Source organism: Pseudomonas sp. NPDC087598, from assembly GCF_044743525.1.
Classification (GTDB): Bacteria; Pseudomonadota; Gammaproteobacteria; order Pseudomonadales; family Pseudomonadaceae; genus Aquipseudomonas.
This window is the reverse complement of record NZ_JBIUWQ010000043.1, coordinates 1-53842: the sequence shown is the minus strand read 5'-3', so window position 1 is coordinate 53842 and position 53842 is coordinate 1. Positions and strand designations below refer to the sequence as shown.

General features: G+C 60.3%; 47 protein-coding genes, 6 tRNA genes and 1 pseudogene. 39 read left to right on the top strand and 15 right to left on the bottom strand.

The features are described from left to right. Positions 1 to 262 precede the first annotated feature (262 nt). From ACIOWE_RS21385 to ACIOWE_RS21375, 3 genes are read right to left on the bottom strand one after another with little or no spacing between them, the layout of a single operon-like run. Positions 263 to 2167, bottom strand: a complete 1905-nt coding sequence (locus ACIOWE_RS21385) for a response regulator (RefSeq protein WP_401395491.1) — start codon at positions 2165 to 2167, stop codon at positions 263 to 265. Then, on the bottom strand, positions 2164 to 3096 hold the full coding sequence (locus tag ACIOWE_RS21380) for an ABC transporter substrate-binding protein (protein WP_401395488.1): 933 nt from the start codon (positions 3094 to 3096) through the stop codon (positions 2164 to 2166). Before ACIOWE_RS21380 ends, ACIOWE_RS21385 begins: the two co-directional genes overlap by 4 nt. A 1-nt stretch (position 3097) precedes the next feature. Then, a complete protein-coding gene (locus ACIOWE_RS21375) occupies positions 3098 to 5221 on the bottom strand; it encodes a TonB-dependent receptor plug domain-containing protein (protein WP_401395485.1) in 2124 nt (707 codons plus the stop codon). 196 nt (positions 5222 to 5417) lie between these two features. Between ACIOWE_RS21375 and ACIOWE_RS21370 the strand changes: the two genes are divergently transcribed. From ACIOWE_RS21370 to ACIOWE_RS21325, 10 genes are all read left to right on the top strand, one after another. Beyond that, a complete protein-coding gene (locus tag ACIOWE_RS21370) occupies positions 5418 to 6443 on the top strand; it encodes an NAD(P)H-dependent glycerol-3-phosphate dehydrogenase (protein WP_401395482.1) in 1026 nt (341 codons plus the stop codon). 18 nt (positions 6444 to 6461) lie between these two features. After that, positions 6462 to 6809 (top strand): DUF4389 domain-containing protein, encoded by a 348-nt coding sequence (locus ACIOWE_RS21365; protein WP_401395479.1) that lies wholly within the window; start codon positions 6462 to 6464, stop codon positions 6807 to 6809. Next, positions 6806 to 7258: a phosphohistidine phosphatase SixA gene (gene sixA / locus ACIOWE_RS21360; protein WP_401395476.1), complete on the top strand. Its 453-nt coding sequence runs from the start codon at positions 6806 to 6808 to the stop codon at positions 7256 to 7258. Before ACIOWE_RS21365 ends, sixA begins: the two co-directional genes overlap by 4 nt. Positions 7259 to 7461: 203 nt before the next feature. Next, the gene (locus ACIOWE_RS21355; protein WP_401395473.1) at positions 7462 to 9117 is read left to right on the top strand and encodes an AMP-binding protein; all 1656 of its coding nucleotides are present in this window, start codon (positions 7462 to 7464) and stop codon (positions 9115 to 9117) included. 31 nt (positions 9118 to 9148) lie between these two features. Further along, positions 9149 to 9592, top strand: a complete 444-nt coding sequence (locus ACIOWE_RS21350) for a hotdog fold thioesterase (protein WP_008087813.1) — start codon at positions 9149 to 9151, stop codon at positions 9590 to 9592. A gap of 119 nt (positions 9593 to 9711) precedes the next feature. Next, positions 9712 to 10518 (top strand): alpha/beta fold hydrolase, encoded by an 807-nt coding sequence (locus tag ACIOWE_RS21345; protein ID WP_201237204.1) that lies wholly within the window; start codon positions 9712 to 9714, stop codon positions 10516 to 10518. Continuing rightward, positions 10515 to 11369, top strand: a complete 855-nt coding sequence (locus ACIOWE_RS21340; RefSeq protein WP_401395470.1) for an alpha/beta hydrolase — start codon at positions 10515 to 10517, stop codon at positions 11367 to 11369. Before ACIOWE_RS21345 ends, ACIOWE_RS21340 begins: the two co-directional genes overlap by 4 nt. A 103-nt stretch (positions 11370 to 11472) precedes the next feature. Beyond that, on the top strand, positions 11473 to 12291 hold the full coding sequence (locus ACIOWE_RS21335) for a DUF4892 domain-containing protein (RefSeq protein ID WP_401395497.1): 819 nt from the start codon (positions 11473 to 11475) through the stop codon (positions 12289 to 12291). Between the two features lie 70 nt (positions 12292 to 12361). Further along, positions 12362 to 13402, top strand: coding sequence for an AI-2E family transporter (locus tag ACIOWE_RS21330; protein WP_401395467.1), 1041 nt, complete (start codon positions 12362 to 12364; stop codon positions 13400 to 13402). Positions 13403 to 13507: 105 nt separating this feature from the next. After that, positions 13508 to 14767 (top strand): IS256 family transposase, encoded by a 1260-nt coding sequence (locus ACIOWE_RS21325; RefSeq protein ID WP_401395464.1) that lies wholly within the window; start codon positions 13508 to 13510, stop codon positions 14765 to 14767. A gap of 990 nt (positions 14768 to 15757) precedes the next feature. Here the strand turns inward: ACIOWE_RS21325 and xopAW are convergent. From xopAW to ACIOWE_RS21310, 3 genes are all read right to left on the bottom strand, one after another. Beyond that, on the bottom strand, positions 15758 to 16606 hold the full coding sequence (gene xopAW, locus ACIOWE_RS21320) for a XopAW family type III secretion system calcium-binding effector (protein ID WP_401395461.1): 849 nt from the start codon (positions 16604 to 16606) through the stop codon (positions 15758 to 15760). 172 nt (positions 16607 to 16778) lie between these two features. Beyond that, positions 16779 to 17828, bottom strand: a complete 1050-nt coding sequence (locus ACIOWE_RS21315) for an ATP-binding protein (RefSeq protein WP_401395458.1) — start codon at positions 17826 to 17828, stop codon at positions 16779 to 16781. Continuing rightward, positions 17828 to 18589, bottom strand: a complete 762-nt coding sequence (locus ACIOWE_RS21310) for a response regulator (protein ID WP_103307384.1) — start codon at positions 18587 to 18589, stop codon at positions 17828 to 17830. The genes ACIOWE_RS21315 and ACIOWE_RS21310 overlap by 1 nt, the downstream gene beginning before the upstream one ends. Before the next feature lie 283 nt (positions 18590 to 18872). Here ACIOWE_RS21310 and pyrF point away from each other — a divergent pair, with 283 nt between their 5' ends. Then, a complete protein-coding gene (pyrF, locus tag ACIOWE_RS21305) occupies positions 18873 to 19571 on the top strand; it encodes an orotidine-5'-phosphate decarboxylase (protein WP_401395455.1) in 699 nt (232 codons plus the stop codon). A gap of 128 nt (positions 19572 to 19699) precedes the next feature. On the opposite strand, the gene ACIOWE_RS21300 is transcribed toward pyrF, so the two are convergent. Then, the gene (locus ACIOWE_RS21300) at positions 19700 to 20704 is read right to left on the bottom strand and encodes an NADP-dependent oxidoreductase (RefSeq protein WP_401395452.1); all 1005 of its coding nucleotides are present in this window, start codon (positions 20702 to 20704) and stop codon (positions 19700 to 19702) included. Positions 20705 to 20941: 237 nt separating this feature from the next. Here ACIOWE_RS21300 and ACIOWE_RS21295 point away from each other — a divergent pair, with 237 nt between their 5' ends. The 4 genes and pseudogenes from ACIOWE_RS21295 to ACIOWE_RS21280 all read left to right on the top strand — a co-directional run bounded on the left by ACIOWE_RS21295 (position 20942) and on the right by ACIOWE_RS21280 (position 25367). Beyond that, a complete protein-coding gene (locus tag ACIOWE_RS21295; RefSeq protein WP_007917441.1) occupies positions 20942 to 21703 on the top strand; it encodes an SDR family oxidoreductase in 762 nt (253 codons plus the stop codon). 187 nt (positions 21704 to 21890) lie between these two features. Beyond that, complete coding sequence (locus ACIOWE_RS21290) at positions 21891 to 23291, top strand: PLP-dependent aminotransferase family protein (protein ID WP_401395449.1); 1401 nt, start codon at positions 21891 to 21893, stop codon at positions 23289 to 23291. Positions 23292 to 23399: 108 nt separating this feature from the next. After that, a pseudogene (locus ACIOWE_RS21285) lies at positions 23400 to 24458 on the top strand (HAMP domain-containing protein); the annotation flags it as partial. 27 nt (positions 24459 to 24485) lie between these two features. Next, positions 24486 to 25367, top strand: coding sequence for a methyl-accepting chemotaxis protein (locus tag ACIOWE_RS21280; RefSeq protein ID WP_401395494.1), 882 nt, complete (start codon positions 24486 to 24488; stop codon positions 25365 to 25367). A gap of 562 nt (positions 25368 to 25929) precedes the next feature. Here ACIOWE_RS21280 and ACIOWE_RS21275 read toward each other — a convergent pair. Next, on the bottom strand, positions 25930 to 26688 hold the full coding sequence (locus ACIOWE_RS21275; protein WP_401395446.1) for a hypothetical protein: 759 nt from the start codon (positions 26686 to 26688) through the stop codon (positions 25930 to 25932). Positions 26689 to 27071: 383 nt separating this feature from the next. On the opposite strand from ACIOWE_RS21275, the gene ACIOWE_RS21270 reads away from it, so the two are divergent. From ACIOWE_RS21270 to ACIOWE_RS21240, 7 genes are all read left to right on the top strand, one after another. Continuing rightward, a tRNA-Glu gene (locus tag ACIOWE_RS21270) sits at positions 27072 to 27147 on the top strand. A gap of 2 nt (positions 27148 to 27149) precedes the next feature. Further along, a tRNA-Gly gene (locus ACIOWE_RS21265) sits at positions 27150 to 27225 on the top strand. Positions 27226 to 27329: 104 nt separating this feature from the next. Then, a tRNA-Glu gene (locus ACIOWE_RS21260) sits at positions 27330 to 27405 on the top strand. Between the two features lie 3 nt (positions 27406 to 27408). Beyond that, a tRNA-Gly gene (locus ACIOWE_RS21255) sits at positions 27409 to 27484 on the top strand. Between the two features lie 54 nt (positions 27485 to 27538). Next, positions 27539 to 27614: transfer RNA gene (locus ACIOWE_RS21250), tRNA-Glu, on the top strand. A gap of 2 nt (positions 27615 to 27616) precedes the next feature. Next, positions 27617 to 27692, top strand: a tRNA-Gly gene (locus tag ACIOWE_RS21245). 204 nt (positions 27693 to 27896) lie between these two features. Next, positions 27897 to 29258 (top strand): MATE family efflux transporter, encoded by a 1362-nt coding sequence (locus ACIOWE_RS21240; protein WP_401395443.1) that lies wholly within the window; start codon positions 27897 to 27899, stop codon positions 29256 to 29258. Positions 29259 to 29312: 54 nt separating this feature from the next. Here the strand turns inward: ACIOWE_RS21240 and ACIOWE_RS21235 are convergent, their stop codons facing one another. The 3 genes from ACIOWE_RS21235 to ACIOWE_RS21225 all read right to left on the bottom strand — a co-directional run bounded on the left by ACIOWE_RS21235 (position 29313) and on the right by ACIOWE_RS21225 (position 31440). Next, positions 29313 to 29951, bottom strand: coding sequence for a LysE family translocator (locus ACIOWE_RS21235; RefSeq protein WP_401395440.1), 639 nt, complete (start codon positions 29949 to 29951; stop codon positions 29313 to 29315). Between the two features lies 1 nt (position 29952). Further along, complete coding sequence (locus ACIOWE_RS21230; protein WP_401395437.1) at positions 29953 to 30723, bottom strand: 2OG-Fe(II) oxygenase; 771 nt, start codon at positions 30721 to 30723, stop codon at positions 29953 to 29955. Between the two features lie 90 nt (positions 30724 to 30813). After that, positions 30814 to 31440 (bottom strand): alanyl-tRNA editing protein, encoded by a 627-nt coding sequence (locus ACIOWE_RS21225; protein WP_201237218.1) that lies wholly within the window; start codon positions 31438 to 31440, stop codon positions 30814 to 30816. Positions 31441 to 31530: 90 nt separating this feature from the next. Between ACIOWE_RS21225 and ACIOWE_RS21220 the strand changes: the two genes are divergently transcribed. Next, positions 31531 to 32529 (top strand): LysR family transcriptional regulator, encoded by a 999-nt coding sequence (locus tag ACIOWE_RS21220; RefSeq protein ID WP_201237219.1) that lies wholly within the window; start codon positions 31531 to 31533, stop codon positions 32527 to 32529. 96 nt (positions 32530 to 32625) lie between these two features. Here the strand turns inward: ACIOWE_RS21220 and ACIOWE_RS21215 are convergent, their stop codons facing one another. Together ACIOWE_RS21215 and ACIOWE_RS21210 are read right to left on the bottom strand one after the other, a co-directional pair. After that, a complete protein-coding gene (locus ACIOWE_RS21215; RefSeq protein WP_008087850.1) occupies positions 32626 to 33033 on the bottom strand; it encodes a PA2817 family protein in 408 nt (135 codons plus the stop codon). 88 nt (positions 33034 to 33121) lie between these two features. Further along, positions 33122 to 35569: an acyl-CoA dehydrogenase gene (locus tag ACIOWE_RS21210; protein ID WP_401395432.1), complete on the bottom strand. Its 2448-nt coding sequence runs from the start codon at positions 35567 to 35569 to the stop codon at positions 33122 to 33124. 249 nt (positions 35570 to 35818) lie between these two features. Here ACIOWE_RS21210 and ACIOWE_RS21205 point away from each other — a divergent pair, with 249 nt between their 5' ends. The 4 genes from ACIOWE_RS21205 (at position 35819) to ACIOWE_RS21190 (ending at position 38988) form a co-directional block, all read left to right on the top strand. Further along, a complete protein-coding gene (locus ACIOWE_RS21205) occupies positions 35819 to 36478 on the top strand; it encodes a transglutaminase family protein (protein ID WP_401395429.1) in 660 nt (219 codons plus the stop codon). Between the two features lie 44 nt (positions 36479 to 36522). Beyond that, positions 36523 to 37146 carry a glutathione S-transferase family protein gene (locus tag ACIOWE_RS21200; protein WP_401395426.1) on the top strand — a complete coding sequence of 208 codons (624 nt, stop codon included), beginning with the start codon at positions 36523 to 36525 and terminating at the stop codon, positions 37144 to 37146. 133 nt (positions 37147 to 37279) lie between these two features. After that, positions 37280 to 38212, top strand: coding sequence for an ABC transporter ATP-binding protein (locus ACIOWE_RS21195; protein WP_201231034.1), 933 nt, complete (start codon positions 37280 to 37282; stop codon positions 38210 to 38212). Next, positions 38209 to 38988, top strand: coding sequence for an ABC transporter permease (locus ACIOWE_RS21190; RefSeq protein WP_201237224.1), 780 nt, complete (start codon positions 38209 to 38211; stop codon positions 38986 to 38988). Before ACIOWE_RS21195 ends, ACIOWE_RS21190 begins: the two co-directional genes overlap by 4 nt. Before the next feature lie 142 nt (positions 38989 to 39130). Here ACIOWE_RS21190 and ACIOWE_RS21185 read toward each other — a convergent pair whose 3' ends face one another. Next, the gene (locus tag ACIOWE_RS21185) at positions 39131 to 39649 is read right to left on the bottom strand and encodes a DUF2062 domain-containing protein (RefSeq protein WP_401395422.1); all 519 of its coding nucleotides are present in this window, start codon (positions 39647 to 39649) and stop codon (positions 39131 to 39133) included. Between the two features lie 136 nt (positions 39650 to 39785). On the opposite strand from ACIOWE_RS21185, the gene ACIOWE_RS21180 reads away from it, so the two are divergent. From ACIOWE_RS21180 to ACIOWE_RS21125, 12 genes are all read left to right on the top strand, one after another. Beyond that, positions 39786 to 42020 carry a DNA internalization-related competence protein ComEC/Rec2 gene (locus ACIOWE_RS21180; protein ID WP_401395419.1) on the top strand — a complete coding sequence of 745 codons (2235 nt, stop codon included), beginning with the start codon at positions 39786 to 39788 and terminating at the stop codon, positions 42018 to 42020. A gap of 101 nt (positions 42021 to 42121) precedes the next feature. Beyond that, positions 42122 to 42757 (top strand): MotA/TolQ/ExbB proton channel family protein, encoded by a 636-nt coding sequence (locus ACIOWE_RS21175; RefSeq protein ID WP_016771007.1) that lies wholly within the window; start codon positions 42122 to 42124, stop codon positions 42755 to 42757. Further along, positions 42754 to 43182 (top strand): biopolymer transporter ExbD, encoded by a 429-nt coding sequence (locus ACIOWE_RS21170; protein WP_201237227.1) that lies wholly within the window; start codon positions 42754 to 42756, stop codon positions 43180 to 43182. The genes ACIOWE_RS21175 and ACIOWE_RS21170 overlap by 4 nt, the downstream gene beginning before the upstream one ends. Next, positions 43182 to 44192: a tetraacyldisaccharide 4'-kinase gene (gene lpxK / locus ACIOWE_RS21165; RefSeq protein WP_401395415.1), complete on the top strand. Its 1011-nt coding sequence runs from the start codon at positions 43182 to 43184 to the stop codon at positions 44190 to 44192. Before ACIOWE_RS21170 ends, lpxK begins: the two co-directional genes overlap by 1 nt. A 22-nt stretch (positions 44193 to 44214) precedes the next feature. Then, a complete protein-coding gene (locus ACIOWE_RS21160) occupies positions 44215 to 44400 on the top strand; it encodes a Trm112 family protein (RefSeq protein WP_003174668.1) in 186 nt (61 codons plus the stop codon). Further along, positions 44397 to 45161: a 3-deoxy-manno-octulosonate cytidylyltransferase gene (kdsB, locus tag ACIOWE_RS21155; RefSeq protein WP_401395412.1), complete on the top strand. Its 765-nt coding sequence runs from the start codon at positions 44397 to 44399 to the stop codon at positions 45159 to 45161. Before ACIOWE_RS21160 ends, kdsB begins: the two co-directional genes overlap by 4 nt. Continuing rightward, the gene (locus ACIOWE_RS21150; RefSeq protein ID WP_103307261.1) at positions 45161 to 45625 is read left to right on the top strand and encodes a low molecular weight protein-tyrosine-phosphatase; all 465 of its coding nucleotides are present in this window, start codon (positions 45161 to 45163) and stop codon (positions 45623 to 45625) included. Before kdsB ends, ACIOWE_RS21150 begins: the two co-directional genes overlap by 1 nt. Next, positions 45622 to 46641: a UDP-N-acetylmuramate dehydrogenase gene (gene murB, locus ACIOWE_RS21145; RefSeq protein ID WP_401395409.1), complete on the top strand. Its 1020-nt coding sequence runs from the start codon at positions 45622 to 45624 to the stop codon at positions 46639 to 46641. The genes ACIOWE_RS21150 and murB overlap by 4 nt, the downstream gene beginning before the upstream one ends. 247 nt (positions 46642 to 46888) lie before the next feature. Next, complete coding sequence (locus ACIOWE_RS21140; RefSeq protein WP_401395406.1) at positions 46889 to 47359, top strand: (2Fe-2S)-binding protein; 471 nt, start codon at positions 46889 to 46891, stop codon at positions 47357 to 47359. Then, positions 47356 to 49677 carry a molybdopterin cofactor-binding domain-containing protein gene (locus ACIOWE_RS21135; protein ID WP_401395403.1) on the top strand — a complete coding sequence of 774 codons (2322 nt, stop codon included), beginning with the start codon at positions 47356 to 47358 and terminating at the stop codon, positions 49675 to 49677. Before ACIOWE_RS21140 ends, ACIOWE_RS21135 begins: the two co-directional genes overlap by 4 nt. Further along, complete coding sequence (locus ACIOWE_RS21130) at positions 49677 to 50657, top strand: XdhC family protein (protein ID WP_401395400.1); 981 nt, start codon at positions 49677 to 49679, stop codon at positions 50655 to 50657. The genes ACIOWE_RS21135 and ACIOWE_RS21130 overlap by 1 nt, the downstream gene beginning before the upstream one ends. Continuing rightward, on the top strand, positions 50654 to 51250 hold the full coding sequence (locus ACIOWE_RS21125) for a nucleotidyltransferase family protein (protein ID WP_401395397.1): 597 nt from the start codon (positions 50654 to 50656) through the stop codon (positions 51248 to 51250). Before ACIOWE_RS21130 ends, ACIOWE_RS21125 begins: the two co-directional genes overlap by 4 nt. 191 nt (positions 51251 to 51441) lie before the next feature. Here the strand turns inward: ACIOWE_RS21125 and ACIOWE_RS21120 are convergent. Beyond that, on the bottom strand, positions 51442 to 53842 hold a 2401-nt coding region (locus ACIOWE_RS21120; protein ID WP_401395394.1), incomplete at its 5' end, for a ribonuclease E/G.

Genomic DNA, 53842 nt, shown 5'->3' with positions numbered 1-53842 from the left:
GTTGTGGGTGGTCATGCGAGCGCCGCCATAAGCCCCTGCGGCAGGTGGGGCAAATCTTCCCGACCGTTCGAAGCGTTCATGCCTCGAACCGGCAGCCTACTCATAGACTATTGCGTTGTGGTGAAAGTCACAGCACCAAGGACATGAATGTACACTTGTGCACTGAAATTTTTATTCAAGCCCCTTTTGAGGCTCGTTCGGGTGCCTAAGACTGCCGCACTTTCGCTTTTCACGCCAGTCACAGATGGTCAAAAGACCGTCACTAGGACACCCAACGCTGCAGAATCTGCTGTAGATCATTACGTTTGAACGGCTTCGCCAGATAATCGTTCATCCCCGCCGACAGGCAGGTTTCGCGGTCGCCCTGCAAGGCATTGGCAGTCAGCGCGATGATCGGCACGTCGCGGCGCCCGGGCAGTTGGCGAATCTGCCGGGTGGCCTCATAGCCATCGATGATCGGCAAACGGCAATCCATCAGAATCACTTCGAAATCATTGGCCTCGGCGCTGCGCACCGCCTGCGCGCCATCGGTGGCGACACTGACAGTAAAGCCCAGGCTGCGCAGCATTGCTTCGATCACGGTCTGGTTAACCGGATTGTCTTCCACCAGCAACACATTGCGCCCCTCGCCGTGGCCATTGCCATTCAAGGCGCGGGGGGCGGCCAGTTGTGGCAACGCCTGCTTATAAAGAGCCAGCGGAATTTCCAGGGTGAACACCGAGCCGCGACCTTCCTCGCTCTGTGCGCGCAAGGTGCCGCCCATGCGTTCGGCGAGGGTGCGCGCGATCGGCAGGCCGAGCCCGGTGCCGCCGTAGCGTCGCGAAATCGAGCTGTCGGCCTGCTGGAATGCGTTGAACATCGACTCCAGGCTCTCGGACGAAATGCCGATGCCACTGTCGCGGACCGAGCAGGTGAACCACAGCAGTTCGTGATCGAGCGACTGCCACTGCGACTCGATGCTGACCCGACCCTGTTCGGTGAATTTCAGGGCATTGCCGACCAGGTTGACCAGAATCTGCCGGATCCGCGTCGGATCGCCCTGCACCTGCAAGCCGCGCATGTCCTCGGGAATCCGCAGATTGAGGGCCAGGCCACGCTGCACCGCGCTGTGCTGGAACGATTGCGCGCAGGCCCCGATCAGTTCGGCAAGGTTGAACGGAATGTGCTCAAGCTCCAGCTCCGAACGTTCGATGCGCGAGAAGTCGAGAATATCGTTGATCACCTTGAGCAAATGCTCGGTGGATTCGGAGGCGAGGGCGGCGTACTCGATCTGTTCCTCGGTCATCTCCGTGGTTTCGAGCAATTGCAGCATGCCCAGCACACCGTTCATGGGCGTGCGCAGTTCATGGCTCATCATCGCCAGAAAGTCGGATTTGGCGTTGTTGGCCTTTTCCGCTTCTTCGCGGGTCTGGATCAATTGTGCCATGGCCTGCTGCTGTTCACGGCTGGCCTGTTCCAGCGCCTGGGCAAGGTTGTTGATGTGCTGCGACAGCGCACCGAGTTCGGTGTCATCAACGATCGGCAGCGGGGTTTTATAGTCGCCGTCCTGAATCGCCTTGACCGCGTTGCCGATATCGCGAATCGGCTGCGACAGACTGCCGGCCAGACGTCGCGCCAGCACAAAGGTGAAGAGCAGGGCGAACAACGCCAGAATCCCCGCCTTGAAGAGGATTTCCTGCTGACGCTGGCTGAAAGCATCGTTGGACAGACCGACGATCACGCGCCCCAGATAATCTTCGCTGGCCCCGCCATTGCTGACTTTGACGTCCTGGAAGAAATCATTCTGCAGAGCGATCCGTTGCAAACGCACCGGTGCCTGAAACACCTCGACCTGATGCGGGCGGCTGTGGGCGTTCGCCGGTTGTTCGACATACACCAGAATCCGGTTGGCGCTGTCCTGCACTTCCAGAAAACGCACGTTGGGCGTCGCCAGCGTGGCCTTGAGCAGACTTTCCAGCACTTCGTTGTTACCGGAAATCACCCCGTACTCGGTGGCGGGCGCCAGTTGGTTGGCGATCAGTTGGCCGGTGTGGTTCAGCTCCTGGCGCAAATCCTGAATGCGCACGAAGGTGAAGAAACTGATCAACAGCAAGGTCAGCAACAGCGCCGGGCCCAGGCTGATCAGCTGGGTGCGGGTGTTGATGTCCCAACGACGACGGAAACTCATGGGCGGCTTTCTCCTTCAGCCAACGCGCGGGCAACAGACGCTTCGTTCAGCGGTTCAATACCTAGTGAACGAGCTACCTGGGCATTACTTGAGACTTTAAAACGTGCGGGGTAGAGCGCTCGTGGCCAGTTGGCGGGAGACTGGTCGAGCAAATGGTCGAGCACATTCAGCCAATCGTTCTGGTCGCTGTAACTGCTGGCCAGGCTGCCGGCACGGACAAACGCGGCGTTCGGACCGATCAGCGCCAATTGTCGCGAGTAGCTGCTGAGCAGCAGGTTTTTCGCGGTTTTCGGGTTGTACAGATCGGGGTCGTCGAGGCCCAGCAGCACGTCGCTGTTTTTCAGCACGGTTTGCAAGGGGCGACTGTCGTGGGTGTTGTCCCAGCGCTGGCTGACGATTTCCAGATTCAACGGCTGCGCTGCCAGATGCAGCTCTTTTAGGAGGAACTCGCTGTGCTGATCGAACAACACGCCAACCCGGCGTGCCTGCGGCAGGATCCGCCGAATCAATTGCAGTTGTCGGCCCAGCGGCGGATCGCTCCACAGCAGGCTCAGGCGGGACGGCTGTGCCGAGCCGAGACGTTGGCGGGCTTGCAGGCGACTGATGCGTAACACCAGCGTCGCCGGGCCCTGGGACTCTTGCAGGCGCCAGTCGAGGCTCGGCAGATCGAGCAGGATCAGCCGCAGGCTGGCCGGCAATTTACCCGGCGCCGGCAGGCTGGCCAGTGGCTGGAAACGCACGGTGTCGGTCGGGCGCAACTCACTCAGGGCCTGCACGAAAGCTTGCACGCCAGGGCTTTCTTCGGCACCGGTCAACAGAATGTCGGCGGCCTGCACCGCCACACCGTGCAGCCACGCGGTCAGAAACAGCAGCAACCCGGCCAGCCAGTGAGCCAGGGTTGGCGTCTTGCGCGTCAGGCCGTAGCGCACCTTAGAATTCCAGCTCGGCGCTGAGGTACAGCACGCGGCGCTCGTCGTAATTGTTGTCGGCGAAAGTGGTCGGCTCATGGTCAAGGCGTTGCTGCAGCACGCCGGCCAATTGCATTTGAGCCTTGCCCAGGGCGATGCGCTTGACGATTCGCGTGTCGACCCGCTCGAAGCGGTAGCCGTTGAGCGCGTTGTCGCCGTAATAGAAGAGGGCACTGTTCCAGCCGTGGCCCCAGTCGCGCAGCCAGCCAGCGGAACCGCTGTTGCTGGCGGTGAATTGCTGATCCAGCGGATTGCTCGCCTCGGCATCGACGTAGGCGTACGTCAGACGCAGGCGGTCGACGGTGCTCAGGCGCCAGTCGAGCTGGGTTTCGGTGCCGCGAAACCGTGAGCTGTTGGCGTTGCTGGCGATGTATTGGTTGTTGCGCAGCGGTTCGCTGATCATCCCGGTAATCTCGTCGTAGAACAGCTTCACGTCGAGCGCCAGACCCAGTTCGGCGAAATAGCCGTTGTAGCCCAGCTCGCGCGAGCGCATGTGTTCCTGATCGAGATCGCCGGGGCCACGGGTCTTTACGAAGTAACGCGCCGAAGACTGGCCGTAGGCCGAGGGCTGCAGCTTGCTGACCTGATAGCTCCAGTTGACGTTGTTCTCGAACATGTCCGGCGAGCGAATCGCCTCCGAGTACACCGCGCGCAGGCTGTGGCGCGGATTGATCAGGTAATTGACCGCGAAGCGTGGCGTCAGCGAACTGCCGATCAGTTGCGTGTCTTCGAACATCGCACCGCCCTGCAACAGCCAGTGTTCACTGGCGCGCCATTCCAGTTGGCCGAACGCGCGCCAAGTGGTGTCGTCCAGCGTGCCGTTGAAGTAAGTCTCGGAATCGGCCCGGTCGTAACGATAGTTCATGCCGCTGACCAGGCGCACGCTGTCGGACAGGCTGAGGGTGTCTTGCAGTTCGAGGTCGTAGCGCGATTCGCGGGCGCTCTGGTCGATTTCGCCGCACAACGTCTGGCTGGCGCCGTTGCGCCATTGATCAAGTACGCGATTGGCCAAAGCCATTTCCTGCGGTGTGCCGGGTGCCGCGCCGGGACCGGTGAAACGGGTGATGTTGCGTGCCAGACGTTCGGTGTAATTCGGGTTGAGCTGCCACAGTTGCGTCAGCTCGGGGCTGAACGACACCTCGGCGTCGCAGGCGCGCCAGGTTTGCTGACGATCCCAGTGCTGCGCCGAGCCTTGGATATAAAGGCTGTGCTCTGGGTTGATGTCGAGATTCCAGCGCACCGAGCCGGCGTAGTCCTTGGCCACCACGTCGGAATTGTTCCCCGCGGCGGTAATCCCGGAGAACACCGGACGGTAGGTGTAGGGCCGCTGATTGGTGCCATCCTTCGCGTTGACCTGCCAGTCGAGGCTCTGGTTGTCGCTGAGGGTGTGACTGACCGCGAGGCTGAAGCGGTTCAAGCGGCGACTGTCGCGGTAATCGGCGCCGCTGCGGTCGCTGTCGAAGCCATCGTCTTCCTGACCGGACAGCGACAGGCGCAGATCGCCGCCATTCCAGCCGGTGCCCTGGCTGGCATAGAAGTCATTGATACCGCGCTGACCACGGGTGATTTTCAGCCGCGTGCCGTGGCTGTCTGCTGGGTTGCGCGTGATGATGTTGACCACTGCCATCAGCGCGTTGGCGCCGTAGCTGACGGTGTTCGGGCCGCGAAAGACTTCGATGCGCTCGATGTCCTCAATGGCCACCGGAATGTCGCTCCAGTCCACCGTCGCCAGGCCTGCGCGATAGACCGAGCGGCCATCGATCAGCACCTGCATGCGCCGCGCTTCGGTGGCGTTGGTGCCGTGGTAATTGACCGCTGCCTGATTGCCGCTGATGTTGCCGACCATCATCCCTGGCACCAGCCGCAGCAGTTCACTGATGTCGCGGGCGCCGCTGGCGTTGATCAATTCACTGTCGAGTACGGTCATGCTCCCCGGCACTTCCGCAGGTGTCTGCTTCAGGCGCGTGGCCGTCAGCACCTGAGGCAGCGTTTCGCTGTCCATGAACATGTCGTCCGCCTGCGACAGCGGGCTGAACAACAGCGCCAGCAGCAGGGAGGAACGCGGTGGGGGAGCGGCAAAAAACACGACACAGCCTATAGAGCGAAGAATTGGCGCGCATGTTAACCGAGGGCAGCGACTTTTCCAGTCACGTTAGAGGCATTTTCCTAGGTTTTATTGGTCTTCTTCCTACAAGTGTCGGTAATTGACGCGGGGGCTGGCCGCGACGGGGTCGCCCCGTATAATGCCGACATCGCCACTGGTATGGATTAACGGATTGCATATGACTGAACAGCGCCCGATTGCGGTCCTGGGAGGCGGAAGTTTTGGAACCGCCGTGGCCAATCTTTTGGCCGAGAACGGCCATCAAGTCCGGCAGTGGATGCGTGACCCCGAGCAGGCCGAGGCCATCCGGGTCAATCGCGAAAACCCGCGTTACCTCAAAGGCATCAAGATTCTGCCGGGCGTGACCGCCGTCACTGACCTGCAGGAAACCCTCGACGCCTGCGACTTGTGCTTTGTCGCGCTGCCGTCCAGTGCCCTGCGCACGGTGCTTGCGGCTCACGCCGAGCGTCTGAGCGGCAAAATGCTGGTCAGCCTGACCAAAGGCATCGAAGCCCACACCTTCAAACTGATGAGCCAGATCCTCGAAGAGATCGCCCCGCAAGCGCGCATCGGCGTGTTGTCCGGGCCGAATCTGGCACGGGAAATCGCCGAGCACGCGTTGACTGCCACGGTGGTCGCCAGTGAAGACGAAGAACTGTGCAAACAAGTGCAGGCTGCCTTGCACGGGCGCACTTTCCGTGTGTACGCCAGTGCCGACCGTTTCGGTGTCGAGTTGGGCGGGGCGTTGAAAAACGTTTACGCGATCATCGCCGGCATGGCAGTTGCGCTGGAGATGGGCGAAAACACCAAGAGCATGCTGATCACTCGCGCCCTGGCCGAGATGACCCGGTTTGCGGTGAATCAGGGCGCTAACCCGATGACCTTCCTCGGTCTGGCCGGTGTCGGTGACTTGATCGTGACGTGCTCGTCGCCGAAGAGCCGCAACTATCAAGTCGGCTTCGCCCTGGGCCAAGGCCTGAGTCTTGAGGACGCGGTGTCGCGCCTCGGTGAAGTCGCCGAAGGGGTCAATACCCTGAAAGTGCTCAAGGCCAAATCCCAGGAAGTGGGCGTGTACATGCCGCTGGTCGCCGGGCTGCACGCGATCCTGTTCGAGGGGCGCACGCTGGAACAGGTCATTGGTCTGTTGATGCGGGCCGAGCCGAAAACCGACGTCGACTTTATTTCCACCAGTGGTTTCAACTGATTCAGCAGGGAGTGAGCCATGAACGATCCGAAAACCGAAGCCAAGTACGAGTCCATCCTGCTGCGGGTGTTGTGGATGATCGTCTACATAGTGGTCTGGCAGGTAGCGCAGTTCGTCCTCGGTGTGGTGGTGCTGGTGCAGCTTGTGTATAGACTGATCTATGGCGCGCCGAGCGCCGGCCTGATGAGTTTCGGCGACAGCCTGAGCCAGTTTCTGGCGCAGATCGGTCGTTTCGGCAGTTTTCACAGCGACCAGAAACCTTGGCCGTTTGCTGATTGGCCAACGCCGCGTACGCCGGAAGGTGAAGCGCCGCACGCCGTGCCGCCAGCACCGCACCCGGCCCGAGATGAGGAGCCCAAGCTATGAAACTCTGGGTGTTGCGTCACGGTGAGGCCGTGCCTTACGGCTCGTGTCCTGATTCCGAGCGGGAACTGACTGATCACGGTCGCAAGGAAGCCTTGAGCAGCGCGGCGCGCTTGATCGGGCAGCCGCTGACCGCGATCTACGCCAGCCCGTATCTGCGCGCGCAACAGACCGCGCAGATTGTTCGCGAGGCGTTGGGTTTCGAGCCGGAGATCCGCACGGTCGAGTGGCTGACGCCGGAAGTTGATCCGGACAAGGTGACCGATCAACTGGTGTCGGTGAGCAATGTGCTGCTGGTCAGCCACAACCCTTTGGTGGGCAATCTGCTCAGCTATCTGCAGCATGGCGCCGGACATCCACCGGAAAGGGTCAGCACCGCTGGCCTGGCTGAATTGGAACACAGTGAATTGCTGATCGGCTCGATGAAGCTCAACAGCCTCAAGCATCCCTAACACCGCTCCTTTTGTGGGAGCGAGCCTGCTCGCGAAAGCGGAGTGTCATTCACCATTTATGTGTCTGACACCCTGCATTCGCGAGCAGGCTCGCTCCCACATTGGTTCTTTGTGCACCTGAAATTAATTGTTTGAATTTTCCAACCAAGCACTTGCTTGGTTGACTACGCTTGCTCCAGACCTAAAAAACAGGAGCGAGTCGCATGTCTGCCGCATTCCGTTTGCCGCTGGACGTGTTTTACGAACGCGAGGCCCGGCATCCGCGCCAGCGCTTTCTCGTACAGCCCATCGGTGGCGGGCAGGTCGAGACCCTGACCTGGGCTGACGTCGGTCATCAGGCCCGTTGCGCTGCACACTGGCTGCGCGCGCGGGAGTTGCCGCCCGGCAGCCACATCGCCCTGATCTCGAAAAACTGCGCACACTGGATCATCGCCGACCTCGCCATCTGGATGGCCGGGCATGTTTCGGTGCCGCTGTATCCCAACCTCACTGCTGACTCCGTGGCCCAAGTGCTCAATCACTCAGAGAGCGCGTTGGCGTTTATCGGCAAACTCGATGACTGGCCCGGCATGTCGAAAGGCGTGCCCGTCGATCTGCCGACCATCAGCCTGCCGCTGCATCCACCCGGCGAGTTCGATTTCAACTGGGCGGACTTGCAGCGCTGCTCGCCGATTCAGGACGATCCGCGTCCCGCCGCCGAGCAACTGGCGACGATTATCTATACCTCCGGCACTACCGGCCTGCCCAAAGGCGTGATGCACAGCTTTGCCAATCTTGGATTCGCCACGACCCGTGGCACGCAACTGTTCGGGCTCAACGAGAACGACCGTTTGCTGTCGTACTTGCCGCTTTGTCACGTTGCCGAGCGTATGTTCGTTGAGCTGGCATCGATCTATACCGGGCAAACGGTGTTTTTTGCCGAAAGCCTCGACACCTTCATCACCGATCTCAAGCGTGCGCGGCCGACCGCGATGTTCGGTGTGCCTCGGATCTGGACCAAATTTCAGATGGGTGTCTACAGCAAGATCCCGGCAAAACGTCTGGATTTTCTCCTCGGCCTGCCGTTCATTGGCAAGCGGGTAGGGCACAAAGTGCTGGCGGGTCTGGGGCTGGATGCCTTGCGCGTCGCTCTGTCCGGTGCGGCGCCGGTGCCGCAGACCTTGCTCACCTGGTATCAAAAACTGGGCCTCGATGTGCTGGAGGTCTACGGCATGACCGAGAGTTGCGGTTATTCGCACATCTGCCTGCCGGGCCAATACAAACAGGGCTGGATCGGCAAACCGTGCCCGGATGTCGAGGTGCGTATCGACGAGTCGGGTGAGGTGCAGGTGCGCAGTCAGGCGAACATGCTTGGCTACTTCAAGGAACCACAGAAGACCGCCGAGACGCTGACCGAGGACGGCTTTCTACGCACTGGCGACAAGGGCGAACAGGATGCCGAGGGTCGTTTGCGCCTGACCGGTCGGCTCAAGGAAATCTTCAAGACCAGCAAGGGTAAATACGTCGCCCCGGCGCCAATCGAAAACCGTCTGGCGGTGCATTCGCGGATTGAACAGGTGTGTGTGGTCGGTGATGGCCTGAGTGCACCGTTGGGTTTGTGTGTGCTGTCGACAGTCAATCAGGAGGAGGGCCGGGCGAGTCTGCATTCGAGCCTGGAAAAACTGCTGGAAGAGGTCAACGCCGTGCTCGACAAGCACGAGCGCCTGCGTCGACTGGTGGTGGTCAAGGACAGTTGGGCGGTGGAAAACGGCTTTCTCACGCCGACCCTGAAAATCAAACGCAACGTCATCGAAGACACTTACGGCGCCCGTTTCGAAGAATGGAGCGAGCGCAGCGAAGCGGTGCTGTGGCAGGATTGAGCGTCGACCAAAACAACCAAGGAAGTCTGCGATGAGCCTGTGGCGTACCACTCCCGACATCGAGCAGTTGAACGCAATCCAGAAAAACACCATCGGCGAAGTGCTGGATATTCGCTTCGAAGCATTCGACGAAGAGTCGCTGACGGCGAGCATGGTCATCGACCATCGCACTCACCAGCCTTACGGCTTGCTGCATGGCGGCGCGTCGGTGGTGCTGGCGGAAACCGTCGGTTCAATGGCCAGTTATCTGTGCATCGACGCCAGCAAGTTTTACTGCGTAGGGCTTGAGATCAATGCCAACCATCTGCGCGGCCTGCGCAGTGGCCGGGTGACAGCGGTGGCCAAGCCGATTCATATCGGCCGTACGACCCACGTCTGGGATATCCGTCTGACCAGCGATGAAGGCAAGGCCAGTTGTGTGTCGCGCTTGACCATGGCGGTGGTGCCGCTGGGTGAACAGCCGCCGGCGCGGTAATTGTCGATTTGCCCATAGCTTTGACCTGACTGTCATCATTCCTGGCAGTTACGGTCATTGCCGCAGAGCGTGGTCTTGCGGACAATCAACGCCACGTTCTTGCTCATGGATTTGCCTGTATGTCGCAACCGATCTTTTTCGCCCACGCCAACGGCTTCCCTTCGGGCACCTATGGCAAGTTGTTCGCGGCGCTGGCGCCCGAGTATCGGGTTGCGCACCTGCAACAGCATGCCCATGACCCGCGTTTCCCGGCGGATGACAACTGGTACAACCTGGTCGACGAGCTGATCCACCATTTGCAGCAGCAGGATCAACCAGTGTGGGGTGTCGGTCATTCATTTGGTGGTGTTCTGCATTTGCACGCGGCGTTGCGTTGCCCTGAGCTGTATCGCGGCGTGGTGATGCTCGATTCGCCAGTACTGACTCGCAGTGATCAATGGGTTATCCGCGCCGCCAAACGCTTCGGTTTCATTGATAGGCTGACCCCGGCCGGGCGCACACTGGGGCGGCGCGAGGAGTTTGCCGATCTCGACAGTGCGCGCAGCTATTTCGCCGGCAAGTCGCTTTTTCGCGGTTTCGATCCGGAATGCTTCGACGCTTACCTGCAACACGGTTTGCACCCGGTCGGTGACAAGCTGCGCCTGCGTTTCGACCCGGCCACCGAGATCAGCATCTATCGCGGCGTGCCGCACACCAGCCCCGGTCGTACCCGACAATTGAAAGTGCCGCTGGCGGTGGTGCGCGGGCACAAGAGCAACGTGGTCATGCGCCATCACACCCGCTTTGTTTCACGCATGCCGCAAGGTGAAGCGCTGAGCATGCCCGGCGGGCACATGTTTCCTCTGGAGCGTCCGCAGGACACTGCACGACTGCTGAAGAACCTGTTCACTCGCTGGGAAACCCGTCAGGACAAGGATTGCGCATGAGCCCGACTTTCGAAGAAGTGCGCCTGAGCCTGCCGCATATCGAACTGGCGGCGCATTTGTTCGGACCCGAAGACGGGTTGCCGGTGATCGCCCTGCATGGCTGGCTCGACAACGCCAACAGCTTTGCGCGGCTGGCACCGAAGCTCAAAGGCTTGCGCATTATTGCGCTGGACATGGCCGGGCACGGGCATTCCGGGCACCGGCCCAATGGCGCCGGCTATGCGTTGTGGGACTACGCCCATGATGTGCTGCAAGTCGCCGAGCAACTGGGCTGGACGCGTTTCGGCCTGCTCGGGCATTCGATGGGCGCGATTGTCTCGATGGTACTGGCGGGGTCGTTACCCGAGCGGATCACGCATCTGGCGTTGATCGATGGGGTAATTCCTCCTACAGACAAAGGCGAAAATGCTGCCGAGCGCATGGGCATGGCCCTGCAGGCACAGCTGGATCTGCGCGAGAAACGCAAACCGGTTTACAACACTCTCGACCGTGCTATCGAAGCGCGGATGAAAGGCCTGGTGGCGGTCAGTCGTGAAGCCGCCGAGTTGTTGGCCCAACGCGGCTTGATGCCGGTACCCGGTGGTTACACCTGGCGCACCGACAACCGTCTTACCCTGCCATCGCCGCTGCGCCTGACCCAGGAACAGGCGATGGCCTTCATTCAACGCATCGCTTGCCCGGCGCAATTGATCGTCGCCGCCGACGGCATGCTGGCCAAACACCCGGAACTGCTGGAACGTCTACCCTTTAGCCGGGAACAGCTGGCGGGTGGGCATCATTTGCACCTGAACGATGAGGCCGGTGCGGATCTTGTCGCAGACTGTTTCAATCGCTTCTTCGCCATTCCTTGACTTGCTGCGGGCAACTGTCGAGGCTGGGCGGGTTGAAATGGGAGACAACCACGATGGATTTCTATACCGCTACGACCCCGAACCGCCAAGCCATGCCCATCCGATGAGCCTGGCCAAGCGATCACTCAGTCTGTTGGCGCTGTGCTGTTTCAGTTCCGTTTCGTTCGCCGCCGATGTGCCGGGCAGTCAGGATCTGCAGATCGTGCCGCGCCTGGCTGACGCGCAAATCGTCGACTATCGGCCGCCGGTGGAACTGGAGCGGATCTACCCGCTGGGTTCAATCCGCAAAATCAGTGGCCAGTTGCGTTTCGACGGTCAGGTGACTGCCCGTGGCCAGACCACTTCGGTGACCTACGAGTTGCCCCCCGAACATTCCGCCACCGAAGCCTTCACCGCCGCCCGCGAGGCCCTGCAAAAGCAGGACGCCGAGTTGCTGTTCTGGTGCCAGGCGCGGGACTGCGGCGAAAGCAGCCTGTGGGCCAACGAGGTGTTTGGCAATTCCAAACTGTACGGCGCCGACGAGCAGCAAGCCTATCTGTTGCTGAGGCTGGCGGCACCGAAGGACAACACGCTGGTGGCGCTCTACAGCATCACGCGGGGCAATCGCAAAGCCTATCTGCATGTCGAACAGTTCGAGGCCGTTGCGCCGCTTGGCGAGTTGCTGCCGACCTCCGCAACCTTGTTGCGTCAGCTCAAAAGTACCGGCGAGCTGGACTTTCCCAAGCTTGTGAATGATCCGGATGACACCTGGCTGCGTCTGATTTCCCGTGGCCTGAACCTCGACACCACGCAGCGAGTGACGGTATCCGGGCCGAAAGCCGAGGCCTGGCGTCAGGCACTGATCAATCAGGGCGTTCGCGCGGCGCGGATGGAAACCGGCAGTGTCGACGGCGCAGGCTTGCGCATCGATCTGCTGCGATAAGCTCTATCGGGCGAACACGCGCGCTGTGTTCGCCTATTCTTGGCCTGACTGATTTTTTTCGAGACTCTACATGCTCAATAACGATCGACTGCTGGTGCAGATCCTGCTGCTGGTGTTGTTTGGTGCCAGTCTCTGGGTGATGGCGCCGTTCTGGTCGGCGCTGTTCTGGGGGGCGGTGCTGGCGTTTGCCAGTTGGCCGCTGATGCGCCTTCTGACCCGGCTACTCAATGGACGAGAGTCGCTGGCTGCGGCGATATTGACCTTGGGCTGGATGTTGCTGGTGGCGGCGCCATTGGTCTGGCTGGGGTTCAACCTCGCCGATCATGTGCGCGATGCCACCGCATTCATCAAGGACGTGCAGGTCGATGGATTGCCGGAAGCGCCGGTCTGGCTCGGAGCCGTGCCGTTGGTAGGCGAGCGACTGGTCGGGATCTGGAACAGCATCGATCAGCAGGGCGCGGCACTGATGGTGTCGATCAAGCCTTATCTGGGGCAGGTCGGTAACTGGTTGCTGGCGCGCAGTGCGCAGATCGGCGGCGGGATTCTCGAGCTGACGCTGAGCATTGTCTTTGTGTTCTTTTTCTATCGCGACGGGCCGCGTCTGGCGGCGTTTGCTCACAGGTTGCTGGAGCGTTTGATCGGTGACCGTGCCGGGTATTACATCGAGTTGGTGGCCGGTACGGTGCAACGGGTGGTGAACGGGGTGATCGGTACGGCGGCGGCGCAGGCGGTTCTGGCGTTGATCGGGTTTTTGATTGCCGGGGTGCCGGGGGCGCTGGTGCTGGGGATCGTGACGTTTCTGCTGAGTCTGATTCCGATGGGGCCGCCGTTGGTGTGGGTACCGGCTACGGCTTGGCTGGCCTGGAAGGGTGAGTATGGGATGGCGGTGTTTTTGGGGATCTGGGGGACGTTTATCATCAGTGGTGTGGATAACGTTTTGAAGCCCTATCTGATCAGCCGGGGCGGTAATCTGCCGCTGGTGATTGTGTTGCTTGGGGTGTTTGGCGGGTTGATTGCGTTTGGGTTTATCGGGTTGTTTATCGGGCCTACGCTTTTGGCTGTTGCTTATAGTTTGTTGACGGATTGGAGTAAGAGTCAGGCTCGGGTTTAGGCTGGTTTTTTGGGGGGGTGTATATCCGTTTTTTTGGTGATGGCTACTTAGGTGGGAGTGTCATAAATTTTGTGTTCGGGCATAACATGCTGCAGAGGTGCATGTATGCCAACCAAAAAGAAACCGGCCCGTGAGGCCAAGCGTGACCTTCCGTCCATTCCAAAAGAGCTGATCGACCAGTTCCTCAGCGAGTCGATGAGTGCCGAAGCGATTCAGGATGCCGCGATGGCGTTCAAAAAGGCGCTTATCGAAAGAGCCCTTGGTGCCGAGTTGGGACTTCATCTTGGCTATCCTCAGGGCGCGGAGCGCCCTGAGGATTCGAGTAACCAGCGTAACGGCAAGAGCGGCAAAACCGTGCTGACCGATGACGGCCCGTTGCGTCTAGATATTCCCAGAGACCGTGACGGCAGCTTTTCTCCGATTTTGATCCCCAAACACGAGCGGCGTTTTACAGGCTTTGATGACAAGATCATTGCCATGTATGCCCGCGGTATGAGCGTTCGTGAGATTCGTGCATTTCTCTCGGAACAGTACGCAACAGATGTCTCCCATGACTTCATCAGCACCGTTACCGACGCTGTTCTGGAAGAAGTCAGTACGTGGCAACAACGGCCACTCGAGCCCATGTACCCGGTCATTTTCTTCGATGCGCTGCGGGTTAAAATCCGTGATGAAGGCGTGGTTCGTAACAAAGCGATTTACCTGGCTCTGGGCGTACTCCCGGACGGCACCCGCGACATTCTGGGCATCTGGATTGAGAACACAGAGGGCGCCAAGTTCTGGATGAAAGTCTTCAATGACCTCAAAACCCGGGGTGTCGAAGATGTCCTGATCGCGGTAACGGACGGTCTCAAAGGCATGCCTGAAGCTTTGGCTGCAGTGTTTCCTCAGACAGCGTTGCAGACATGCATTGTTCACCTGATCCGCAACAGCCTTGATTACGCGGCATGGGACAAGCGTCGCGAACTGGCCAAGGCCTTGAAACCGATTTATCAAGCTCTCAACGCCGAAGTCGCCGAGCAAGCTCTGGATGCCTTCGAATCGGGGCCTTGGGGCAAGCAATATCCAACGGTGGTTGCAGCTTGGCGACGCGCTTGGGATCGAGTTATCCCGTTCTTTGTGTTCCCGCCAGCCATACGAAAGGTGATCTACACCACCAATGCCATCGAGAGTATCAACTCGCAGCTGCGCAAGATCATCAAGACAAGGGGTCACTTTCCAACCGACGAAGCCGCGACGAAACTGATCTGGCTGGCACTGCAAAACATCACCGCCAACTGGGGCAGCGCCGCCCATGACTGGAAAAATGCTATGAATCAATTTGCGGTTTTGTACGGAGACCGATTCATCAGGTCTAACTGGTGAAATAAAGGCCTGCCTGGCGGCAGGCCATTAACGGCCCGCACACAAAAAATCTGACACTCTCACTTAGGGTTCCGCCCTTACGGCGGGTCACCTTTTCCAAACGCCGAAAAGGTAACCCAAAAGGCTTTACCCTGACGTACGGCCCTCGCTTAGGCTCGGGTTCCTTCGCTGCGGGATTGATCCGGGCGCATCGCCTACGGTTTGCTGCGCTGCACCTCCTCTCGATGCATTTGGCTGCGCCAAACGGTCGCTGCGCTCCCACCCCCGGATCAATCCCTCCACTCAGCCTTCCGACGGGCTCCGAGATCAAGATCAAGAGCGGTACTCGAGCTAACGCTCATTGCGTTGAGTGGGGCGGCATGCGCCGCGTGCGGGGGTGTACTTGTTTTTTTGTGGTAGCGATGGCGGCCTGACAGCCGACCAGTCTCTGGCGGGTGAGACTGGTTCAAACTGTGGGAGGGGGCTTGCTCCCGAAGGCGGCCTGACAGCAGACATGTTTCTGTCGGCTGTACTCGACCCCTGTGGGAGCTGGCTTGCCAGCGATGGCGGCCTGACAGCCGACCAAGCTCTGGCAGGTAAACCCATTCCCTGTAGGAGTTGCCGAAGGCTGCGATCTTTTGATCTGCTTTGGCTCTTGCTTTGCTGTTGCCCTTCAGCCCCTTCGGCAGGCCGAGCGGAGGTGTTCATCCGGGGGTTAGGCGCGCAGCGCCGTTTGGCGAAGCCAAACACATCGAGAGGAGGTGCAGCGCAGCCAACCGTAGGCGATGCCCCCGGATGGACACCGTAGCGAGGGAACAATGAGCCTAAGCGAAGTGCCGTACGCCGGGGCCAAGCGTTTTGGGTTACCTTTTCGGCGTCTGGAAAAGGTGACTCGCTGTAAGAGCGAAACCCTAAGCAGCCATAACCGCAGCAACGGATATGCCCCCAACCCAAGATGCATACCCATTCCGATGCAGGAGCAGCCTTCGGCAGCTCCTGCACGAGGTTCGTTTATGTCGCGACGTTGAGATATTTGCCCACCGGCGCGGCGCTGGTGAGCGAATATTGTTTGCTCAGGTTGGCAATCATGCGGTTCAGCGCTTCACCAGTTGACTGCGCGCTGGCCGTCTCCTCATCCGACGGACGCTCACGTCCCGCCTGCAAAGCGGCCTTCAATTCATCACTGCTCACGTCACCGCTGCTGTCGCTGTCCAGAACCTTGAGCAGCGCCGCACCGGTGTCGGTGCTGGTCGCCGAGGTGCTGTTGCTGGCCTGCAACGCGCTGCTCAATTCGGTGGCAGTGACGCTGCCGTCGCCGTCGGCATCGAGCTGGCTGAACAACTCGTCACTGTTGACTTGTGGTGGAGGCGGTGGCGGCGTCAGGCTGGCGGTGAGTTCGTCCTGGCTGACGGTGCCGTCCTTGTTCTTGTCCAGGGCCGAGAAGATTTCGTTGCTGTCGGCGGTGCTGCCGGCGCTGGTGAGGCCGCTGCTCAGTTCATCGCTGCTGATGGCGCCGTCGCCATCGGAGTCGAGGGCGCTGATCAGAGCGTCGGCGAGGTCGGTGTTCGGGGCTTGGTCTTGGGGTGGCGGTGGCGGCGCCATGGCGGTCATTTCTTCGGCGCTGAGGCTGCCGCTGTCGTCGCTGTCCAGATCGCCGAATTGTTTGCTGAGGTTGACCAGCAATCCGTCGTTGGACTTCTGTGACAGGGCGCTTTTCAGTTCGTCCTGATCGACCGCGCCGTCGCCGTTGCTGTCGAGCTTGGCGAACAGTTCTTTTTGCAGTTGCTGGCTGCGTGCGTTCTGCGTGGTGGTGCTGCTGGTGCTGGTATAGCTCGTGTAGTTGCTGACGCTACCGATCATCGGGCTCACTCCTTGGACTGTAAAACCGGTGGGCATACCGGCTTATGCAGCCTCAAGGGGAAACTTGTCGTGGGTATGTGGGATTTGTACCGGTTGGTACACACGTTGGAATGACAATGCTGAACCCCAGTGGGAGCGAGCAGGCTAGCTCCCACAGGATTTTGTGTGTTTCTCAGGTGCGAGGCAGGCGGATGATTGCGGTCAGGCCACCGCCCGGGGTTTCTTCCAGATTCAATTGTCCGCCCAGTCGCTGCGCCGCTTCCCGGGCGATGGTCATGCCCAGTCCCACGCCGCCGGAATTGCGGTTGCGCGAACCCTCCAGGCGATAGAACGGCTCAAACACCGCTTCACGCTTGTCTTCGGCAATTCCGGGTCCATGGTCGATCACGCGGATCTGCAGTTGCTCGCGTTGATCCAGCAATTCGATGCGCGCCTGGCCGGCATAGCGCAGGGCGTTATCCATCAGGTTGTTGATGCACGAGCGCAGGGCCATCGGTTGCACGGGCAAAGGCGCGCAATGGCCGCTGACTTGCACGTCTGCGCCTTGATCCTGAGCGTTTTCGCACAGCGATTCGACCAGTGCCTGCACGTCCATCAGTTGCAGCGCTTCGCTGGTGCGTTGTTCATGCAGGTAGGTGAGGGTGGCGTCGAGCATGCCGATCATGTCGTTGAGGTCCTGACGCATCTGACTTTGCAACTTGTCGTCGCTGATGTTTTCCAGACGCAGTTTCAGCCGCGACAGCGGTGTACGCAGATCGTGGGACACCGCGCCGAGCATGCGCGCGCGTTGCTGCACCTGTTCTTGAATGCGTTGTTGCATCAGGTTGAAGGTATGTGCGGCTTGCCTTGCTTCCCTTGGGCCGGACTCATCGAGCGGGGGGCTGTCGAGGTTTTCGCTGAGGCGCTCGGCGGCGTCGCTCAGACGCTGGATCGGTCGGCTGAGCAGTTTGGCGCCGTACCAGGCAGCGATCATCAACGAGACAAATTGAAAGGTCAGCGGCACGATCGGCCCGCCAAACCAGGGACGCGGCGGGCGTGGCGGATAACGCGGGTCCGGGGGCGGTCGCTGCCCTTCGGCGTCTTGGGAAAACTCCGGCGGAGGTGGCGGCGGCGGAGGGCCGTAGTGGTGGAACCAGGCGAAGGCCAGCAGGTGCGCCAGGACGATCGCCACGAACAGCACGCCAAACAGGCGGCCGAACAGCGTGTCGAAGCGCGCTCGCATCAGCCGATGTCCCTTGCGTCGAACAGATAACCCTCACCGCGTACGGTTTTGATCAGTTGCGGAGCTTTCGGATCGTCGCCAAGTTTTTGCCGCAGGCGCGAGACCAGCAAGTCGATGCTGCGGTCGAAGGCTTCGATCGAGCGGCCACGGGCGGCGTCGAGCAACTGTTCGCGGCTGAGTACCCGGCGTGGCCGCTCGATAAACACCCAAAGCAGGCGGAATTCGGCGTTGGATAGCGGCACGACGAGGCCATCGTCGGCGATCAGTTGGCGCAGGACACTGTTCAGGCGCCAGTTATCGAAGCGAATGTTGGCCCGTTGCTCGGTGCGATCGTCGCGCACCCGGCGCAGGATGGTCTGGATACGAGCGACCAGTTCACGCGGTTCGAACGGCTTGGCCATGTAGTCATCGGCGCCCAGTTCCAGACCGATGATGCGGTCGGTCGGTTCGCAGCGGGCGGTGAGCATCAGGATCGGGATGTCCGATTCGGCGCGCAGCCAGCGACACAGCGACAAGCCGTCTTCGCCGGGCAGCATCAGATCGAGCACGACCACGTCGAAATGCTCGGCCTGCATCGCCTGACGCATCGCCGCGCCGTCGGTGACGCCACTGGCGTGAATGTTGAAACGCGCGAGGTAGTCGATCATCAGTTCACGGATCGGCACGTCATCGTCGACGATCAGGGCACGGATGCTCCAGCGCTTGTCGTCTTTGGGCTCATCAGTTGCGGTCGTTTGGGTGTTGTGCATGGGGCTGTTCATCTGCCAGTTGGCCGCCAACCACAAAGATGGGCTGCGAGGTGGTGGTTTCAGCATAGGCGTCCGGCCGTAAGGCGGGAAGTGCTGATGTAAGGACGTGTTGCGGCTGGCGAGGCTAGCGTGGGCGCTTGTAGGCGGCGTGTCGGTTGTGTATCCGGTTCGACACAATAGCAGCGAGCGCTATGCTGATCACGGTCGGGGCGACGATTTACCGATCATCGGGTGCCGCGCCGCCGCCGGTTCCGCTACAATGCGCGCCGATTTCGACTTGCCTGAGAGCCCATCCATGTCCGCCTGCCAGACTCCTATCATCGTCGCCCTGGATTTCCCCACCCGTGACGCCGCACTGAAGCTGGCCGACCAGTTGGACCCGAAACTGTGCCGGGTCAAAGTGGGCAAGGAATTGTTCACCAGTTGCGCTGCCGAGATCGTCGGCACCCTGCGTGACAAGGGTTTTGAAGTATTCCTCGACCTGAAATTCCACGACATTCCCAACACCACCGCGATGGCTGTGAAAGCCGCCGCTGAAATGGGCGTGTGGATGGTCAACGTGCACTGCTCCGGCGGTATGCGCATGATGGCGGCCTGCCGTGAAGTGCTGGACAAGCGTAGCGGCCCGCAACCGCTGCTGATCGGCGTGACCGTGCTGACCAGCATGGAGCGTGAAGACCTCGCCGGTATCGGCCTGGACATCGAGCCACAGGAGCAAGTCTTGCGTCTGGCGGCACTGGCCGAGAAAGCCGGGATGGACGGTCTGGTGTGCTCCGCGCTGGAAGCTCAGGCCCTGAAAACCGCACATCCGTCGCTGCAACTGGTGACCCCGGGGATTCGTCCGGCGGGCAGCGCGCAGGACGATCAGCGCCGGATTCTGACCCCGCGTCAGGCGCTGGATGCCGGTTCCGATTATCTGGTGATCGGCCGTCCGATCAGCCAGGCCGCTGACCCGGCCAAGGCATTGGCCTCCGTCGTCGCCGAAATCGCTTAACCAGCCAGCGAAGATCCAAAATGTGGGAGCGAGCCTGCTCGCGAATGGGGTGTATCAGTCAACATTGATATCGACTGACACGCCCACTTCGCGAGCAGGCTCGCTCCCACATTTGTTTTGCAGTGCCTTCAGACTTTGAGCACCAACTTGCCGAAGTTCTCGCCGCTGAACAATTTCATCAGCGTCTCCGGGAAGGTTTCCAGGCCTTCCACGATGTCTTCCTTGCTCTTGAGTTGCCCCTTGGCCATCCACCCGGCCATTTCCTGCGCGGCACTTGCGTACTGCGCCGCATAGTCCATCACCACAAAACCTTCCATGCGCGCACGATTGACCAGCAGCGATAGATAGTTGGCCGGGCCTTTGACCGCTTCCTTGTTGTTGTACTGACTGATTGCACCGCAGATCACCACTCGCGCTTTCGGCGCCAGGCGACTCAGTACGGCGTCGAGAATCTCCCCGCCAACGTTATCGAAATACACGTCCACGCCTTTCGGGCATTCACGCTTGAGCCCGGCCAGCAGGTCTTCGTTTTTGTAATCGATGGTGCCGTCGAAGCCCAGTTCATCAATCAGGTATTTGCATTTTTCCGCACCGCCGGCAATGCCGACCACGCGGCAGCCTTTGATCTTGGCGATCTGCCCGGCGATGCTGCCCACCGCACCCGCTGCACCGGACAGCACCACGGTGTCACCGGCCTTCGGCGCTCCGACATCGAGCAAGGCGAAGTAGGCGGTCATGCCGGTCATGCCCAGCGCGGACAAGTAAACCGGCAGCGGCGCCAGTTTCGGATCGACTTTGTAGAAACCTCTGGGCTCGCCGAGGAAGTAATCCTGCACGCCAATGGCGCCGTTGACGTAGTCCCCGACCGCAAACCCCGGGTTGTTCGACGCGATGACTTTGCCTACGCCCAAGGCGCGCATGACCTCGCCGATACCGACTGGCGGAATGTAGGACTTGCCCTCATTCATCCAGCCGCGCATGGCCGGGTCGAGGGACAGATACTCGTTCTTGACCAGAATCTGGCCCGCCGCCGGCTCGCCCACCGGTACTTCCTGATAAGTGAAGGTCTCGCGGGTTGCAGCGCCCACCGGGCGCTTGGCGAGCAGGAACTGGCGATTGGTCTGGTTGGTCATGGCAGGCACTCGAATTGAATGAAGCCTTGTTGATAGACCTTCAGTGGCGATGTCGCAAGGTTGGCTGATGCGGCGAATGCACGCCGATCCAGTGCAGTGATAGTGACCGGCATTGGTTTATCACTGCAACGCATGGGGACCTAGACAGCCGTCTGATAGTGCTGACGCCCGCAGAGCCCCTGTGGCTATGCTGTTGCAGACAAGCTCCCCCGCATCTATCCGTTCGAGGACAAAACAATGAGCATGACGTTTTCCGGTCAGGTTGCCGTAGTCACCGGTGCCGCCAACGGCATTGGCCGGGCGACCGCCCAGGCATTTGCCGCCGAAGGCTTGAAAGTCGTGGTGGCCGATCTGGACGCTGCCGGGGGCGAAGGCACGGTGGCGCTGATTCGTACAGCCGGTGGCGAAGCGACCTTCGTGCGCTGCAACGTCACCGTCGAAAGCGAAGTGAAAAATCTGATGGACGAGGTGATCAATACCTACGGCCGTCTCGACTATGCCTTCAACAACGCCGGGATCGAAATCGAAAAGGGCAAACTGGCCGAAGGTTCGATGGACGAGTTCGACGCGATCATGGGCGTCAATGTCAAAGGCGTCTGGCTGTGCATGAAATATCAGCTGCCGCTGTTGCTGGCGCAGGGCGGTGGGGCGATCGTCAACACTGCCTCGGTGGCCGGGCTCGGTGCGGCGCCGAAGATGAGTATCTACGCGGCGTCGAAGCACGCGGTGATCGGTCTGACCAAATCGGCGGCCATCGAATACGCGAAGAAGAAAATCCGCGTCAACGCAGTGTGTCCGGCGGTGATCGACACGGACATGTTCCGTCGGGCCTACGAGGCCGATCCGAAGAAGGGCGAGTTCGCCAATGCCATGCACCCGGTCGGTCGTATCGGCAAGGTCGAGGAGATTGCCAGCGCCGTGCTGTACCTGTGCAGCGACGGTGCGGCATTCACCACCGGTCATTCGCTGGCGGTGGACGGTGGCGTTACCGCGTTCTGAACACTGTTGCAGGAAGAGGCCCGCATTCGTGCGGGCTTTTTTATGGGCCGCGTTCAGTTCCCTTAAACGCCTAAACAATGTGTATCAAATGATTAGATCGGTCGCTTTTGGCGGCGTTGTCGCACAGCCTGTACGGCGCGGCTGTGATTAACTGCCGCCAGCAAAACGGACAGGAGTTTGCTTGCTCATGGAATTGAGAATTGATCGACAGGCAATGGTGCCGGTCGTGCAGCAGATTGTTGACGGATTGACTGAATGGATCCTGCAAAGCGGGGTGCCGCCGGCCACTCGGTTGCCCTCCGTTCGGCAAATTGCCAGGGGCAATCTGCTCAGTCAGTCTTGTGTCTTCGAGGCCTGCGAGCGGTTGGTATCGCAGGGCGTTCTGACCACGCGGCAGGGCGCAGGCTTTATCGTCGCAGCAGCGCCATCGAAGCTGAGCGAAGAGGAAGAATCGTTGCCGTTCGAGGGGCGCCATGCCTGGTGCGATTTGGTGTGCGGCGCCGCCAGCGGCTTGAAACTAGGCGCGGGTGGTCTGCCGGAGAGCTGGCGCGAGCCTGACGATCTCAGTTACGCCTTGCGTGAAGTGGCGCGCACTGACATGGCCAGTCTGTTCAACTACAGCACGCCCTTGGGGCTTCCTGCCTTGCGCGAGCAGATTGTCAAACGCCTCAAGCTATTCGGCATCGAAGCGCGAAGCACGCAATTGCTCAGCACTGACGGCGCCAGCCACGCGCTCGATCTGATTGTTCGTACCTTGTTCAAGGCCGGCGACTGCGTGGTCGTCGAAGCCCCCGGTTATGCACCGCTGTTCGACCTGTTGCGCCTGCATGGGATACGCATGCTTGAAGTGCGTCGCACGCCGAGCGGGCCGGATATAGAGGCGCTTGAAGCGTTGCTGCGTCAATTTCGGCCCGTCGCGTTGTTCATCAACAGTCACCATCACAATCCCACTGGCAGTTGCCTGACACCGGCGGTGGCCCAGCGCATCGTGCAATTGAGCAAGACCTACGATGTGCGCTTGATTGAAGACGATGTCTACGCGGACCTGCACACGGGCAACGGCACGCGTCTGGCCGCGCTGGACGACGAGGGGCGGGTGATTTATGTCGGCAGCTTTTCCAAGACGCTGAGCAGCTCGTTGCGAGTCGGGTTCGTTTTCGCCGACAGCGAGCTGGTAGCGCGCCTGGCTCAGGTCAAGATGATCAGTGGTCTGGGTGGCTCAAGGTTTTCCGAGGCCGTACTGGCCAGCCTGATGGCGACTGGCGCTTATCGCAAACTGGTACAGCGCCAGCGGCAGCGCTTGAATGCCGATCGCGCCGCGGCGTTGCAGGCATTGGAGGACGCCGATTGGGAGATTTTCGGCAAACCCTGCGGTGGATTGTTTATCTGGGCCCGTTCGCGGATGGCTGATCAGGCCGGGGTTCGCAGACAGGCTCAACGCTGCGGTGTACTGCTGTCGGCCCCGGATGCGTTCAGTCCCAGTGATGAGGCCGGCGAGTGGTGCCGCATCAACGTGGCTTACGCCTGTGATCCGCGTGCTCGACTGTTTTTTCGCAATACCGGTGCGGATCGACCTCAAGTGTTCTGAAAACGACGCGAGCGTAGCTTTTTGCCATTATTCCGACGCCAGAGACTTGTGCTGGTTCATGGCCATTGCGACTCTTCATCTACTGACTATGGCAGGGGACTACGCGCAATGATTTCGGCCGTGCAAGGACGTTTTGCCAACCTCGGTATGGCGAAAAAACTGGGTATCGGGTTTGTGCTGGTGCTGCTGTTGACGGCGCTGGTTGCGGCCATTGGCGTCTGGTCCCTGCAGACCATCAGTCAACGCTTCGACGGGCTCAAGCAGATGTCATCGCTCAACAGTGGTTTGCTTAAGGTGCGCCTGCTCGAACAGGAATATGCCTTGCGCGGTAACCCGAAAACCGCGGATGCCTTGCGTGAAGGGGTCGACGGGCTCATTGCCCAGGCCAACGAACTCAAGGCGCAGTCGTCGGCCAATGTGCCGGTCATGACCGATGTTGAGCAGTCTTTGGGCGCCTATCGCAAGGCGTTCGATGAATTCGTCTCGTTGACCCAGGCCAAGGATCTGGCGCTGGAAATGGCCAGTTGGTCAGTGTCCAGCGTCGCCAACAACCTTGACGTGTTGCAGGCCGGGCTGGCCGATGACGGTGCGTATACCTTGAAGGACACCGAGGGCAAGGACGGCGCGCAGTTCATTGAACAGGCCGGTCAGGTCAGTCAGGTGTCGAGGCTGATGCTGCAAGCGATGAATGAAGCGCGGATTCGTCTGGATCAAAGCCGCAAGGGTGATGCCGACAGTGCCGACAAGGGCAATATCGAACAGGCAGCACAGGCTCAGGCTCAGGCCGAGGCGCTGAAATCCACGGTCAAGGACGAGGGTTACCTGACGGTGCTCAATGAAGTCTCCGGGCACATCGCCGGTTTCAACGACAAACTGGCTGAGTACACCGGACTGCTGGCTCAGGAAAAGACTGTTTACGAACAGTTGCATCAGCGTGCAGCACAAGTGATGGACCGGGTGGATCAGGCTTACGTCGCCGAAGACGGGGCCATGCAGGCCGAGCTGAAAAAGAACTCGGTGTTGATTCTCGGTTCTTCGGCGCTGGCATTGCTGGTCGGGTTGTTGGCCGCGTGGGTGATTACGCGACTGATCGTCGCGCCGTTGCGCAGCGTGATCGAGGTCGCGCAACGGATTGCCGCCGGTGATTTGAGTGCCACCGTAGACGTCAGTCGACGTGACGAGATTGGCCAGCTGATGTTGGCGATGCAGCAGATGGGTGCAGGGTTGAGCACGATTGTGAGCGGGTTGCAGGCCGGCATTGAACAACTGGCCAGTTCCGCGCAATCGTTATCGGCGGTGACCGAGCAGACCAATCTTGAGGTCAGCAGTCAGAAGGAAGAAACCGAGCAGGTGGCCACGGCCATGAACCAGATGACCGCTACTGTCCATGATGTTGCGCGCAATGCTGAAGAGGCGGCGCTGGCCGCGCAGACGGCGGACGGCAAGGTCGAAAGTGGTCAGCGGGTGGTGCGCCAGAGCATGGCGCGGATCGAGCAATTGGCGGATTCGGCGACGTCGGCCAGTTCCAGCATCGAAAGCCTCAGTGCCGAAATCCAGAATATCGGTACGGTGCTGGAGGTGATCAAGAGCGTCGCCGAGCAGACCAACCTGCTGGCGTTGAATGCGGCGATCGAGGCCGCGCGGGCCGGGGAGCAGGGCCGGGGCTTTGCAGTGGTGGCCGATGAGGTGCGCGCATTGGCTCGGCGTACGCAGCAATCGACCGAGGAGATCGAGCGGTTGGTCAGTGCCTTGCGGTCGGCGGCGCACTCGTCGGTGCAGCAGATTCAGAGCAGTGGCGAGTTGGTGAAGCTGGCGGTGAGTGATGCGCTACAGACGGAAAGCGCACTGGGGAGTATTGCGGCGGCGGTGTCGTTGATTCAGCAGATGAATCAGCAGATTGCGGCGGCAGCCGAGGAGCAGAGTTCGGTGGCGGAGGAGATCAATCGCAGTGTGACGAGTATTCGTGCGAGTGCGGATCAGTCTTCGATTGCGATGCGCGGGAATGCGGCTTCGAGTATTGAGCTGGCGCAGTTGGGGAGTGAGTTGCGGGGGATGGTTGGGCATTTTCGGCTTTGACGCTTTTGACTTGGCGGCCTTTGGGCCGACCATGTTCTTGGGGTTTGGGGTATATCCGCTTTTTGGGTGATGGCGGCTTAGGGTTCCGCCCTTACGGCGGGTCACCTTTTCCAAACGCCGAAAAGGTAACCGAAAAGGCTTTACCCTGACGTTCGGCCCCTCGCTGGGGCTCGGGTTCCTTCGCTGCGGGATCGATCCGGGCGCATCGCCTACGGTTTGCTTCGCTGCACCTCCTCTCGATGCATTTGGCTGCGCCAAACGGTCGCTGCGCTCCCACCCCCGGATCAATCCCTTCACTCAGCCTGCCGACGGGCCTTTGAGATCAAGAGCGGTACTCGAGCTAACGCTCATTGTGTTGAGTGGGGCGGCATGCGCCGCGTTTGGGGGGTACTGGTTTTTTGTGGGAGCTGGCTTGCCAGCGATGGCGGCCTGATAGCCGACCAATCTCTGGCGGGTATTCTCATTCCCTGTAGGAGCTGCCGAAGGCTGCGATCTTTTGATCTTCTCAGGCACCTGCCCACAAAAAAGCCACCTCTCGGTGGCTTCTCTTCAGCATCTGTAGTCAGTCGTAGATGACTTTTTTCTTCCAGTCCGCATCTGCCTCAACATCCTTGAGGCCGGCGGTCAGTTGGTTCTCTTCACCTTCAACGGGTGCGATTTTGTCCATGACCTGGGCGTTGGCTCGGGCGAGGAGTTTTTCCAGGTATTGGAGTTGTTCGGAGTAGATCTGCGGGTCTTGCTGTTTGCGCAGGTATTGCACGCCGCGTTCGAAGGCGAGGCGGGCCTGGCCGGGTTGGTTTTGTTGCAGGGACTGTTGGCCGAGGTTGTTGAAGAACTCGATGTGCAGCAGTACCAGAATGTGGCGGACTTCTCGAACCCAGTGTTTGGCTTCGTTCGGTGGCAGGAAGCCGTCATGGGCGGCGCGGGTGATCTGGCCGTGCAGGGCTTCGAGCAGGAAGCGCACGTCTTTGGCTTTGGCTTCGGTCAGGATCGGCGCGGGCGGATTGTTCACCGGGATCGATTCGCCCTGGGCGACCAGTGCGTTCAGTTCGCCGATGCGTGCCTTGGTGGTTGCGCTGGTTTTCTCAAGGTTCAGCAGGCGCTGGCAGACGTTGAGTTCCAGGCGGGTCAGCAGCAACTTGAGTGGCGGGGTCATGAACTGGCCGGGAAAGGTTTCGGTCAGTTCGCCACAGCGGCGCAGGCGGTCGTTGAGTTCGACTTTGGTGCGGGCCTTTTCCAGTTTGTTGTTTTCCACCACATGGTTCATGTAGCCAATGGCGATCAGAATTGCGATCCCGGCTATGACTAGCAGGGTGATCATGAGTGGTGTCACCGGTAAGACCTCTTTATAGGGTTCGCATGCGAGTGTAGTGGCTGGGCATTTAGGCGCCTAGCGCCGCTCGACGAGTTGGATCGGCTGGTCAATCTGTATCGGCCGCATGCTGTTTATATGAATGCTGGCGCTTGATGTGCAGATTGCCATCACTGTGCGGTGGACTATAACGTCTTGGCGACTGCCGGAATATAGGCGCCAGACTTCGGGCGACGGAAAAGCCCGGTCAGGCCCGTAAAGCAGATCGAAGTCATTGATTTAAATAAATTTATATCAGGGGGTTGACGACCTCTCAATCCATCCATAGAATGCGCGCCACTTGCAGCGTAAAGCACACAGCGAAGCGCGGCAGGGAGTGAATGTTGTAGTGTGTCCCCTTCGTCTAGTGGCCTAGGACACCGCCCTTTCACGGCGGTAACAGGGGTTCGAGTCCCCTAGGGGACGCCAATGCGGGAATAGCTCAGTTGGTAGAGCACGACCTTGCCAAGGTCGGGGTCGCGAGTTCGAGTCTCGTTTCCCGCTCCAATTTTAAACAGCACTGCTCTCGGGCGGGGCTGAGTGAAACCAGAACCAAGTCTTCGGATGCGGATCTGGACACCGAAACACACACCATGTGTTCCGGGTAGCGTGTCCCCTTCGTCTAGTGGCCTAGGACACCGCCCTTTCACGGCGGTAACAGGGGTTCGAGTCCCCTAGGGGACGCCATTTGCGGGAATAGCTCAGTTGGTAGAGCACGACCTTGCCAAGGTCGGGGTCGCGAGTTCGAGTCTCGTTTCCCGCTCCAAATTCAAAAGCGCCGCTCAGTGAGCGGCGTTTTTATTAGTGAAAGTTGTAGCCTGTCCCCTTCGTCTAGTGGCCTAGGACACCGCCCTTTCACGGCGGTAACAGGGGTTCGAGTCCCCTAGGGGACGCCATTGCGGGAATAGCTCAGTTGGTAGAGCACGACCTTGCCAAGGTCGGGGTCGCGAGTTCGAGTCTCGTTTCCCGCTCCATATTCACAAAAACGCCGCTCAGTGATGAGCGGCGTTTTTGTTTGTGCGTTTTTTGTGTTTCTGCCCGCTGTTACAAATCTCCTACAGCGAAACCGAAAAATCCGGAAGCGTCTGACAGCCAGCGCAAGGTTGATTCTGGGATAACGATCCCGTCGTCGGCTCCCGTGGCCGATCCCGTCTATCGCCTGTCAGGATCTTCCCTTAATGTCATTGATATCTACATCTCGTGGCGCGCTGCCCGAGGTTCGTGCAACGGCGCTTCTGGCGCTGCCGTTGGTCGTGGGGCACGTCTGTGCCGGATTGATTGCCTTCGTCGACAATCTCATCGCCGGCAATCACGGCACAGACACTTTGGCCGCGGTGACGCTGGGCACCGCGCTGCTGTGGCTGCCGATGCTGGTGCCGATCGGCACGTTGATCGCGTTGACTGCATCGGTGGCGCGCTTGTCTGGCGCTGATCGTCTGTCCGAGGTTGGGCCGATTTTTCGCCAGGCTTTGTGGCTGGCGTTGTTGATGGGCCTGCTGATGTTTGTCTTCCTGAGTATTGCGCCCGTGCTGTTGGCGCCTGCCGGGATCGCCGAGGAGATGATTCCCGGGGCGCAGGCCTTTTTGCACGCGGTGCGCTGGGGGAGTCCGGCGCTGACGTTGTTTTTCTGCATGCGCTATTTATGCGAAGGGATGCACTGGATGCGCCCGACGATGATTTTCAGCTTCGGCGGGCTGTTGATTCTGGCGCCTCTGGGGTATGTGCTGACCAACGGCAAGCTCGGTTTCCCCGAGTTGGGCGCGCAAGGCTTGGGCATCGCATCGGCGGTGATGATGTGGCTTCAGGCACTGCTGTTTGCCGGGTATCTCTGGTACGGCAAGCGTCTCGCGCATTTGCAGTTGTTTGCCCGCTTCGATCCGCCATGCCGTGCGGCAATCGCTGATTTGTTGAGGACTGGCATGCCGATTGGCATTGCCATTCTGATGCAGGGCAGTCTGTTTATTGTCACTTCGTTGTTGATTGGGCGGCTGGGATCGACTTTTCTTGCGGCGCATCAGATTGCGGTGAACCTGGCTCAGTTGTGTTTCATGATCCCGGTGGCCGTGGCGGAGGCGACTACCGTACGCGTCGGACATGCGCTGGGGCGCGGTGATTTCAAGGGTGTCCGGCAGGCCGCATGGGCGGGGTGTGTCATCGTCCTCGCGGCCCAGAGTGCGTCGGTGCTGATTCTGTTGTTGGGCAATGAAGCGATTGCCAATTTGTACAGTTCGGACATTGCCGTGACCGCATTGGCCTCGACGCTGTTGTTGTATGCCGCAGCGTTGCAGTTTCCCGACGGCTTGCAGATGTTGTCCGCCGGCGCGTTGCGCGGTTTGCAGGATACTCGCATCCCCATGTGGATCGCGGTCTTTTGCTATTGGGGAGTGGGCGTACCGCTCGGTGTCGGATTGGCGTTTGGCCTGGAATGGGGACCGCAAGGCATCTGGTCAGGGCTGATCACCGCGCTGACGTTGGCAACCGTATTGATGGGTGCGCGGTTTATCCATAGCAGTCGAGTCAGGCTGGCGACCGGCAGTTGAAACGAAAAAGGCCCGCCGATGAAAGTCGGCGGGCCTTCTGCGTTGCGGGGCAAATTACCAGGACAGCATCAGTCGACCGGCAAACAGAATCAGCACCACACCCATCGTGCGTTCGAACCAGTGGCCCATGCGCATGAACAGCAAGCGCACTTTGTTGCTGGAGAAAAACAGTGCGACGATCACGAACCACAATGCGTTCACAAAGCACATCCACAAGCCATAGAGCGCCTGGATCTGCAGCGGCGTAGTGGCGCTGATGATCGTGGTGAAGATCGCCAGGAAAAACAGCGTGGCTTTGGGGTTGGTGGCATTGGTCAGAAAACCGGTGCTGAAGGCTTTGAACAGAGTTTGTTCGGCCAATGGCGCGTCGCTACTTTTGTCACCTTCGAGTGTCGATTTCGGTTTGCTGCGCAACAGGCTGACGCCCAGATACAGGATGTAGGCGCCGCCAATGACCTTGGCGACCGTCAGCAACCATGGGGTGGTGTGCATCAATGCGCCGACGCCGAGCAGCGTATAGAGAACGTGCACGGAAATCCCAGCGCCGATGCCCAGCGCCGTGCAGATTCCCACCAGTCGGCCGAAGCGTACGCTTTGGCGAATGGTCACGGCGAAGTCCGGGCCGGGAGCGACCACAGCGAGGAAATGAATGGTGGCCAGCGCCAGAAACTCGCCCAGGTAATTCGATAACATCTCAGCTCCAGAAAGTCAGGGGTGAAGCATTGCCGCGATAGCCGACAAAGAAGGACAGGCTCAGGCGCGGATCCGCCACACCCGGCGTCACCGAGTGCATGCAGCGCGAATTGAACATGATGAAGTCGCCGGGTTCGGGCCGCACTTCCAGGGTGGGCGGGCCGAGCAGCGCCGGGTCGATGCCGTAACTGTCGCCGCGCATTTCGTCGAACTGATCCGGGGTAATGTCGTCGTCCCACATTTGCAACGCGCCGCCCTCGGAGGGCATGTTCAGGTAGACGTTGCAGGCGAACTGCGCTTCGAGGCTGCGCGCCTGAAAGCTCTCCGGCGCGTCCTTGGCGAAAATGTCGTGATGGGCGAGGAAGCACACGCCGGGTTTCACCACGCGTGACAGGCCGACATACATTTTGCGTCCGTAGAGGTTTTCCAGATGCGCACCGGCCGGCCAGGATTCGTCGAGCATGCAGCGCAGCGTGTCGACCGGCGAAGAGTAGGGCGCACAGCGATTTCGCAACTCGGCGATGTTGCTGGTGGCGCGCTCGAAGTAATCCTCGATCAACAGCGGCTGGTTTTCCGCCTCATAAAACGCCATGCCGATGCGGCCGATACTCGGTGCGTTGATGTAGCCCTCAAAGCCTGGAGCGAGAATCTTGTCGCCAATCTGGATCGCCAGCGGTTCGGGCAAAAAGCCTTTGACGCGGATGGCGAGGACTTCTTCGTTGGCCAGTTTTTTTATGCACGTCTCATCGAGACGCTCGACGTCTAGCATCATGTTATTTAGGTCCATCTATCGATAGTCAACGGAACCGGCGAGCGCGGTTCCCCCGGCGCCGGACGCTGCGCAAGACAGCGTCCGAAATGCTCAATCCACGCTGTAGTGGACGGATAACGTGCCTTTCTTCTGCGAAAGGGACGCGATCGTGACTGTGCCAAGATCCTTCAGGCTACGTACATGGGTGCCGCCGCAGCCGTAGGCCGGGAGTTCACCGAAGCCGATTTCCCGCGCGCCTTCGCGCAGCGAGGTCAGGCGCGGCAGATCGTGTTCGATCCACTCACTGATGCCGTGTTGAACGGTGTGAGCGTCAACTTCCTGAGCGGCGTCACCCGGCTTGAATTGCACCCGGCCTTCGTCCGGCCAGTGATGCGCTTTGATCGGCGTCCAGCCCAGCGCTTGTACGAAATGGCCGATCAGGTGCCCGGCCGAGTGCATGCGCGTGTTGAAGCAGCGGCGCTGTTCATCAATGCGGATCATGGTCATACCGAGTTTCACCGGACGGTCGACGAAATGGACTATCCGATCCGGTTCCTGGACGACGCGCAGTACCTGGCTTTCGCCGATCCAGCCGGTATCACAGGGTTGGCCGCCACCTTGCGGATGAAACAGTGTGGCGCGCAGCACTACGGCAAATTCGTTCTCGTGGGGCGTGCAGTCGAGGACTTCCACATTGGCCTTGAGGTCATCACTATGGAAAAAGAGGCGAAGCGTCATATTCCATGCCCTTATTAAAGTTTCTATTTTTATTATATGAATCGTGTAATAACGTGATAATCCGTTCAAACATCAAAGGACTTGTGCGCTGTGAGCATAAATCTCCCGCTACCCCTGCTCGGCGAGATGGCGATTTTCGTCAAGGTCGTGGAGACCGGCAGCTTTTCTGAGGCGGCACGGCAGCTCGGATCTTCGCCATCGGCGGTGAGTCGCAGCATTTCGCGATTGGAAAAAGCCCTGGCCACGCGCTTACTCCAGCGCACCACGCGCAAGCTGCGCCTGAGTGATGGTGGCGAAGAAGTATTCAAGCGCTGTCAGGAGATGGTCAGTGCGGCCAAGTCAGTGATGGAGATCAGTGGCCAATTCACCCATGAAGCCGAAGGACTGGTGCGGGTCAGTGTGCCGAAAGCAGTGGGGCGTTTTGTCATTCATCCGCATATGCCTGAATTTTTGCGCCGTTATCCCAAGGTCGATGTCGAGTTGCTCCTCGAGGATCGGCAGGTCGATCTGATCGACGATCATGTCGATCTGGCGATCCGCATTACTGATCGGCCTCCGGCCGGGCTGGTCGGTCGCCAGTTGCTGACCATCGATCATTTGCTCTGTGCTACCCCGCAATACCTGGCCGAACATGGCACGCCGACTCACCCACATGATTTGCTCAATCACAGCTGCATCTATCTGGGCGAAACCCCGAGCGATGCGCGCTGGAAATTCAAAAAGGGCAGCAAAGCGGTGACGGTTGGCGTGCGCGGTCGGTATGCCGCCAACCACACCGGCGTGCGTCTGGGCGCGGTGTTACAGCACATCGGTATTGGCAGCCTGCCGTATTTCACGGCGCGCTATGCGCTGGAGCAGAAGTTGGTGGTGCAGGTGCTACCCGACTGGACGTTTCTGGCTTCCTACCACGGCGGGCTCTGGTTGCTGCATTCGCCGACGCGTTATCTGCCACCGAAGTTGCGGGTGTTTATCGATTATCTGGTGGAGTGTCTGGAGAAAGAACCGACCCTGAGCAAACCGGGAAAGTCGGGTGGCGTGATCAACGCCGCGATGGCGTATGAATTGCCGGAAAGTGAGGGGCTGCTTTAAAGCAAAAGATCGCAGCCTTCGGCAGCTCCTACATGGAATACAAAACGTGTAGGAGTTGCCGAAGGCTGCGATCTTTTGATCTTCAGACCTGAAAAATCAGTGCTTGCTGTCCTGGGCGGACATCGCCAGCAGTTGTTTTTCCTGATTCCAGTCGAACGGCTCATCGTTCTGTTCGGCTTCGTAGCGGCGTTCTTCCAGTGCCTGATACATGTCGATCTCTTCATCGGACAGGTAATGCAGGCAGTCGCCAGCGAAGAACCACAGCAGATCCCGTGGGATCAGGTGAGCAATTTGCGGGTAACGGGTAATCACTTGAGTCAGGATGTCCTGGCCCAGGTATTGGCTTTCGATCGGATCGATCGGCAGGGACGCCAGCAGTTCGTCGAAGCGCTCCAGGAACAAGGCATGGCTTTCTTCGGGAACCTGTTCGGCCTCACCTACGGCGACCAGGATACTGCGCAAATGGTCGAGCAAAACCAGATGATCGGCAACGACGTTGGACACGAGATAAGTCCTCAAGAGCAAAACGGGCGCAGGAGTATAAAGCTCCCGCGCCCATTTTTCACAAATAACAGCTACGTGGCTGTCGGGATCAGCGGACTTTACCCTCCGCCTGTTTCAGCTCCTCTTTGTCGAAGTCATCGACATCAATCACCTTGCGCCGCGCCGCTTCGGCATCGCGCAGGCTCTGCGCTTCGCCGGGTTGCAACACCCCGGCCTCCAGCGCCGCGTCGATGGCGTGCTCACCGGCGACCGGTTTGACCTGACCGCTTTTCAGCGAGGTGTGCAGTTTTTTATGCAGCGGTTGCGCAGCGTTCAGCAGATCGCTGGCATGTTGCAGCGCACCCACCGCATCGTCTGGCGATTGCGGGCGATAGCAGCCGGCGAGCAACTCTTCCAGTGCCGGATCGCCTTTGGCCCGTCCGATCACGCCAGCCACTTCGGCACCGAGTTTGTCCGATGGTCCTTTGTGCCGACGACCGAACGGAAACACGATCACCCGCAACAGACAGCCGAACACCTTGTTCGGGAAGTTGCTCAGCAATTCATCCAGTGCGCGCTCCGATTGGCCGAGGCTTTCTTCCATCGCCCAGCGAAACAACGGTTCCATGTAAGCCGGCGAATCGAGATCGTGATAACGCTTGAGCGCAGCGGACGCCAGATACAGGTTGCTCAGCACATCACCCAGACGCGCCGAAAGACGTTCACGGCGTTTCAGCTCGCCACCCAGCAGCATCATGCTGAAGTCGGCCAGCATGGCGAAGGCCGCAGCCTGACGATTGAGTGCGCGGAAGTAGCCCTGACTGATCTTGTCCCCCGGCGCATGTTCGAAGTGACCGAAACCGAGGTTCAGCACCAGCGTGCTGGCAGCGTTGCTGACGGCAAAACCGATGTGCTTGAGTAGCAGGCCGTCGAACTCTTTGAGCGCCTGATCCTTGTCTTCACGCCCGGCCAGCGCCATTTCCTTGAGCACGAATGGATGGCAACGAATCGCGCCCTGACCGAAGATCATCAGGTTACGCGAGAGAATGTTCGCGCCTTCCACGGTGATAAAGATCGGCGCACCGTTCCAGCTGCGCCCCAGATAGTTGTTCGGGCCCATGATGATCGCCTTGCCGCCATGAACGTCCATGGCGTGGCTGATGCACTCGCGACCGCGTTCGGTGAGGTGGTACTTGAGGATCGCCGACAACACCGACGGTTTTTCGCCCAGGTCCACCGCGTTGGCGGTCAGCATGCGGGCGGCGTCCATCATCCAGGCGTTGCCGCCGATGCGCGCCATCGCTTCCTGAATCCCTTCGAAGGCTGACAACGGTACGTTGAACTGCTCACGAATCTGCGCGTACTGCCCGGTGACCAGACTGGTGAATTTGGCCGCACCGGTGCCAACGGCCGGGAGTGAGATCGAACGCCCGACCGACAGGCAGTTCATCAGCATCATCCAGCCTTTGCCGAGCATTTCCTGGCCGCCGATGAGGAAGTCCAGCGGGATGAACACGTCCTTGCCGGAGTTCGGGCCGTTCATGAAGGCAGCGCCCAATGGCAGGTGACGACGGCCGATTTCCACGCCGTCGGTGTCGGTCGGGATCAGCGCGAGGCTGATGCCGAGGTCTTCCTTGTCACCCAGCAAGTGATCGGGGTCATAGGCCTTGAACGCGAGGCCGAGCAGCGTCGCTACCGGGCCAAGGGTGATGTAGCGTTTTTCCCAGTTCAGGCGCAGGCCAATGACTTCCTGACCTTCCCACTGACCTTTGCAGATAATCCCGGTGTCGGGCATCGCACCGGCATCGGAACCGGCGAGCGGGCCGGTGAGGGCGAAACACGGAATATCATCGCCGCGAGCCAGACGCGGCAGGTAGTGATTGCGTTGTTCGTCGGTGCCGTAGTGCAGGAGCAGTTCGGCCGGGCCCAGGGAGTTGGGGACCATGACAGTGGAGGCAAGGTCGCCGCTGCGGGTCGCGAGTTTCATTGCCACTTGCGAGTGGGCGTAGGCCGAGAAACCTTTGCCGCCGAATTCCTTTGGAATGATCAGGGCGAAAAAGCCGTGTTCCTTGATATGGGTCCATGCTTCGGGCGGCAAATCCATTGACTGGCCGATCTGCCAGTCAGTGACCATCGCGCAGAGTTCTTCGGTCGGGCCATCAATAAAGGCCTGTTCCTCTTCACTCAATTGCGCCTTGGGATAGGACAGCAGCTTGTCCCAGTCCGGCCGGCCACTGAACAGTTCACCGTCCCACCACACCGTGCCGGCATCGATTGCATCGCGTTCGGTCTGCGACATCGGCGGCAGGGTTTTCTGGAACCAGTTGAACAGAGGCGCGGTGAAATGTTTGCGGCGCAGGTCAGGCAGCAGCAACGGTGCGGCGACCACCGCCAGCACGACCCAGAAAATCAGCAGCAGCCAGCCCGGCGCGTGACTGAAAATCCCCATCGCCAGCAGATAAACGGCAACGATGCCCAGCGCGGGCAGCGGGGCGATACGCCGGTGGGCGAGGTACGCCACACCAATGAACAAAACCAGTATCCACAACAACAGCATATTCAGTCCTCCGTGAACCAAGGCAAATCGACCCTCCAGAGCTTAGACGGCATCTGCAAAACCGGGTGGTCAGAGCATGGTGATTGAAATCGTGGGAAACCCCGGATGGTTTTCGTAGGTTCGGTGGGCAACACGTGTGGGAAATCGTTCGCTGATCCCGCGTCTTTGCGTCCAAGTTTGGCCGAAACGTCGTTATCTCTGTGCTTGAGCTGTCGCTAGACTCGGGACTCACCCAGGAGATCTGTCGTCATGCGCGAGTATCTGAGTCCCGGCCGCTTCATCGATAGTGACCACCCGGCGGTGGTGGAGTTCGCCGAACAACATCGTGGTGCCAGTCGCGATCCGCTCGAGCAGGCGATCAATCTGTATTACGCCGTGCGCGAGGCGGTGCGTTACAACATGTACACCTTCAGCCGCGACCCGCAAACCCTGCGCGGCAGCTACGCGCTGGCGGCGGGTGAGAGTTATTGCGTGCCTAAAGCCACACTGCTGGCCGCTTGTGCGCGGCATTGCGGGATCCCGGCGCGCATCGGTCTGGCGGACGTGAAAAATCACCTGTCGACACCGCGTCTGCTGGAGTTGCTGAGGAGCGAAGTGTTCGCCATGCACGGTTACACCGAGCTGTTTCTGAAGGGGCGCTGGGTAAAAGCCACACCCGCGTTCAACCAGAAGCTCTGCGCAATGTTCAACGTTGCGCCGCTGGAATTCGACGGTATTCACGACAGCGTTTTCCACCCGTACAACAGCGATGGTGCGCTGCTGATGGAGTACCTGGTCGATCACGGCCAGTTCGCCGATGTACCGGAAACCTTGTTCTTCGGGCATCTGCAAAAATGCTATCCGCACCTGTTCAACGATCAACAGACGCCGCTGTCGGGTGACATGCGCAGTGATGTCGGCGGCCGTTGATCCGGCGTATGCTGCTTGGCCACTTGATTTGAAAAGAGGCGGTCATGCTGAAGATCTGGGGACGTAAAAACTCATCGAATGTCAGGAAACCCCTGTGGGCCGCCGAGGAACTTGGCGTGGCCTACGAGGCGATCGATGCCGGTGGTGCGTTCGGTGTGGTCGACACGCCCGAGTACCGGGCGATGAACCCGAACGGGCGGGTTCCGGTCATCGAAGACGACGGTTTTGTGCTCTGGGAATCCAACGCCATCGTCCGCTATCTGCTGGCCAGACATGCGTCGAACACCGCGTGGTATCCAGCGGACCCGCAAGCCCGGGCCATCGCTGACAAGTGGATGGACTGGACCACCTCAAGTTTTGCCGGTCCTTTTCGCACCGTGTTCTGGGGCGTTCTGCGCACCCCGGCCGACAAGCAGGACTGGCCGGCGATCAACGCCGCAATCAAAGAGTGCAACGAGTTGCTGAGCATGGCCGATCAGGCCCTGGCCAGTCAGCCATACTTGTCCGGCGACGAAATCGGCATGGGCGACATTCCCCTCGGCAGTTTCATTTATGCCTGGTTCGAGATGCCCATCGAGCGCGCCCCGCAACCGCACTTGCAAGCCTGGTACGAGCGGCTGAAGCGGCGTGCGGCGTATCAAAAAGCGGTCATGACCGCGTTGACTTGATAATAACTATCGACACACTTGACTGTACTTGTGCGGCGAGGCCAAGCACCATTGCGCTCATGCGCCGCGGTTGTCTCCCTCGCCGCCCGCCCTTGTTTATCCCTTCCTTTCCTTCATGGTGCGTAAATCAGATATGAGTTCCGCTCTGTCCATCCGGCAGCTAACCAAAACCTACGGCAACGGGTTCCAGGCCTTGAGTGGTATCGATCTGGACGTCGCCGAAGGTGACTTTTTCGCCTTGCTCGGCCCTAACGGTGCCGGCAAATCCACGACCATCGGCATTCTCTCCACCCTGGTCAACAAGACCAGCGGTACGGTGAATATCTTCGGCAATGACCTGGACAAGAACCCGGCAGCGCTCAAGCGCTCGATTGGCGTGGTGCCCCAGGAATTCAACTTCAATCAGTTCGAAAAAACTTTCGACATCGTCGTGACCCAGGCCGGTTACTACGGCATTCCGGCGAAGATCGCCAAGGAACGCGCCGAGCAGTACCTGACTCAGCTCGGTCTGTGGGACAAGCGCGATGTGCCGTCGCGTTCGCTGTCCGGCGGCATGAAGCGTCGTCTGATGATCGCCCGCGCACTGGTGCACGAACCGCGTCTGTTGATCCTCGACGAACCGACGGCCGGGGTGGATATCGAGCTGCGCCGTTCGATGTGGACGTTCCTCACCGAACTGAACCAGAAAGGCATCACCATCATCCTCACCACGCATTATCTGGAAGAGGCTGAGCAGCTGTGCCGCAACATCGGCATCATCGACCACGGCACCATTGTCGAGAACACCAGCATGAAACAACTGCTGGGCCAGTTGCACGTGGAAACCTTCCTGCTGGACCTGAAAAACGACTTGAACGCGGCGCCACAATTGCTCGGCTACCCGGCCCGGTTGATCGACAGCCATACCCTCGAAGTCCAGGTCGACAAATCCATGGGCATCACGGCGTTGTTCACCCAGTTGGCGCAGCAGAACATCGAAGTGTTGAGCCTGCGTAACAAAACCAATCGCCTTGAGGAGCTGTTCGTGTCCCTGGTGGAGAAAAATCTGTCGAAGGTGGCGGTATGAGTTCCGAGTTCGGTCCCAACCTCGTCGCGCTGCAAACCATCGTTTACCGCGAGGTCAAACGCTTCACGCGGATCTGGCCGCAGACCCTGCTGCCGCCGGCGATCACCATGGTTCTGTACTTCGTGATCTTCGGCAACCTGATCGGTCGGCAGATCGGCGACATGGGTGGCTTCACCTACATGGAGTACATCGTGCCGGGGTTGATCATGATGTCGGTGATCACCAACTCCTACGGCAACGTGGTCTCGAGCTTCTTTGGCAGCAAGTTCCAGCGCTCGATTGAAGAGCTGATGGTTTCGCCGGTGTCGCCGCACACGATACTGATCGGCTACGTCTGTGGCGGCGTGTTGCGCGGCTTGATGGTCGGCGTGATCGTGACGATTCTGTCGCTGTTCTTCACCCATTTGCAGGTGCATCACCTGGGCGTAACCATTCTGGTGGTCGTGCTGACAGCGACAATCTTCTCGCTGCTGGGCTTCATCAACGCTGTGTTTGCGCGCAACTTCGATGACATCTCGATCATCCCGACCTTCGTGCTGACGCCGTTGACCTACCTGGGTGGCGTGTTCTATTCGATCACCTTGCTGCCGCCGTTCTGGCAGACCGTGTCGCTGGCCAACCCGGTGCTGCACATGGTCAACGCTTTCCGTTACGGCATTCTGGGTGTGTCGGATATTCGCATCGGTATTGCGATCACCTTCATGCTGGTGGCGACGGTAGTGTTGTACTTCGGCTGCGCGCGGTTGCTGGTGAGTGGGCGCGGGATGCGTACCTGATCCAATACCGAGTGGTGGCCTTCGCGAGCAGGCTCACTCCTACAGGAGAATGCGTTCCAATGTGGGAGTGAGCCTGCTCGCGATGGGGCCAATCCCGGCGCTGCAAAAAAAACGGCCTCCCACTGCGGAGGCCGTTTTGCATTCAAGGCATTCGTTTCTTCTTGCGCCGGGCCCACTGCCGCGCCACCCACCAGCGCCAATACATCATCACCCCGAAGTAGGCGAGGGCGCCGAGCACCAGCCCGCACACCACCGAACCCAGCAAAAACGGTTGCCACAACGTCGACAGTTCGCCGCTGATCCATTCCCACGTCAGCTCATCCGGCAAATGCCGCGCGGGCACATCCATCAGCCACGCTCCGGCCTGATAGGTACAGAAAAACACCGCCGGCATGGTGATCGGGTTGGTCAGCCACACCAGGCTGACGGCGATCGGCATATTGCCGCGCACGGTGATCGCCAATGTGGCAGCCACCAGCATTTGCGCTGGAATCGGCAAAAACGCCGCAAACAATCCGACCGCCATTGCACGGGCAACCGAATGGCGATTGAGGTGCCAGAGGTTCGGGTCATGCAGCAACTTGCCGAGAAAGCGTAAGGATTTGTGTTCCCTGATGCTCGTCGGGTCGGGCATGTAACGTTTGAATAAGCGCCGGGGCATAAGGCTTCTCGGTCGGTTAAGGCGGCAAGTATGTCTGGATTCTACGAACCGCCCATTCAGACTTTGTGACAATTGTTGACGACGCTCGTGCCCGACACCCGCTATGCCTAGGGAAGGAACTCTCAAGGACGGGCTTATGCGCACAGGGATGATGGCGCTGGCGGTCGGTCTGCTGGCTCCGGTTTTTATGTCGGCGTTACCGCCGGTCTGGTTGATGCTGTTGCTGCCGGTCGTGGGTTTGATGCTGTTGCCGTTTCGCAGCTATCCGTTGGCGCTGTTGTTGTTCGGTTTCACTTGGACAAGCGTCAGCGCGCAATGGGCGTTGAATGACCAATTGCCCAATCGGTTGGATGGCGAAACCCGCTGGGTCGAAGGGCGGGTGGTCGGTCTGCCGCAGCACAGCGATGGTGTGGTGCGCTTCGAATTGGCGGATGCGCGCTCGCGTCACGAAAAACTGCCGACATTGATGCGTCTGGCCTGGTACGCCGGGTCGCCGGTCAACAGCGGCGAGCGCTGGCGTCTGGCGGTCAAACTCAAACGTCCGGTGGGTTTGCTCAATCCTGATGCGTTCGACTACGAGGCCTGGCTGCTGGCGCAACGCATCGGCGCAACCGGCACGATCAAGGATGGCGAGCGTCTGACCGCCGCGCGCGGGGCCTGGCGCGATGGCATTCGCCAGCGCTTGTTGGCGGCGGATGCGCAAGGTCGGGCCGGGGCGCTGGCGGCGTTGGTGCTGGGCGATGGGTCGGGACTCAGTCGTGAGGACTGGCAGATTCTGCAGGACACCGGCACCGTACATTTGCTGGTGATTTCCGGCCAACACATCGGTCTGTTGGCGGCGGTGATGTATCTGCTGGTCGCCGGATTGGCGCGTTATGGGCTGTGGCCATTGCGCTGGCCGTGGTTGCCGTGGGCCTGCGGTCTGGCGTTTGCGGCGGCGCTCGGTTACGGCTTGCTCGCCGGGTTCGATGTGCCCGTGCAGCGCGCCTGTGTGATGGTCGGGCTGGTGCTGCTGTGGCGTTTGCGCTTTCGTCATCTTGGGGCGTGGTGGCCATTGTTGCTGGCCTTCAATGGCGTGCTGTTGCTGGATCCGCTGGCCAGTTTACGCCCCGGTTTCTGGTTGTCGTTCACCGCGGTGGCGGTGTTGATTTTCACCTTTGGCGGGCGCCTTGGGGCGTTGCGCTGGTGGCAAACCTGGACGCGCGCGCAGTGGCTGATTGCAATCGGCTTGGGGCCGGTGCTGATGGCGCTGAACCTGCCGATCAGTCTGAGCGGACCGTTGGCGAATTTGCTCGCAGTGCCCTGGATCAGTCTGGTGGTGTTGCCGCCGGCATTGCTGGGGACGTTGTTGTTGCCAGTGCCGTATGTCGGCGCAGGACTGCTGTGGCTGGCGGGTGGTCTGATCGAGTGGTTGTTTCAAGGTTTGGCGGTGATCGCCGGACATTGGCCTGCATGGATTCCGGCGTCGATTCCCGGATGGGTCTGGGTAATCGGTAGTCTCGGTGCGGTGCTGTTGCTATTACCGCGAGGCGTACCGCTGCGTCCGTTGGGGTGGCCCTTGTTGCTGATTCTGGTTGTGCCGCCGCGCGAGCGGGTGGAGGAGGGACTGGCCGACATCTGGCAACTTGATGTCGGCCAGGGACTGGCGATATTGGTCCGCACTCGTCATCACGCCTTGCTCTATGACGCCGGGCCACGTTTCGGGGATTTCGATATCGGCGAGCGCGTGGTGCTGCCAGCCTTGCGCAAACTGAACGTCGAGTCGCTGGATCTGATGCTGCTCAGCCATGCCGACGCCGATCATGCCGGTGGCGCGCGGGCAGTGTCGCGCAGAATCCCGGTGAACCGAGTCATCAGTGGCGACCCGCCGGGACTGCCGGCAGAACTGAGTGCTGAAGCCTGTGAAAGTGGTGCTCAATGGCAATGGGACGGTGTCAGTTTTCAACTCTGGCAATGGCCGGACGCTGACGACAGCAACCAGCGTTCCTGCGTGTTGCAGATCGAGGCCAAGGGCGAGCGCCTGCTATTGACCGGCGATATCGACACGCAGGCCGAGCGCGTTTTGCTGGAAAGTCCTCTGGCCGTCGTAACGCACTGGCTGCAAGCGCCGCACCACGGCAGTCGCAGTTCATCATCGATGGCGCTGCTCAAGGCCTTGCGTCCTCAAGGCGTGCTGATTTCCCGAGGGCACGGCAACTCGTTCGGTCATCCGCATCCCACGGTGCTGGCGCGGTACCGCAAGCAGGGCCTGCGCATTTACGACAGTGCCGAGCACGGCGCCATTCATTTGCAACTGGGCACCTTCGAGCCGCCGCAAACGATGCGTCAACGGCAGCGTTTCTGGCGTGATCCGCCCGCACTGGCCCGTTGATCGGGGCGTGCGTGAAGGCGACGTCACGGTCGTCGGGGCGGCGGGTCCTGATCGCGGATCGGTATGGTAAAGTGGCGCACTTTTTCGAGGGGACTGTCACTGTGTGGGAATTGGTCAAATCCGGCGGCTGGATGATGTTGCCGATCATTCTGAGTTCCATCGCGGCCATGGCGATTGTCGCCGAGCGCCTGTGGACCCTGCGCGCCAGTCGCGTCACCCCCGAGCATCTGCTGGGCCAGGTCTGGGTCTGGATCAAGGACAAACAGCTCAATAAAGAGAAACTCAAGGAATTGCGCGCCAATTCGCCGCTGGGGGAAATCCTCGCTGCCGGTCTGGCCAACTCCAAGCATGGTCGCGAGATCATGAAAGAGTGCATCGAAGAGGCCGCCGCACGGGTCATCCACGAACTCGAGCGCTACATCAATGCCCTCGGCACCATCGCCGCGATGGCGCCATTGCTGGGCCTGCTCGGCACCGTGCTGGGCATGATCGACATTTTCAGTGCATTCACCGGTTCCGGCATGACCACCAACGCCTCGGTGCTGGCCGGCGGTATCTCCAAGGCGCTGATCACCACAGCCGCAGGCCTGATGGTCGGTATTCCGGCGGTGTTCTTCCACCGTTTCCTGCAACGGCGCATCGACGAGCTGGTGGTCGGCATGGAGCAGGAAGCGATCAAACTGGTTGAAGTGGTGCAGGGCGACCGTGACGTCGATCTGGCCGAGGGCAAAGCGTGAAATTCCGTCGCAAACCTCGGGAAACAGTGGACATCAACCTCGCGTCGCTGATCGACGTGGTGTTCATTCTGCTGCTGTTTTTTGTCGTGACCACCACGTTCACCCGCGAAACCCAGTTGCGCGTTGATCTGCCGGAAGCCGTCAGTGGCTCGCCGGCCGAAGACCAGCAGCTCAAGCAGATCGACGTGGCCATCAGCGCTGAGGGCGTGTTTTCGGTGAACAACAAGATTCTGCCGAAAAACGATCTGGCGACCTTGATGGACGCCATGCAGAAAGAATCCAACGGTGATACCAACATGCCGTTGTCGATCAGTGCCGACGGCAAGACTCAGCATCAATCGGTGATCACCGCCATGGACGCGGCCGGCAAGCTCGGTTTCAGCCATCTGCGCATGACCACGGTCGAGGCGGCGCCCAAGTCCTGATGAGCCTGTCCGATCGTTTGCTCGCCGCGTGGTATCAGGGGCACCCGGCCCTGGCGCTGCTGCGGCCACTGGAAATGCTCTATCGCCGTGTCGTGGTGGGCAAACGCCAGCGCTTTCTTGATGGCGAAGGCGAGATCTATCAGCCGCCGGTGCCGCTGATCGTGGTCGGCAACATCACTGTCGGCGGTACCGGCAAGACGCCGATGATCCTCTGGCTGATCGAGCATTGCCGCCGCAGTGGTTTGCGTGTCGGCGTGGTCAGCCGTGGTTACGGTGCCAAACCGCCGCAGTTGCCGTGGCGGGTCGAGGCCGAGCAGAGCGCTGACATTGCCGGCGACGAACCCCTGTTGATCGTCCAGCGCACCGGCGTGCCGCTGATGATCGACCCTGATCGCAGCGCAGCCGTCAAAGCCTTGCTCGCCAGCGAACCGCTGGATCTGATTCTGTCCGACGACGGCATGCAGCATTACCGCCTCGCGCGGGATCTGGAACTGGTGTTGATCGACGCCGCCCGTGGCCTCGGCAATAAACGTTGCCTGCCGGCAGGGCCGTTGCGTGAGCCGATCGAGCGTCTGCAAAGCGTCGATGGCGTGCTGTTCAATGGCGCGACAGCTGATCGCGAAGACGGATTCGCTTTCCATCTGCAACCGACGGCACTGGTTAATCTGCACAGCGGCGAGCGCCAGTCGCTCGGGCATTTTCCGTCGGGGCAGAGCGTGCACGCAGTGGCCGGGATCGGCAATCCGCAACGTTTCTTCAATACCCTCGAAGCGCTAGACTGGCGACCCGTCCCGCATGCGTTTGCCGACCACGCCGAATACAGCGTGCAGGCGTTGAATTTCACACCGTCATTGCCATTGGTGATGACCGAAAAGGACGCGGTGAAGTGCCGTGCCTTCGCGGCTGCCGACTGGTGGTATCTGGCGGTCGATGCCGTGCCGTCGCCGGCCTTTGTGGCCTGGTTCGACACGCAGCTGATGCGCCTGTTGCCGGATCGGCTTTTGCCTTAACTCTTTTATCCAGGGAATGTTCATGGACACCAAATTGCTCGACATCCTCGCGTGCCCGATCTGCAAAGGCCCGCTCAAGCTCAGCGCCGACAAGACCGAACTGATCAGCAAAGGCGCCGGTCTGGCCTATCCGATCCGCGACGGCATCCCGGTGATGCTTGAAAGTGAAGCCCGCACCCTGACCACCGACGAGCGTCTGGATAAATGACCACTGCCTTCACCGTTGTCATTCCGTCGCGTTACGCCTCGACCCGCCTGCCGGGCAAACCGCTGCTGTTGATCGCCGGCAAGCCGATGATCCAGCACGTCTGGGAACAGGCGAGCAAAAGCAGCGCCGCCCGCGTGGTGGTTGCGACTGACGATGCGCGCATCGTCGAGGCTTGCAAGGGGTTTGGCGCCGAAGTGGTGCTGACCCGTGAAGATCATAACTCCGGCACCGATCGTCTAGCTGAAGTCGCGGCGAAACTGGGCCTTGAGCCCGACGCGATCGTGGTCAACGTGCAGGGCGACGAGCCGCTGATCCCGCCAAGCGTGATCGATCAGGTCGCGGCCAACCTGGCGGCCCACACCGAAGCGCGCATGGCCACCCTGGCCGAGCCGATCGAGGATGTCGAAACCCTGTTCAATCCGAACGTGGTCAAGGTTGTCAGCGATCTCAATGGTCTGGCACTGACATTCAGCCGTGCGACCTTGCCGTGGGCCCGCGATGCATTCGCCAAGAACCGCGAGCAATTGCCCGAAGGCGTTCCGTACCGTCGTCACATCGGCATTTATGCCTACCGCGCCGGCTTCCTCCAGGACTTTGTGAGCTGGGGGCCGTGCTGGCTGGAAAACACCGAATCCCTCGAGCAACTGCGTGCCCTGTGGCACGGCGTGCGGATTCATGTGGCTGATGCGTTGATCGCACCTCCAACCGGCGTCGACACCGTCGAAGACCTTGAGCGCGTTCGACGCCTGCTGGAGGCCTGATGCGGGTTCTGTTTGTGTGCCTGGGCAACATTTGCCGTTCGCCCACCGCCGAAGGCGTGTTGCGCCACAAACTGCGTGAAGCAGGGCTGGCGGATCAAGTCGAAGTGGCTTCTGCCGGCACCGGTGACTGGCACGTCGGCAATCCACCGGACAAGCGCAGTCAGGCTGCGGCCAAATTGCGTGGTTATGATTTGTCGGCGCAGCGTGCCCAGCAAGTCAGCCGTGCCGACTTCGCCAGCTACGACCTGATTCTGGCCATGGACAACAGCAATCTGCGCAACCTCAAGGCGCTGCAACCGTCCACTGGCAAAGCCGAACTGGACCTGTTCCTGCGCCGCTATGCCGGGTTGGTCGATGAAGTGCCGGATCCGTACTATGACGGCGATCAGGGCTTCGAGCAGGTGCTGGATCTGATTGAAGCCGCTTGTGACCAATTGCTGATCGAAGTGAAGGGCCGGTTATGAGTTTGCAGGTGCAACCGCTGGTTTCGCTGAAACCGTTCAACAGTTTTGGCGTCGACGTTAACGCACAATGGTTCGCCGAGGCCCACAGCGACGCCGATGTGCGCGAAGCGCTGGCCTATGCGGCGGCGCATGATGTGCCGTTGCTGGTGATCGGTGGTGGCAGCAACTTGTTGCTGACTGCCGACATTACGGCTCTGGTGCTGCGCATGGCCACTCGCGGAATCCGCGTGATCAGTGATGACGGCAATCGCGTGGTGATCGAGGCCGAGGCCGGCGAGCCGTGGCATGCCTTTGTGCAACACACTCTGGCGGCGGGTTTGTCCGGGTTGGAAAACCTCAGCCTGATTCCCGGCACCGTCGGTGCAGCGCCAATGCAGAACATTGGCGCCTATGGCGTGGAGATCAAGGATGTCTTCGCCGGGCTCACCGCGCTGGATCGCCAGACTGGCGAGCTGCGTGATTTCAGCCTGGAAGAGTGCAATTTCGCCTACCGCGACAGCCTGTTCAAGCAGCAGCCGGGGCGCTGGCTGATTCTGCGGGTGCGGTTCAAGCTCGACCGCGTCGCTCATTTGCATCTGGAATATGGCCCGGTGCGTCAGCGCCTGACCGAGCAGGGTATTGAGCAGCCAACACCCACCGACGTCAGCCGCGCAATCTGCAGCATCCGCAGTGAAAAACTGCCGGACCCGGCGGTGCTCGGCAATGCCGGCAGCTTTTTCAAGAATCCGTTGGTGTCGGCGGCACTGGTCGCGCAGATCAAGGCGCAACACCCGGATCTGGTCGCCTACGCGCAACCGGACGGGCAGATGAAACTGGCGGCGGGATGGCTGATCGAGCGCGCCGGCTGGAAAGGCTTCCGTGAAGCCGATGCGGGTGTGCATAAATTGCAGGCGCTGGTGCTGGTCAATTACGGTGGCGCGACCGGGCTGCAATTGCTCGATCTGGCGCAACGTATCCAGAAAGACATTGCAGAACGTTTCAATGTCGAGCTGGAAATGGAGCCCAACCGTTATTGAGGCTACGCTTCAGGTCTGTATCCAAAGCCCTGCACTGGTAAAAACGTGCAGGGCTTTTTTGTTAATCGCGGGTTAACGTAGCGAGCTAACGATAACCGTCATTTGCTCCACCAAAGGCCCGGTGCAGACGTTCCCGTCGACACAAGAGAGCCTCATTAGCCTGAGTCGATCTGCGCGAACCACACCGCTGATTTTCCGGCGGCAGATTGCTCGACCCCATAACCACTAAAAATATGCGGGCGTGCCCATGATTACCCTGAAACTCAACGGTCAAGACCTTCCCCTCGATGTCACCGAAGACATGCCGCTGTTATGGGCAATTCGTGATGTCGCCGGTTACAACGGCACCAAGTTCGGCTGCGGCATGGGCCTGTGCGGCGCCTGCACCATTCATATCGATGGGTTGCCCGCGCGCAGTTGCATCACGCCGATCGGCTCGGTGGTCGGCCAGAACGTCAGCACTATCGACAACCTGCATGCCGATCCCGTTGGCCAAGTGGTCCAGCAAGCCTGGCTCGACACGGCTGTCGCGCAATGCGGTTTCTGTCAGGGCGGGCAGATCATGTCCGCCACGGCGCTGCTCAAGACCAACCCAAACCCGAGCGACGAGCAGATCGAAGAAGCAATGGTCGGCAACATTTGCCGTTGCGGCACTTACAACCGGATCAAAACCGCGATCCGCCAAGCGTCCACTCATCTGAAGGAGGCGAAAGCATGAGCCGCCTGCCGAATGATTTCGCCCTGAGCAATTTGAGCCGCCGCGGTTTTCTCAAAGGTGTCGGCGCCACCGGTGCGCTGGTGTTGGCGGCAAGTTGGGGTTGGCAGGACGCATTGGCCGAGGACAAGCCGAAGCAGTTTGGCGCCGATGGCATGCCCAACGGCTGGATCGACGATCCGAAGGTCTACGTCAGCATCGCCGCTGACGGCACGGTGATCGTGGTCTGCAACCGTTCGGAGATGGGTCAGGGCGTGCGTACCAGCCTGACCATGGTGGTTGCCGACGAACTGGAAGCCGACTGGGCTCACGTCAAAGTGCAGCAGGCACCGGGTGATGAAGTGCGCTTCGGCAACCAGGACACCGACGGCTCGCGCAGTATGCGTCACTGGTACGAACCGATGCGTCGTTGCGGCGCCGCTGCCCGGACCATGCTTGAGCAAGCGGCGGCGGAACAGTGGAAGGTACCGGTGGGCGAGTGTCACGCGCAGTTGCACAAAGTCATCCATAAACCGTCCGGTCGCGAGCTGGGTTATGGCGAACTCGCTGCCGCAGCCAGTGCGTTGTCGGTACCGGCGCGCGACAGTCTGCGGCTCAAGCAGCCGTCGGAATTTCGCTACATCGGCAAGGAAGGCACCAAAGCCATCGACGGTGACGACATCGTCAATGGCCGTGCGGTGTACGGTGCCGATGTGCATTTCGACGGCATGTTGTACGCGACCATCGCCCGGCCGGCGGTGTACGGCGGCAAGGTCAAATCGGTGGATGACAGTGCTGCGCTGAAAGTGCCCGGTGTGCTTAAAGTAATCCAGATCGAAAACCGCCCGTTGCCTTCGGAATTCCAGCCTTTGGGTGGCGTCGCGGTGGTCGCGAGCAACACCTGGGCGGCGATCAAGGGGCGCGAGGCGCTGAAGATCGAATGGGACGATGGCCCGAACGCCAGTTACGACTCGATTGCTTATCGCAAGGAACTGGAAGCCGCATCGCTGAAGCCCGGCAAAGTGGTGCGTAACACCGGTGATATCGACAAGGCCTTGAGCGGTGCTGCCAGCACGCTTGAGGCCTCTTACTACCTGCCGCATCTGGCGCAGGCGCCTATGGAACCGATGGTCGCCATTGCTCGTTACAACAACGGGGTTTGCGAAGCCTGGGCGCCGAGTCAAGCACCACAGGTTACGCGTGAGCGGATCGCCGAACGCCTCGGTTTGCCGTTCGATAACGTCACCTTCAATGTCACGCTGCTGGGTGGCGGTTTCGGTCGCAAGTCGAAGCCTGACTTCGTCGTCGAAGCGGCGATCCTCGCCAAGGAGTTCCCGGGCAAAGCAGTGCGGGTGCAGTGGACGCGCGAAGATGACATCCACAACTCGTATTTCCACACCGTGTCCGCCGAATACCTGAAGGCCGGGGTCGGCAAGGACGGCATGCCGTCCGGTTGGCTGCACCGCACGGTCGCGCCAAGTATCACCGCACTGTTTGCCCCGGGCATGAACCATGAGGCGGCGTTCGAGCTGGGCATGGGTTTTACCAACATGGCTTATGCCATCCCCAACGTGCGCCTGGAAAATCCCGAAGCGACCGTGCACACGCGAGTCGGCTGGTATCGCTCGGTGTCGAACATCCCTCACGGTTTTGCGATCCAGAGTTTTGTCGATGAGCTGGCGCACAAGGCGGGTGTTGATCCGTTGAAGTACCAGATCAAACTGCTTGGCCCGGATCGGCAGATCGATCCGCGCACCCTGAGCGAGGAGTGGAACTACGGCGAATCTCCCGAGCGTTATCCGATCGACACCGGGCGTATGCGCACAGTGCTGGAAACCGCGGCCAAGGCTGCCGGTTGGGGGCGTCAATTGCCCAAGGGGCGCGGCTTGGGGCTGGCGGTGCATTACAGCTTCGTCACCTATGTGGCGGCGGTCATTGAAGTCGAGGTCAAGGACGATGGCACGCTGATCGTGCACAAGGCGGACATCGCGGTGGATTGCGGGCCGCAGATCAACCCTGAGCGCATCCGTTCGCAGTTCGAGGGTGCCTGTGTCATGGGCCTCGGCAATGCGGTGCTGGGTGAAATCAGCTTCAAGGATGGCAAGGTGCAGCAGGACAACTTCCATATGTACGAAGTCGCGCGCATGTCGCTGGCGCCGAAAGAGGTCGCGGTGCATCTGGTGACGCCGCCGGGCGATGTGCCGTTGGGTGGTGTCGGTGAGCCGGGTGTGCCGCCGATTGCGCCGGCGCTGTGCAACGCGATCTTCGCGGCCACCGGTCAGCGTATCCGTAATCTTCCGGTGCGCTATCAGTTGCAGGGCTGGCAGAAGGCCAGAGTCTGATGGACAGCGCGGATCTCAATGTCCTGCGCAGCGTACTCGAATGGCGCCGCGCCGGTCAGCGGGTGGTGCTGTTCAGCGTGGTGCAGACCTGGGGCACCGCGCCCCGGGCTCCCGGCGCCATGCTGGCGTTGCGTGAAGACGGCGTGGTGATTGGTTCGGTGTCGGGCGGATGTGTCGAGGATGACTTGATTGCCCGCCTGCACGACGGACGGATTACCGCTGACGGGCCACCGGTGCAGTTGATTACTTATGGCGTCACACGTGAAGAGGCGGCGCGCTTCGGCTTGCCGTGCGGTGGCACATTGCGTCTGACCGAGGAGCGGGTCGCTGATCCGGCCTGGGTTGCCGAACTGCTGGCGCGTTGCGAAGCCCATGAAATCGTTGCCCGTGAGCTGAATATCGAAACCGGTGAAGTGGTGCTGACGGTCGCGAGCAAATCCGACTCGCTGGAGTTCGACGGCAAGACCTTGCGTGCGATTTATGGCCCGCGCTGGCGTCTGCTGTTGATCGGTGCCGGTCAGTTGTCGCGGTACGTGGCGGACATGGCGCGTTTGCTGGATTTCGAAGTGCTGATCTGCGATCCGCGTACCGAGTTCGTCTACGGTTGGGAAGAGCACCACGGTCGTTTCGTTCCCGGCATGCCGGATGATGCGGTGCTGAGTATCCAGACTGATGAGCGCACGGCGATTGTCGCGCTGACTCACGATCCACGTCTGGACGACATGGCGTTACTCACCGCGCTCGACTCGCCAGCCTTCTACGTCGGCGCACTGGGCTCGCGGGTCAACAGTCAGAAGCGCCGGGAGAATCTGGCTCAGCTAGGCTTGTCGGTACAGGCGATTGATCGTTTGCACGGGCCGATCGGTTTGCACATAGGCAGTCATTCGCCGGCAGAAATCGCGTTGTCTTTGCTGGCGGAAATCGTCGCGATCAAGAACGGAGTCGAGTTGAAACAGAAGAAAGCAGTGGAGGGCGCATGAGTCGATCTATCGGCGTAGTGGTGCTGGCAGCGGGCGAGGGCAGCCGCTTTCGCCAGGTTGCGGGCGTGGACAAGGACAAGTTGCTGGCCGATTGCACCGGGCGCGATGGCGCCGTGCGTTCGGTGATCGAGCAGGTGTTGGTCAATCTGCCGGCCAGTCTCGACAAACGCGTGCTGGTGACCACTGAAGCGCGGCCGCAGGCTATGCGCATGGCACAGGCCTATGGCTGCGAGATTGTCAGCATTGAATCAACCGGCATGGGCGACAGCATTGCAGCCGGTGTGGCGGCGTGCCCGGATGTCGATGGCTGGCTGATCGTGCTGGGGGATATGCCGTTTATCTTGCCGTCGAGTGTCGAGCGGGTGGTGGCGGCAATGGCTGACGATGCGGTGAGCGTGCCGGTGCACGATGGCGAGTTTGGGCATCCGGTAGGGTTCGGGCGTTCGTTTGCTCCAGGCTTGCTCGCGTTGAGCGGTGATCGCGGGGCGAGGCCGCTGTTCAAGCAGGGGCGGGTGGTTGAGGTGGCGGTGGATGATCCCGGAGTGTTGTGGGATATCGATGTGCCTGAAGCATTGGTCTTCCCTCAATCCTGAGCCCTGCACACATCCCCTGTGGGAGCGAGCCTGCTCGCGAATACGGTGGTTCAGCTACATGAGTATTGCCTGGCACACCGCTTTCGCGAGCAGGCTCGCTCCCACAGGGTTTGGGGGTGGTGTTGAGATTCGAGGTATAAAAAAGCCCCGCCAGGCTTTCACCGGGCGGGGCTTTTTATTGGCTTCTGGAATCAGACGAGCGGTTTAGGCTCGTGTTCTTTTTCCTGGGCCTCTTCGTGTTGCTCTACCGCGTCCTGAACGGAACGTGGAGCTTCAGCGATGACCGACTCAACCACGGTTTCTTCAGCGACCGGGGCAGGCGCTGCCTCGACCACTTCAGCAACAACGGCTGGCTCGGCAGCAACCGGAGCCGCAGCGGCAGCCAGTTCGGCTTCTTTCGCCAGACGCTCTTCTTCACGCTTGCGACGACGCACTTCACGTGGATCGTTTGGCGCGCGACCGTTTGGCGCCAGGGCGCTGACCGGAGCTGGCTCAGCCACCGGGGCTGGTGCTTCGGCAACTACAGGCGCTTCGACCACCGGTGCTTCAACGACTGGCGCTGGAGCAGGTTCGGCAACCTTGGCTTCTTCAACCACTGGCGCTTCGAATGCAGGCGCTGGTGTTTCAGCGACGGCTGGCTCGGCAACCCAGTTGAATGCGGTTTGTTCTTCGCGAACTTCACGCACGGTTTCGGTCACGGTTTCAGCGACGGTTTCGACAACCGACTCAGCAGCAACGACTGGTGCTTCGGCGACTACAGCAGGCTCAGTGGCAGGTTGAGCAAAGGCTTCAAACTGCGACTGTGCTTCGCGAACCGGAGCCACTTCAACTTCTGGAGCGGCAGTCACTTCAACTGGAGTAGTTGCTTCAACAACCGGAGCTTCAACAACCGGTGTTTCAACTGGAGCAGTTTCCAGCGTGGCAGCGGTGGCACGTTCGGCTTGCTCGTGGGCTTGTGCTTCGGCCGGAGCGCTGATCACGCTGCTGGCAACAGCGACGGTTACCGCCAGGCCAGCGGCCAGCTCAGCAGTGCTTGGGGCCTCAGCGTTTTCGCCGGACTCGGATTCTTCCGAACCTTCGATCACGTTGCCGTTGGCATCACGCTGACGCTCACGACGGTTGCTGCGACGACGCTGGCCGCGGGAGCGACGACGTGGACGATCGCCTTCGGCGTTCTCCGAACCGTCTTCCGGCAGTTGCTCTTCGTTAGAGATGACTTCTTCTTCGGCAACGGCAGCCGCGGCCTGCTCAGCGCGTGGTTGACGCTCTTCACGCGGCGGACGCGGTGCGCGTTCTTCACGTGGCTGACGGGCCGGACGCTCTTCAGCAGTCACGGCAGCGGCAGCGGCAGCAACCGGAGCAGCGTCCAAAGGTTCGCGCAGTTCACGCACACGTTCTTCACGCTCGCCACGCGGCTTGCGGTCTTCACGCGGAGCGCGTGGTGCACGTTCTTCACGCGGGGCACGTGGAGCGCGTTCTTCACGGGCTACTGGTGCTTCGGTGCGGGCTTCACGAGGCTCGCGGACTTCACGGACTTCACGGACTTCACGTGGCGCGCGCTCTTCACGCGGCTCGCGTGGGGCACGTTCTTCACGTGGAGCACGTTCTTCGCGTGGCTTGCGTTCTTCATCGCGGCGACCGTTACGGTTGCGGCTCTGCTGACGACCGTTGCGACGCTCTTCGTTGCGCGCCGGACGCTCGCTGGCTGGTTTTTCAACCACGACCGGAGCTGCTGGCTCTTCCTTGGTAGCGAACAGGCTGACCAGTGACTTCACCAGGCCTTTGAACAGGCTTGGTTCTGGCGCGGCAACCGGAGCAGGTGCTGGGGCGGCAGGTGCGGCAGCTTCGGTCGGAACCGGAGCGTTGGCACGGGCCGGAGCGGTCTTGACCGCGGCTTCCTGGCGAACCAGGGTGCGGGTCGCAGCGGCTGGCTGGACTTCCTCGACTTCGGCAGCGGCAGCAGCGATTTCGTAGCTGGACTGGTTGGTCGCGGCTTCCGGGCTGTCGTCACGCAGACGCTGAACTTCGAAGTGCGGGGTTTCCAGGTGATCGTTCGGCAGTATGACGATACGAGCACGGGTGCGCAGTTCGATCTTGGTGATCGAGTTGCGTTTTTCGTTGAGCAGGAACGCGGCCACCGGGATCGGCACTTGTGCGCGAACTTCGGCGGTACGGTCTTTCAGGGCTTCTTCTTCGATCAGACGCAGGATCGCCAGCGACAGCGATTCAACGTCACGGATGATGCCAGTGCCGTTGCAACGCGGGCAGACGATGCCGCTGCTTTCGCCCAGCGAAGGACGCAGACGCTGACGGGACATTTCCAGCAGGCCAAAGCGCGAGATACGGCCGATCTGCACGCGAGCGCGGTCGGCTTCCAGGCATTCGCGGACTTTCTCTTCCACGGCGCGCTGGTTCGAGGCAGCGGTCATGTCGATGAAGTCGATGACGATCAGGCCGCCGATGTCGCGCAGGCGCAACTGACGGGAGATTTCTTCGGCGGCTTCAAGGTAGGTCTGCAGGGCGGTTTCATCGAAGGCGCAGCCGGTGGTGGCGCGCGCCGAGTTGAAGTCGATGGACACCAGGGCTTCGGTC

Excerpts from the sequence above, each read along its gene's own strand:
- ACIOWE_RS21385 (WP_401395491.1), bottom strand. The coding sequence starts at position 2,167 with ATGAGTTTCCGTCGTCGTTGGGACATCAACACCCGCACCCAGCTGATC.
- ACIOWE_RS21370 (WP_401395482.1), top strand. The coding sequence starts at position 5,418 with ATGACTGAACAGCGCCCGATTGCGGTCCTGGGAGGCGGAAGTTTTGGA.
- ACIOWE_RS21365 (WP_401395479.1), top strand. The coding sequence starts at position 6,462 with ATGAACGATCCGAAAACCGAAGCCAAGTACGAGTCCATCCTGCTGCGG.
- sixA (WP_401395476.1), top strand. The coding sequence starts at position 6,806 with ATGAAACTCTGGGTGTTGCGTCACGGTGAGGCCGTGCCTTACGGCTCG.
- ACIOWE_RS21355 (WP_401395473.1), top strand. The coding sequence starts at position 7,462 with ATGTCTGCCGCATTCCGTTTGCCGCTGGACGTGTTTTACGAACGCGAG.
- ACIOWE_RS21350 (WP_008087813.1), top strand. The coding sequence starts at position 9,149 with ATGAGCCTGTGGCGTACCACTCCCGACATCGAGCAGTTGAACGCAATC.
- ACIOWE_RS21345 (WP_201237204.1), top strand. The coding sequence starts at position 9,712 with ATGTCGCAACCGATCTTTTTCGCCCACGCCAACGGCTTCCCTTCGGGC.
- ACIOWE_RS21340 (WP_401395470.1), top strand. The coding sequence starts at position 10,515 with ATGAGCCCGACTTTCGAAGAAGTGCGCCTGAGCCTGCCGCATATCGAA.
- ACIOWE_RS21335 (WP_401395497.1), top strand. The coding sequence starts at position 11,473 with ATGAGCCTGGCCAAGCGATCACTCAGTCTGTTGGCGCTGTGCTGTTTC.
- ACIOWE_RS21330 (WP_401395467.1), top strand. The coding sequence starts at position 12,362 with ATGCTCAATAACGATCGACTGCTGGTGCAGATCCTGCTGCTGGTGTTG.
- ACIOWE_RS21325 (WP_401395464.1), top strand. The coding sequence starts at position 13,508 with ATGCCAACCAAAAAGAAACCGGCCCGTGAGGCCAAGCGTGACCTTCCG.
- xopAW (WP_401395461.1), bottom strand. The coding sequence starts at position 16,606 with ATGATCGGTAGCGTCAGCAACTACACGAGCTATACCAGCACCAGCAGC.
- ACIOWE_RS21315 (WP_401395458.1), bottom strand. The coding sequence starts at position 17,828 with ATGCGAGCGCGCTTCGACACGCTGTTCGGCCGCCTGTTTGGCGTGCTG.
- ACIOWE_RS21310 (WP_103307384.1), bottom strand. The coding sequence starts at position 18,589 with ATGAACAGCCCCATGCACAACACCCAAACGACCGCAACTGATGAGCCC.
- pyrF (WP_401395455.1), top strand. The coding sequence starts at position 18,873 with ATGTCCGCCTGCCAGACTCCTATCATCGTCGCCCTGGATTTCCCCACC.
- ACIOWE_RS21300 (WP_401395452.1), bottom strand. The coding sequence starts at position 20,704 with ATGACCAACCAGACCAATCGCCAGTTCCTGCTCGCCAAGCGCCCGGTG.
- ACIOWE_RS21295 (WP_007917441.1), top strand. The coding sequence starts at position 20,942 with ATGAGCATGACGTTTTCCGGTCAGGTTGCCGTAGTCACCGGTGCCGCC.
- ACIOWE_RS21290 (WP_401395449.1), top strand. The coding sequence starts at position 21,891 with ATGGAATTGAGAATTGATCGACAGGCAATGGTGCCGGTCGTGCAGCAG.
- ACIOWE_RS21280 (WP_401395494.1), top strand. The coding sequence starts at position 24,486 with ATGTTGGCGATGCAGCAGATGGGTGCAGGGTTGAGCACGATTGTGAGC.
- ACIOWE_RS21275 (WP_401395446.1), bottom strand. The coding sequence starts at position 26,688 with ATGATCACCCTGCTAGTCATAGCCGGGATCGCAATTCTGATCGCCATT.
- ACIOWE_RS21240 (WP_401395443.1), top strand. The coding sequence starts at position 27,897 with ATGTCATTGATATCTACATCTCGTGGCGCGCTGCCCGAGGTTCGTGCA.
- ACIOWE_RS21235 (WP_401395440.1), bottom strand. The coding sequence starts at position 29,951 with ATGTTATCGAATTACCTGGGCGAGTTTCTGGCGCTGGCCACCATTCAT.
- ACIOWE_RS21230 (WP_401395437.1), bottom strand. The coding sequence starts at position 30,723 with ATGATGCTAGACGTCGAGCGTCTCGATGAGACGTGCATAAAAAAACTG.
- ACIOWE_RS21225 (WP_201237218.1), bottom strand. The coding sequence starts at position 31,440 with ATGACGCTTCGCCTCTTTTTCCATAGTGATGACCTCAAGGCCAATGTG.
- ACIOWE_RS21210 (WP_401395432.1), bottom strand. The coding sequence starts at position 35,569 with ATGCTGTTGTTGTGGATACTGGTTTTGTTCATTGGTGTGGCGTACCTC.
- ACIOWE_RS21205 (WP_401395429.1), top strand. The coding sequence starts at position 35,819 with ATGCGCGAGTATCTGAGTCCCGGCCGCTTCATCGATAGTGACCACCCG.
- ACIOWE_RS21200 (WP_401395426.1), top strand. The coding sequence starts at position 36,523 with ATGCTGAAGATCTGGGGACGTAAAAACTCATCGAATGTCAGGAAACCC.
- ACIOWE_RS21195 (WP_201231034.1), top strand. The coding sequence starts at position 37,280 with ATGAGTTCCGCTCTGTCCATCCGGCAGCTAACCAAAACCTACGGCAAC.
- ACIOWE_RS21190 (WP_201237224.1), top strand. The coding sequence starts at position 38,209 with ATGAGTTCCGAGTTCGGTCCCAACCTCGTCGCGCTGCAAACCATCGTT.
- ACIOWE_RS21185 (WP_401395422.1), bottom strand. The coding sequence starts at position 39,649 with ATGCCCCGGCGCTTATTCAAACGTTACATGCCCGACCCGACGAGCATC.
- ACIOWE_RS21180 (WP_401395419.1), top strand. The coding sequence starts at position 39,786 with ATGCGCACAGGGATGATGGCGCTGGCGGTCGGTCTGCTGGCTCCGGTT.
- lpxK (WP_401395415.1), top strand. The coding sequence starts at position 43,182 with ATGAGCCTGTCCGATCGTTTGCTCGCCGCGTGGTATCAGGGGCACCCG.
- ACIOWE_RS21160 (WP_003174668.1), top strand. The coding sequence starts at position 44,215 with ATGGACACCAAATTGCTCGACATCCTCGCGTGCCCGATCTGCAAAGGC.
- kdsB (WP_401395412.1), top strand. The coding sequence starts at position 44,397 with ATGACCACTGCCTTCACCGTTGTCATTCCGTCGCGTTACGCCTCGACC.
- ACIOWE_RS21150 (WP_103307261.1), top strand. The coding sequence starts at position 45,161 with ATGCGGGTTCTGTTTGTGTGCCTGGGCAACATTTGCCGTTCGCCCACC.
- murB (WP_401395409.1), top strand. The coding sequence starts at position 45,622 with ATGAGTTTGCAGGTGCAACCGCTGGTTTCGCTGAAACCGTTCAACAGT.
- ACIOWE_RS21140 (WP_401395406.1), top strand. The coding sequence starts at position 46,889 with ATGATTACCCTGAAACTCAACGGTCAAGACCTTCCCCTCGATGTCACC.
- ACIOWE_RS21135 (WP_401395403.1), top strand. The coding sequence starts at position 47,356 with ATGAGCCGCCTGCCGAATGATTTCGCCCTGAGCAATTTGAGCCGCCGC.
- ACIOWE_RS21130 (WP_401395400.1), top strand. The coding sequence starts at position 49,677 with ATGGACAGCGCGGATCTCAATGTCCTGCGCAGCGTACTCGAATGGCGC.
- ACIOWE_RS21125 (WP_401395397.1), top strand. The coding sequence starts at position 50,654 with ATGAGTCGATCTATCGGCGTAGTGGTGCTGGCAGCGGGCGAGGGCAGC.